We start from the raw sequence: 56,881 nt of genomic DNA, 5'->3' as shown, positions 1-56,881 counted from the left end.
GTCGGATGACTGCCGGTGCCAAAGGCCAGCCCCGGGTCGAGTTCGAGCACCAGCGCGGTCGGATCCGGGACATCGTGCCAGCTTGGTACGACCCAGATATTTTTACCGATATGAATCGGTGCGAACTGCGATTGTGTCAGCCGTACCCAGTCCTGCTCCTCAACTGTGCGTACCGTGTGTGACGGCGCTTCGGCCAGTCCGATGGCCGCCGCTGCTTCAGCCACGATGGCCTGATGATCACTGTCTTTTTCTGCCAGTGCCACGACGCGACTGCGGTCCCAGGCGGCTTCTTCCGGTTCCATGCCCGGTTCGCCGAAAATAGGTTTTTCGTTGGCGGTGCCTTCGTCCGCATCTTCCACCGATACCGATAATGCGCCAGCATCCATCAGGGCATCCGACAGCGGTTCTGCCTGCTCACGCGCTACTTCAATAATAATTTCTATCCAACCCATTATCCGGCTCTTTCTGTGCAACGGCCCCGCTGTTAAGCAGGGCCATCACGGTCATGACTGCTGATAATAACTTACTTGTTTTTCTTGGCCAGATCCGGCATGTCTGCCAGTTTGTGCTCAAGGTAGTGAATATTGGTGCCGCCTTCAATGAAGCGGGCATCAATCATCAGTTCCCGATGCAGCGGGATATTGGTCTGTATGCCTTCAACCACCATTTCCGATAAAGCAATCTGCATCCGGCGGATTGCCTGCTCACGGGTTTCGCCGTAGGCAATAACTTTACCGATCATGGAGTCATAATTCGGCGGCACGAAGTAGCCTGCATAAGCGTGAGAATCAACGCGGATGCCAGGGCCGCCCGGCGTGTGCCAGGAGGTGATGCGGCCGGGGGATGGGATGAATTTAAACGGATCTTCCGCGTTCACCCGGCATTCGATCGCATGGCCTTTCAGCGTGACTTCGCTCTGCTTGAAACGCAGTTTTTCATTGAATGCAATCCGGATCTGCTCCTGCACGATATCGATGCCGGTAATCATTTCAGTGACCGGATGCTCAACCTGCACGCGAGTGTTCATTTCGATGAAATAAAATTCGCCGTTTTCATACAGGAATTCAAACGTACCGGCGCCACGGTAACCGATCTTGCGGCAGGCTGCCGCGCAGCGGTCGCCGATTTTTTCGATCAGCTTACGCGGAATGCCGGGAGCCGGCGCTTCTTCAATTACTTTCTGATGGCGGCGCTGCATGGAGCAGTCGCGTTCGCCAAGCCAGATCGCATTGCCATGCTGATCGGCCAGAATCTGGATTTCCACGTGACGCGGATTTTCCAGGAATTTTTCCATATAGACTTCCGGGTTGCCGAATGCTGCACCGGCTTCCGTCTTGGTCATGGTGACTGCATTGAGTAAGGCTGCTTCGGTATGCACCACGCGCATGCCACGGCCACCGCCGCCGCCGGCAGCTTTGATGATGACCGGATAGCCGACTTTGCGGGCGGTCTGGACAATCACTTTCGGATCATCCGGCAATGCACCTTCCGAACCTGGTACGCATGGCACACCGGCTGCGATCATGGCATGTTTGGCAGAAACTTTATCGCCCATCATGCGGATCGATTCGGCGCGTGGACCAATGAAGACGAAACCGGATTGCTCAACGCGCTCGGCGAAGTCCGCATTTTCCGACAGGAAGCCATAGCCAGGATGAATCGCCTGCGCGTCGGTGACTTCAGCGGCGCTGATGATCGCGGGCATGCTCAGGTAACTCAGATTCGATGGAGCAGGGCCGATACAGACAGATTCGTCAGCCAGCTTCACATATTTTGCTTCGCGGTCTGCTTCAGAGTGCACGACCACGGTTTTGATGCCCATTTCGCGGCAGGCGCGCTGGATACGGAGCGCGATTTCACCTCGATTGGCGATAAGAATTTTTTCAAACATGATTTAACTTTGCGGTGGCAATGGTTACAACGGAAGGCGTCCGGGACCTCAGGTACGGCAGCCCGGATTAGCCAATCACGAATAGCGGCTGACCGTATTCAACAGGCTGACCATTTTCCACCAGAATCTGTTTAATCGTGCCTTCGAAATCGCTTTCAATTTCGTTCAGCAACTTCATTGCTTCGATGATGCACAGCGTATCGCCCTTGCCGACACTCTTGCCGATATCGGCGAATGGGGCAGCACCCGGGGCAGAAGAGCGGTAGAAAGTTCCGACCATAGGAGACTTGACGATATGACCTTCCGGCACTGCCGGTGCCGCGGCAGCAACCGGTGCAGCAGCGACGGGCGCGGCAGCCTGGTGTGCCTGTTGCGGCATCATGACTACTTGATTCTGGGGCATTGCAGAGGATTTGACGATACGGACTTTACCTTCACCTTCAGTCACTTCGAGTTCGGCGATATCCGATTCTGCCACGAGGTCGATCAGGGTTTTGAGTTTTCTTAAATCCATGTGGAGCCCCTTTGAAAAAGGTAATTTTGAATGAACGGAAGCGCAATATAGAACGATTTAATCGTTCTGGCAATGACGCTTAAAGTTTGATTGTACATCAAAATAAGCGGAAATTGTTTAATAATGCGCGAAGATAAAAGGAGTTAAAGATTTTTTATGCAAAAATCAATGGCGAGCCGGTAGCCGTCGGTGCCGAAACCGCAGATGACGCCACGAGCGATGTCAGACAGGAAGGAGTGATGCCGGAATGCTTCTCTCTGATGGATGTTGGTGATGTGGATTTCAACAAAAGGAATCGCGACTGCTGCCAGCGCATCGCGCAGCGCCACACTGGTGTGTGTGAGGCCGCCTGGATTGATGATGATGGCATCGATGGCTTCGCTGCGGGTCGCGTGAATGCGGTCGATCAGCGCACCTTCGTGGTTGCTCTGGAATGTGGTCAGTGTTACGCCTGCGACTGTTGCCTGCGCCTGGGCGGCAGTTTCCACTTCGCTCAGAGTGATTGCACCGTACTTGGCGGGCTCACGGGTGCCGAGCAGATTCAGATTCGGGCCATTCAACAGCAGCAGTTTGCTTGCCATAGTCATGTTTGATTTGACGAAGATGGCCGCATTTTGCCGTCATTAACAGCAGATTGGCAAGGAAAAATCGACTTACTTTGATTTTTCCGCAGAAAATTTGGCGATGTCGGCGCGCAGTGCATCCATTTTCAGGCGACCCAGATAGCTTTTGGCAACCTTCCCATCCGGGGTGATCAGGACGGTGAAGGGTAGTCCGCCTGCCTGATTGCCGAGCTGGCGGGATAGTTCGCTGCCTTCCAGTCCGGCAACCAGCAGCGGGTAGCTGATACTGTACTTTTTGGCAAATTCCGAAATATTCGACGGACTGTCGATGCCCAGACCGACGATCTGCACTGGCTTGCCGGATAATTCGTGTTGCAAGGCGGATAATTCCGGCATTTCCTGTACGCAGGGCGCGCACCAGGTTGCCCAGAAGTTAACCACGAGCAACTGGTTTTTCCAGCTTGAAAGTGATTGCCGCAGTCCATTGCTATCAGGGAATTTTTTACTCATGACCTGGCGGACTGCGCTGCTTTCCGGTGTGTCGGGTGTGGTTTGCAGGTTGCCGGCATAGATGCCGAGTCCTGTGAAGCTGAGTCCCAGCAGGATGGCGCCTGCAAATTTTTTATTAATCAGTTCCATAAGAATTTTCCGCAGAGTGAAGACTATCGCTGATCAGCGCGCGCAGGGCTTGCAGGTTGGCGCGTTCCTGGTTTTTCCCCTGCCGGATCGCATCCTGTCCCTGCAATACCAGATGCACGCCCTCTTTCCCGCGCATGAAGCTCAGTGTTTCAATACTGTCATGCCGATGGTTGAAGCTTTCTGATACCTCGAATTCAATATCCTGATTCAGCAGGTAGATCGCGACATCTTTGGTATTGTCAGCATAAAGATGCAGGTAGATGTCTGAATGCGGGCCCGCGGTGCCGTTCAGCACCGCACCGACCAGATAGGGGTTGAAGCGTTCCAGTTCTTCCATCAGATCCGCCGCCAGCTGACGCAGCTGCAGCAGGCGCTGTGGCTGGGTGTCGCCAAAAAACAGCGCATGGTATTCCCGTACTTCCTGTTCGATCTGTGCATTATCGGGCAGGATATCGCCTCTGGGTTTCTGGTTGCCGAGCAATTGGCGCACCGCTTTTCGCTTGGCGGTGGCGTAATCCGCTCCGTCTTCGGCGATCATGCGCGCTGCCAGCATCGCGATTTCTGTACGCAGGGCTTCGGCTTCATTGGGATTGTGAATCATCATGGATGCATCATAACCTAACATCTGTTCCTTTGTGCATACGGAAACCGGGCAGCACTCAGGTAGAATTGCGGGATTCTGAAATTGATTGAAATTATGCATATTCATATCCTCGGTATTTGCGGCACCTTCATGGGAGGGCTGGCAGTTCTGGCCAAAGAGGCGGGGCATACGGTGACTGGCTGCGATGCCAATGTTTATCCGCCCATGAGCACGCAGCTCGAAGCGCAGGGCATCACCCTGACACAGGGATTCGGTGCAGAGCAGATCGCACTGGAGCCGGATCTGTACGTTGTCGGCAATGTGGTGTCGCGTGGCAATCCGCTGATGGAGGAAATCCTGAACCGCGGCCTGCCTTATGTGTCCGGACCGCAATGGATGGGTGACCATATCCTGCGCCACAAATGGGTGCTGGCGGTAGCTGGTACACATGGTAAAACCACCACATCCGCCATGCTGGCCTGGATACTGGAATACGCCGGTTATGCGCCGGGCTTTCTGATTGGCGGCGTGCCACTGAATTTCGGTATTTCAGCCCGCCTGCAGGGAAATCACGCTTCGGATTTTTTTGTGATCGAGGCGGACGAATATGACACGGCTTTTTTTGACAAGCGCAGTAAGTTTGTGCACTACCATGCGAAGACTGCCATCCTGAATAATCTGGAATACGATCATGCCGATATTTTTCCGGATGTGGGAGCGATCGAGACGCAGTTTCACCACCTGGTGCGCACCGTGCCCGGCGTCGGACGTCTGATCGTCAATGGTCACAACGATGCGCTGCAACGTGTGCTGCAGCGAGGTTGCTGGAGCGAGAAAGAATTTTTCGGCAGCGATCAGCAGTGGCACATCAGACTGAAAGACGGTGAGGATTTCGACGTATTTTTCGATGAGAAATATCAGGGAACGGTGCAATGGCAGCTGAATGGCGAACACAATCGCCAGAACGCGCTGGCCGCGATTGCGGCAGCCCGCCATGTCGGCATCAAACCTGAACTCGCCATCGAAGCGCTGGCGCATTTCGTGAACGTGAAACGGCGCATGGAAGTGCGCGGCGTCGAAGACGGTGTGACCGTGATCGACGATTTCGCACACCATCCGACGGCTGTCGCGACCACGATTGCGGGGCTGCGGCGCAAAGTCGGCGCAGCACGCATTCTGGCTGTGCTGGAGCCGCGTTCCAACACCATGAAGCTGGGGACAATGAAACAGGCTTTGCCGGGCAGTCTGGCGCAGGCTGACCGGGTATTTGGTTTCGGCGCGACCGAAGGCAAGGATGCGCTGGGTTGGGATCTGGCGGCCGCACTGGCGCCGCTGGGAGATAAAGTGGCCTGTTTCCATACAATTCCTGAACTGGTGCAGGCCATTGCGCAGCAGGCGCAGGCGGGCGATTATGTGCTGATTATGAGCAATGGTGGCTTCGGCGGCGTGCATCAGAAATTGCTCGACCGGCTGCATCAGCGGGCTGCGGCCGGAGTTGTGGCAGCATGATTTTGTATCTGCACGGATTCCGCTCCTCTCCCCAATCCTACAAGGCACGGCTCATGCAGCAGGAGATGGCGCGTCGCGCACGCAGTGCCGAATGGCATTGCCCGGCGCTGTCACCTTCTCCGGCGCAGGCGATGCTGCAGGCGGAAGCCATTCTGCAAACTGCCGCAAACTGCGCTGCCATCAGCATCATCGGCTCTTCGCTGGGCGGTTATTATGCGACCTGGCTGGCAGAAAAATACGGCTGTCGCGCGGTTTTGCTCAACCCTGCAGTCAAGCCGCCGCGCGATCTGGAAAGCTACGTCGGGGTGACGACTTATTATCACAGTAACGAGCGTTTTGAATTCAAGCCGGAATACGTGGACGAATTGCGGGCGCTGGCGGTGTCGCAGATTACCCGTCCGGCACGTTATTTCCTGCTGGCGGCCACTGGCGACGAGGTGCTGGACTGGCGTGAAATGGTTGCCCATTACCCCGGTGCACGGCAGCATATTATTCAGGGCAGCGACCACGGCATTGCGGAGTTTGCAGATTATCTGCCGGAAGTTATGGCTTTTTGTGATGCGGATGATGCTTGCGATGCGTGATTCGTCAACAATGAAACCGGTGCTCAATATTTTACCGGTCACCATCCCGCAACCCGGGGCAATGCAGCCGCGCCACCGTGCGGCGGGGCAATGGTTCAGTCATGTGCAGACGGTCGATCAGCGGCGCAGCATGCAGGACTGGCTGACCAACCGCGACTCGCTGACCGCCAGGCTGGTGGCGCGTTGCGGACAGTTCCGCGTACAGCGCTTGTCACAGCACAAGGCGTTGTGCCTGACGGACGAGTATGCTGCGCTGGGACTGGCACGGGTGGAAAAAGTGCATCAACGCGAAGTGATTTTGCGTTGCGACGGCGAGGCGATGATTTATGGCCATACCGTCGTGCCATTGACCGCAACTGCCGCGCAGTGGCCTTTATTCCGCGGACTGGGAGAGCGCTCGCTGGGCAGCACTTTATTTAACGATCCGCTGGTTGAGCGCGGGCGTTTGTCGTTTGCCCGGCTGCATGCACAACATCCGCTGATGCGGCGGATCCGCGCGGTGCTGCCGCAGATACAGGCCGCCAGCCTGCCGGCACGCCGCTCTCTGTTCTGGCGTAAGGGGGCTTGCCTGCTGGTAACTGAAGTGTTTTTGCCCGCGGTGCTGACCTTGCCGGTTTTACTGTCGGCGCCGGAGTCAGACTGAACGGATCGGATACAACGAAAAGCACAAAGGCACAGAATAAAAACACAGCGCCGCAACAGCGCATTAACGTAAAAGCATATTAAATATACTAGAGGGGAGTATATTTTTTTGCCCTGATTAATCGGGGTCATCAAGGCAATTTTGACAGATACTCCTCATAAAACCTGGTTTTTCCAGGCCGGACTGACATAGAGACAAAGAAGTTTGCATGAATTTATTTTTTGAAGAATCAGGTGATTTTAAAGCTGGCACAGTGTTATCGCAGGCAGGCGAGGCGTATCAGGTCGAGCTCGCCAGCGGCAAGCGCACCAAGGTTAAGGCCAAGGATGTACTGCTGCAATTCACCGCGCCCGATCCGGTCACGCTGATCGAACAGGCCAAAGCTGCGGCGGCAGAAGCTGATCTTGGTTTTTTATGGGAAGTCGCCGGGCAGGAAGAATTCGGTTTTGCTGAACTGGGTGCCGAATACTTTGGTCATGTCCCGCAGCCAGTGGAAGCGGCGGGCCTGATTCTGGCGCTGCACCAGGCACCGGTATATTTCTACAAAAAAGGCCGTGGCCGCTACAAGGCCGCACCGGAAGCTTCGTTGCAGGCTGCTCTGGCCGGTATCGAAAAAAAGAAACAGCAATTGCTGGTGCAGGCGGCTTATGTGGAAGAACTGAAGCAGCACCGCCTGCCGGACGCGATGAAACCGCTGGCACTGGCGCTGCTGTTCAAGCCCGACAAAAACAGCATCGAATATAAGGCGCTCGCCGAAGCCTGTGATGTCCTGCAGACCAGCGCTCCGCGCCTGATGCTCGAAACCGGCGGCATTGCCAGCCCCAAACATCTGCATCTGGCGAAATTTCATTTCGAGCATTTTCCGAAAGGCACAGGATTTCCGACAGTGCCTTTGCCGGTCTTGCCGGATGATCTGCCGGTGGCAGATGTGCAGGCATTCTCGATCGATGATGTGACCACCACAGAAATCGACGACGCATTTTCAGTGACCGAACTGGGTGACGGCACCGTGCGCATCGGCATCCATATTGCTGCGCCGGGGCTCGGCATCCAGCGCGGCGACGCACTGGACCAGATCGCCCGTGCCCGCATGTCCACCGTTTACATGCCCGGTGACAAGATCACCATGCTGCCGGATGCACTGGTCGATATCTACACGCTGGGCGCAGGTCAGGTACGGCCTGCCTTATCGCTGTATGCAACGCTGAACAGCGCAGACTGGAGTGTGATCAGCACCGACACCCGGGTTGAAGCGATACCGATGGCATCGAATCTGCGTCACAATGATCTCGATACCGTCGTGACGGAAGACAATCTGGCTACTGGCAGCAGCGATTATCCGCACAAAGCCGAAATTGCCCGCATCTGGCAATGGGCCCTGGCGTTGGAAAAAGGCCGCATGGCCAAGCGCGAGAGTTTCGGCATGCGCCCTGAGCAGACCAACCGCGTTGATTTCAATTTCTATGTCGAAGACGACGTGGTCAGCATCGTCCGTCGCCAGCGCGGTGCGCCGCTCGATAAAATGGTGGCGGAGCTGATGATTTTTGCCAACAGCACCTGGGGCAAGCTGATGGCCGACCACGGCATTCCCGGCATTTACCGTGCTCAGGGCGTTGCCGGCGGGCGCGGGCAGGGCGGCTGGGCGGCGCGTATGCAGGTACGCATGCTGACGCACGCGGCGCCGCATCAGGGGCTGGGCGTCGATCAGTATGCCTGGAGCACCTCGCCGCTGCGACGCTATACCGACCTGATCAACCAGTGGCAGATCATTGCCTGCATCCAGCACGGTGTGACTGCGCCGCTGGTGGCGCCTTTCAAGCCGAAAGATGCCGATCTGTTTGCGATTGTCTCCGGTTTCGACGCTGCCTATGCGGCCTATGCAGACTTCCAGAGCAATATGGAACGCTATTGGTGTCTGCGCTGGCTGGCGCAGGAAAACGCACGCCAGGTTGATGCGGTCGTGCTGAAAGACGAAGTGCTGCGGCTGGTGGAGATTCCGCTGATCGTCCGTCTGGCGGGCATGCCGCAGACAGCGCGCGGCGCGCAGGTAAAACTCGATATTCTGCGCTGGGATGAAGTTGATCTGAGTGTCGAGGCGCGTCTGCTGGAGGTACTCAGCAGCGTCACCGAGCTGGGTGACGATGACGAACTCGATTCCGAGCTCGATGCCGTGCTGGAAAATGATGCGGCTGCCGATATCGAGTTGATCAATGGCGAGCCGCATCAGCCAGCGACGGAAGCGGATGAGACTTCTGCTGCCCCCGATGATCAGACGGAAAACGATGCCACGGAAGACGCGGCATGGCAGACCGCGCAACCGGCCATGCCGCCAGCCAGCCCATGAAATCCGTGTTTGACCGCCTGATTCTCAGTATCGCCGTCACCATCTCGCTGGTGGTGCATGCGGCGCTGTTGCTGATCCATTTCGTGATGCCGAAGCCTGCGGAAACGCAGGCCGCAGATCCTGGCCTGGAAGTCATTCTGGTGAATGCGCGGCATGACAAAAAACCGTTGAAAGCCGATGCGATGGCACAGGCTGATCTGGATGGCGGCGGAGCGCATGACAGCGGCCGCAGCAAGTCGCCGCTGCCTGATATGCAGCGCACCGAAGACGGCGATAACGTCCGTGCAGCGCAGCGGCGGATTGCAGAACTGGAGCAGCAGCAGCAGCAATTGCTCGATCAGGCCAAACGCCGAGCGAATTTCCGTTTGCCGCAACAGGAGAAAAAACGTCTGGACGACAGCCGCGAATCCAGCAAGGGACAGGATGATCTGGACACGTCCAAAGCGCTGGCGCGCATGGCGGCAGAAATTTCTCAAACCATCGAAGATCAAAATAAACGTCCGCGCAAAACTTTCATCACGCCGAGCACCCAAAAGGTCGGCTATGCAACCTATTACAAGGAATTGCAAAAGCGCATCGAAGATTTCGGTACGGTGAATTTCCCGCAGAAAGACGGTAAAAAACTGTATGGCGAGCTGATCGTTTATATCCCGATTTTTCAGGATGGCACCATCTACGAAAAAGAAGGCGGACCACGGATTGAAAAATCCTCAGGCAGCAAGGCGCTGGATAAGGCCGCGCTGCGCATCGTGCGTCACGCCGCGCCGTTCGGAAAATTTCCGCAAAACATGCGCTCTACCGACAAGGATGATCTGTGGGTGGTGATTACCCGCTTTAAATTCACCCGCGATCAGCAACTGGAAACCGAGTTGCGCGGAGGAAAAAATTGAATTCTGCAACAACCGAAAAAGACCGCTACGTCGTGATCGGCAATCCGGTTACGCATAGCAAATCTCCGGCAATCCATGCTGCTTTTGCGGCGCAGACCGGGCAGCAGATGGATTATCAGCGCCTGCTGGCACCGCTCGATGGGTTTGCGGCCAGCGTTCGCGCTTTCCGCGCGCAGGGCGGTCTGGGTGCGAATGTCACGGTACCGTTCAAACTGGAAGCCTGTGCGCTGGCGACCAGGCTGACCCCGCGTGCGGCGGCAGCCGGTGCGGTCAATACACTCCAATTCAGCGATACCCAGATTCTGGGGGATAACACCGACGGCATCGGCCTGGTCACCGATATTGTGCAGAATGCCGGTGTGGCTTTGCGCGGCAAGCGTATTCTGCTGCTGGGCGCCGGCGGCGCTGCCCGCGGCGCGGTGTTGCCGATGCTGGAACAGCAGCCGGCGATGCTGGTGATCGCCAACCGGACCGTCAGCAAAGCGCAGGAGCTGCAGCAGCTCGCCAGTGCTGATGCCGCAGCGCAGGCGGTACGGACAGTGGTCACGGCATGCCGTTTTGAGGAAATACCGGGGCACTTCGATGTGATCATTAACGCCACCTCCGCCAGCCTGCAGGATGCGGTTCCCATGCTGCCTGCCGGCGTCATGGACGGACGGACGCTGGCTTACGACATGATGTACGGTGCGCAGCCAACTGCTTTTCTCCGCTTTGCGGCACAGCATGGCGCACAATGCCGCGACGGATTGGGAATGCTGGTGGAGCAGGCGGCAGAAGCATTTGCGCTGTGGCGCGGCGTGCGGCCGGACACCGCCGGAGTGCTGCAGCAGTTGCGCGCCGGTTTGCAGAGCGCTGCGGAGCAACGATGAAACTGCTGCGCCGTTTATTGTTCTGGCTGATCGGGGTGCCACTGCTGCTCCTGCTGTTGCTGCAGGCATATTTCCTGATTCAGATTGGCTGGTGGGTGAATTTCAATCCTGATTCGACCAGCTTTATGCGTCAGCAACTCAGTATCCTGCAGGAGAAAAATCCGGATGCGAAATTACAGCATCAGTGGGTGCCTTATCAACGGATTTCAAATTATCTGAAGCGCGCCGTGATTGCTTCGGAAGATGATAGTTTCGTCGATCATGAAGGCGTGGACTGGGAAGCGATGCAAAAGGCCTACGAAAAAAATCAGAAAAAAGGCAAGGTGGTGTCCGGTGGCTCCACCATCACCCAGCAGCTGGCAAAAAATCTGTTTTTGTCCGGCCAGCGCAGTTACCTGCGTAAAGGCCAGGAGCTGATCATCAGCTACATGCTGGAAGCCTGCATGAGCAAACAGCGGATTCTGGAAATCTATCTGAATTCCGTAGAATGGGGTGTCGGCGTGTTTGGCGCCGAGGCGGCTGCGCACCACTATTACGGTATCAACGCCGCCAGCCTTAGCGCACCGCAGGCGGCGCGGCTGGCAGTGATGTTGCCAAAACCCAGATATTTTGATAAAAACCAGGGCTCTGCATATTTGCAGCGACGGACTGAATTGATTCTGAAACGAATGAATAGTGCGGAGTTACCATGAATCTGAACAAACAACGCGGCCTGAGCCTGATCGCGATCTCTGTGATTTTTATGTTGCTGGGTCTGGTGGCGATGGGATTTTTGTACACCATCCGCTACGGCCATCTGCCGATGCAGGATGTCTGGGCGCGCTGGGGAAAATCTGCCAATGTGATTGGCAGCGAACTGAAAAATGCTTCCGGCGTCAAGGACCTGAGTCTGCCGGTATTACCGGATGATGATAAGCGACGCATCGTGACCGTGGAATCCGGTGCCCGGAAATGCATCGTGCATGGCAAAACCGTGTATTCGGATACGGAATGCACCGACAGTAATCCCACCAGTAAGAATGTGAAACTGCACGATACGCAGGGCTTCGTCCGGCCAGCAGTGCAGGCTGACGAGCATGTTGCCAGCGGCAGTGCGGAAGAGATGCATTTGCAGATGCTGGACAAAGCGATACAGAAAGCCCAGAAATAACCGGGCTTCAACGTCACCAGCAAGAAGGATTGGAATTATGGCAGCAGTCAGCATCGATCATTACAATCTGCGTAGCGACCGGGCCATGATGGCTGTGCTGCGCGATTTCTATTGCCGTTACGTCGGTTTGCAAAACGGTCCGCGCGCAGCACTCAACAGTTTCGGATACTGGCTGTATGCCGGTGCGCAGCCTGTGCTGCATCTGTCTGAACTGAGACCGGGTGAAGCGCGGCAGACCGCGCAGCCCACCACGTTTGATCATGTTGCTTTTGAATGCGCTGATTTTGAGCAGATGCTATCGGTATTGCAGCAGGATGGTATTGCATACCGTCTGTCAGAAATACCGCCTTCAGACGGATTCGTGCACCAGCGTCAGATTTTCCTGAAAGACCCGGCAGGCAACGGTATCGAGCTGAATTTTCATACACCGTCCTGACCCGGCCCGTTCATGTCGTTGGTATCCGTACCTCTGCATTCAGATAAAAAAGCCAGGCAACCGCCTGGCTTTTTACTGTCTGCAGTATGGTTTAATCCTGTAATGCCGCAGTCAGGTCGCCAGCCGATGCGCGCACGCCGGGCAGCGGGGCGAGTTTGAAACGTCTGGTGATCAGTTTCAGGATCGATGTGGTGTCGTAAGGCGTGTTGTCCACATAGCCTTTTTTCGCATATGGTGAAATGATGATGGCTGGAATACGGTTGCCCGGTCCCCAGCGCTCCCCCTTTGGCGGTGCGACGTGATCCCAGAAACCGCCGTTTTCATCGTACGTGACCACAATCAGCATATGTTTCCATTGCGGGCTGGCCTGCAGCTTTCTGACCAGCGCAGCGATATGCGCATCGCCCGACATCACATCGGTGTAACCGGGATGTTCATTCAGTTCACCTTGTGGTTTGTAGAACGCCACCTGTGGTAAATGACCTTTCGCAATGTCATCAAAAAATTCCTGACCGTCTTTCAGGTGTTCTGCGCGATCCGGCGTGCCTGGTGCGAAGCGGGAGAAGTAGTTAAACGGCTGGTGGTGCGGCTGGAAATTGATCTTGCCGCCGTAAATCTGGCTGCGATCGTTCAGAGCCTGGTTCCAGCCGCCGGCATACCATTTCCAGCTGACTTTTTTCTCGCTTAGCGTATCGCCGATGCTGGTCTGTGTCTGCGGTGGCAGCGGATGCTTGCTGCTGTCAGCCAGCGCCGGGTTATTGGCTGGCGGGATGCCGCTCGGCTGATAAGTTGGCTGCAGCGTATTCACGCCGTAGCCGTCAGGCGTGACGGCGCCGTCCTGATACTGCGGCGCACCCGTCAGCGGATCCGTCGGTGAGCCGGCTTTGGTCAGCAGATTGCCGTTGGCATCGAGCTTGGCGCGCATGGAATCCGGTGCATCCTTGAAGACCGGCGTACAGGCGCAGGCCAGCCACATATGGTTCAGGAAGGAGCCGCCGAAAGCGCCCATGAAAAAATTGTCGGCCAGCGTGTATTCCTGGGCGATTTTCCACATCGGCAGCGAAGAGCCGTCGTAGTGGCCCATCGAAAGGCCGCCGGCATCCGAGATCGCTGCAAAGCGGTCATTCTTGCCGCCGTTGATCTGCATCTGATTCTGGTAGAAGCGGTGCACCAGATCATTGGTCGCTTTGTTCAGCGGCTGATTGATGGGCGGAGCATCGATGCTGAAAGGCATATTCGGCAAGCCTTGCGGGATATCCTTGTTTGCTACGCCGGGTTTATCCCAGGTCGGCGGTAATTGCGGCAGCACTTTGCCGTTCATATCGGTTTGCAGATAACTCTGTTCGACAAATGCCCGGCCAATACCGTTCGCGCCGGGGAACAGGCCGTACAGATTGTCGAAGCTGCGGTTTTCGCCGTAGATCACCACGATGTTCTGGATTTTATCGAGACTACCTGCAGCCTGCGCTGCCGGAGCCCACGCCGCAGCCAGCAAGGCTGGAATCAGGAGGTGTTTCATATCAACTCTCATTCAATAAAAACGGTCATTTTATGCAGTTTTGATGAAGCAATGATGACTTGCGAGGCGGAATCGCGTTTGTCAGTACCCCATTTACACTTCGTTACTTACCGGTGTGCTCAGTGCGCCTCTTCCCAGTTTTTACCGATGCCGACTTCTGCCAGCAACGGTACATTCAGCTGTGCCACACCCGCCATCAATTCCGGCAGCCGGCGTCTGACCAGTTCCAGTTCCGGTTCAGGGACTTCAAGCACCAGCTCGTCGTGTACCTGCATGATCATTTTGGATTGCAACTGTTCGTTTTCCAGCCAGTTTTGCACCGCGATCATGGCGAGTTTAATCAGATCGGCGGCTGTACCCTGCATCGGAGCATTGATCGCGGCACGTTCTGCCGCCTGACGGCGCGGACCGTTCGGACTGTTTATTTCTGCCAGCCACAGGCGGCGGCCAAATACCGTCTCCACGTAACCATGTGCCTTGGCCTTTGTGCGTGTGTCGGCCATGTATTGCGCCACACCGGGGTAGCGCTGGAAGTATTTGTCGATATAGCTTTGGGCGGCAGCACGTTCGATTCCCAGATTGCCGGCGAGACCAAATGCGCTCATGCCGTAGATCAGCCCGAAGTTGATCACCTTGGCATAGCGCCGCTGTTCGCTGCTGACCTCGGCAGTGGTCACACCGAAGATTTCCGAGGCGGTGGCCTTATGTACGTCTTCGCCATCGGCAAACGCTTTTAACAGACTGGCGTCACCGGAGATATGCGCCATGATGCGCAACTCGATCTGCGAATAATCGGCAGACACAATCACGCTGCCGGGAGGAGCGATGAAGGCTTCGCGGATGCGGCGCCCTTCTGCGGTGCGCACCGGGATATTCTGCAGATTCGGATCATTCGATGCCAGACGGCCAGTGACTGCCACGGCCTGCGCATAATTGGTATGCACACGGCCGGTAAGGGCATTCACCATCTTTGGCAGCTTGTCGGTGTAGGTTGATTTGAGTTTGGCGAGGCCACGGTATTCGAGCAGGATTTTAGGCAGCGGATAATCTTCCGCCAGTTTCTGCAACACTTCCTCATCGGTTGACGGCGCACCGGACGGCGTTTTCTTGACGACCGGCAGACCGAGTTTGCCAAAGAAAATTTCCCCCAGCTGTTTCGGTGAATTCAGATTGAATGGCTGTTCTGCGAGTTCGTAGGCTTTTTGTTCCAGCTCCAGCAGGCGTTTGCCGATTTCATTCGACTGGGTTGCGAGCAGATCCGGATCAATCCGCACACCATTGCGTTCTATCTTTTGCAGCACGACAGAAGTCGGCAGTTCGATATCGTGGTACACGCGCAGCAATTTCGGATCAGGTTCAATTTCCGGCCACATGGCCAGGTGTAACTGCAATGTGATGTCGGCGTCTTCCGCCGCATAGTCGGTTGCCTTGTCGAGTTCAACCTGTCCAAAACCGATCTGCGCGGCACCCTTGCCGCAGACTTCTTCAAAACTGATGGTTTTTTTGCCGAGGTGACGCAGCGCCAGGCTGTCCATGTCATGGGATTTATGCGATTCAAATACATACGATTCCAGCAGCGTGTCATGTACGATGCCGCGTAATGTGACGCCATGATTGGCAAAAATATGCGCATCGTATTTCAGGTTCTGGCCGACTTTGGGCTTGCTGGCATCTTCCAGCCACGGTTTGAGCCGTTCCAGCACCAGTGTCCGCGACAGCTGTGCTGGCGCCGCCGGATATTCATGGGCGACCGGTATATAACAGGCCTGTCCGCTCTCGCAGCATAATGAAATGCCGACCAGTTGCGCTGTCATCGGTTCCAGCGAGGTGGTTTCGGTATCTACGGCGGTCAGCGTCGCTGTCTGGATGCGCGACAGCCAGTTGTCGAGCGCTGCCTCGGTCAGGATGGTTTCGTACTCACGGAGAGTGGCAGAAGCAGGTGCATCCTCCTGAAACAGTCCAGCCTGTGCCGGTGTATTTCCGGCAGGTCTGGCCGCTGATTTCAATGGTGTGGCGCCGGCCGTCACATCGCCGGAGAGTTCACGCAGCCAGGTTTTAAAGCCGTAACGCTGGAAAAAAACGAGCAGGTCTTCCTTACTTTCTTCTTTCGCGATCAGAGAATCTGCAATCGAAATATGGTGTGCTGATAAATCGCAATCGGTCTTGACGGTAATCAGCATCCGGCCTTGCGGCAGCCAGTCCAGCGCGGCGCGCAGATTGTCGCCGACCACGCCTTTGATCTGTGCTGCATTGGCCATGACGCCGTCCAGCGTATCGTATTCGGACAGCCATTTCACGGCAGTCTTCGGCCCGCATTTGGTGACACCGGGTACATTATCGACCGTGTCCCCGATCAGGGTCAGGTAATCGATGATGCGGTTTGGCGGCACGCCGAATTTTTCCAGCACACCGGCTTCATCAAGTTTTTCATTGCTCATGGTATTGATCAGCGTCACGCGGGGATTGACCAGCTGCGCCAGATCCTTGTCACCGGTTGAAATCACGGTATCGAGCCCCCGCGCTGTCGCCTCCACTGCGAGCGTACCGATCACGTCATCGGCTTCCACACCTTCCACCATCAGGATCGGCCAGCCCATTGCCCTGACTGCTTCGTGTATCGGTTCAATCTGCAAACGCAAATCGTCCGGCATGGCGGCGCGCTGCGCTTTGTATTCGGGATACAGGTCGTCACGGAAAGTCTTGCCTTTTGCGTCGAATACGCAGGCCATGTATGCTGCCGGATAATCATGACGCAAACGGCGTAACATATTGATCATGCCGTAGATGGCACCGGTCGGTTCGCCTTGCGGATTCCGCAGATCGGGCATGGCATGAAAGGCACGGTACAGATAGCTGGAGCCATCGACTAACAACAGGGTATTTTGCATATGAACGGAAACAGAAAAAATGTGACAAGGTTGCGCCAGATTATCGACCAGGACAGGGCGACTGCGCTGAAAGCCCGCGAATCATGGCATATGTTCACGATTATGGCAGAGTTTATCGAGTCCACCGAGCGGCTTTCCTCGATCCGGCCTGCCGTGACGATTTTTGGGTCAGCCAGAACCAAACCCGAAGATGCTTATTATCAACAATGCGTGGATGTGGCGCGCCGCCTGTCGGATGTCGGCTTTGCGGTCATTTCAGGTGGTGGTCCCGGCATCATGGAAGCCGCGAACAAGGGCGCGTTTGACGGCGCTTCACCGTCGGTAGGGCTCAATATTGAATTGCCGCACGAACAGCGCAGCAATCCCTGGCAAAACATCACGCTGACCTTCCGCCATTTTTTTGCCCGTAAAGTCGCTTTTGTCAAATATGCTGATGCCTATGTCGTCTTTCCCGGTGGTTTTGGTACGATGGATGAAGTCAGTGAGGTTCTGACGCTGATGCAGACCGGAAAGACCCGGCATATTCCGGTGATTCTGGTGGGGACAACATTCTGGAGCGGGCTGTTGGAATGGATACGGGTACAGATGGCAGGCAACGGCATGATCTCGCCGTCTGACCTGAATCTGGTGCAGCTGATTGATGAGCCTGCGCACATCGTGGATGCGATTTTTGCTTTTTATGAAGCCCGCGAGATTGAACCGTCCGAGGAAGAACGGCAGCGCATGCTGTATCTGTAACGACCGCTATCTCGCCGGCAGACATGGTTGGAATTGCCGTCATGTCTGCGCATTGCCGGCCGGGTACAGACAGATCAGGACGGATCAGGACAGATACTGCAAACCCAGTCCCAGCAGCGCGGGCAGTGCCTGTATGTAGAGGATCTTGCGGCTGGCGGTAGCCGCACCATACAGACCCGCGACCAGTACGCATGACAGAAAAAAAACCTGCACCGGCTGACCTGCAGTCCCGAGGCTGAGTCCCCAAAAAAGACCGGCTGCCAGAAAGCCGTTGTACAGTCCCTGATTAGCCGCCAGCACCTTGGTGGCGGCTGCCGATTCCCGGGTCTGGCGAAATGCTTTCAGACCTGCCGGCTTTTCCCACAAAAACATTTCCAGTACCAGAATATATACATGCAACAAAGCGATGAGTGCGACGATCAGTTGTGCGGCCAGGAACATGGTTTTCTTTCGCTATTGATGAAATGAATTTCAGTGTGACAGAATCAGGCAGAAATGACAGATTTATTGTTCAGCCAGCCTGCTTCGCCGATCAACCCAGTCATAGCCTGTGACATCTGCTCGTTAAGCCAGCCAGTTGACGCGGCTGAATTTGGCTCTGAAATCATCCGGCATGGCCATCACTTTTTTGGTTTGGTAATTAAAAAATACAAAACCGGATTTTGCCATGGCAATCAGGGCCTGATCGGCAGGGCGCGTAATGCGGAAAGTAATGTCGCCGCCATATTGATTGAAATCCATGACCCCGACTTCAAACAACAACTGATCGCGCGCGTGGGCTTCTGCTTTATAGGTCGTGGCCAGGTCCGTGACAATGATGCCGATACCGCTATTGGCGGTTTCACGGATGCCGAATTCATACAGAAAACGGGCGCGTGCCTCGGAAATCATCGAGATCATGGAATCGTTACCCAAGTGATTGGCGCCATTGATATCCGTCACCCGAACCGTCAGCTGAGTGGAATAATAATATTGGTCTTCGGGAAAATACAGCTGCAGTCTTGCCATGATAGAAATCCAGTTCAGATCAGAAAATAATGCGCCGATTGTAACCGGCTTGCCTTCCCGTATGGATGCTGTCCGCCATCAAGGCTGAATCTTTATCGCCATGCCGACCGATCTGGGTGCCGTCAGCTGAAAGCCGAACTGCGCATACAAATCCTGCGCCTTACCGTCTGCGATCAGGCTGACGTAGGCGCTGGCCGGTGCTTCTGCCTGCAGATACCGCATGATTTCACGCATGATCATCTTGCCGATTCCCTACCCCTGGTGCGCGGGTAACGCCGCAATATCCACCACCTCGAAAAAACACCCGCCATCACCGATGACGCGTCCCATGCCAATGACGGCGTCATGCAGGCAAATCTGCACCGCGAATAACGTGCCGCGCAAACCCCGTTCGGCTGCTTCTGGTGTTTTCGGACTCAGGCCGACCGCCGCACGCAAGTGGCGATAGGTTTCGACCGATGGCGTTGCAGTCAGTATCTGTAAATCCTCAGGATTCATCATGGCGATTGCATATTGGATGAGAAAACAGGATTGTAATGCGCCAGGAGAGTACATGCCTGACTCGAACAATGCCATTGGGTAGTTTGACATTATGGAAATTGGCCGTACAGCCTGAGAATCAGTATGGTTATCTGATTAGTAATGCCATCCAAAAACGACTGAAACCGTTGTAAAATAGAGCTTCTGCGGGTGTAGTTCAATGGTAGAACGGCAGCTTCCCAAGCTTCATACGAGGGTTCGATTCCCTTCACCCGCTCCAGATGATCCTCCTTCCCTGAATTCCCGTATGTCTGATGCTGATTCCAAATTGACCGATAGTGTCAAACCGATGTTTTATGATCCTGCCGAACGCCGTATCCGTAGTTTTGTGACCCGTACCGGACGGGTGTCCGAGGCGCAGGCGAGGGCGATAGAGACGCTGGGGCCGAAATTCTGCATTCCGTATCAGAAAGCCATACTCGATGTGGATGCGGTGTTTGGCCGTCATGCGCCCGTGGTGTTTGAAATCGGTTTTGGCATGGGGGAAACCAGTGCAAAAATCTCGGCAGGTATGCCGGAGAAAAATTTTATCGGTGTGGAGGTGCACACGCCGGGCGTCGGCAGCTTGCTCAAGCTGACTGATGAAATGGGACTAAGCAATCAACGTATCATCCAGCACGACGCCTACGAAGTGTTGACACACATGATCGCTCCGGCTTCGCTGCATGGAATTCATGTATTTTTTCCTGATCCCTGGCATAAGGCGCGACACAACAAGCGGCGTCTGATTCAGGGGCCGCTGGTGGCCTTGCTGGCATCCCGGCTGGTGCCGGGCGGTTATCTGCATTGCGCAACGGACTGGGAAGATTATGCGGTGCAGATGCTGGAAGTGCTGAGTGCCGAGCCAGCGCTGGAAAATACAGCGGAAGGCTATGCGCCGCGCCCTGCTTATCGTCCGGTGACTAAATTTGAAAATCGCGGTTTGCGGCTTGGGCATGGCGTCTGGGATCTGGTGTTCCAGAAACGGTAAGTTGCAGCAAGGATGCAAAGCAGGGGAAACGCTGCTGGCGGTCTATGCAAAACGGCAGTCATGCAGACTGCCGTTTTTTTGATATCCGACGGGGACAATCAAGGTCTTGAATGTGTAGAGCAGGTGCTTGAGCGGCTCTCAAACAGAGCTGAAATTGTGCCCAGCGCACCAAACCGGATCTCAACGGGCAGGTTCAGCGGAACCGATGGGCTGCCTGCATACGAACCGGTGATGATGATTTGTCCGGCGCTGAGTCCGATGTTTTTCTGGCGTAAAAATTCTGCCAGCCAGTACAGCGGCAGGCGCGGGTTACGGTCAGGATGCTGCCCTGGCAATATCAGTGGCGGTTGACCTTCGATATGTATTTCAATCATGAATTGTTCTGGCAGTGCGGCACTTTCAGCAGCGATCGCCGGACCCAGTAGCAGCCCCTGATTCAGCAGGCTGTCAGCCAGATGGTCGGGAAAGTGCATTTGCTGCGGATGGCTGTAGCGACTGCCGATCAGTTCCAGCGCCAGATGGGTGTCTGCGATTGCTGCGTCAACCTCGGCAGGTGTATACGGCGTACTGCGCGGTGGTAAATCGTGCGCAAGCATCAACGCTATTTCAGGTTCGACCGGTACCGTTCCGTCACAACTCCAGACCGGGCAGCGATGAGTATGGCGAAAAATGGTGTCGCCGCTGATCGGTGCTGCAACCCATTTCCCCTCGACTGGCATGCCGCATTTCCAGCCATCGGTCTTCATTGGCATCTGCTGCACAACGCATTGTTGAATCGCAAACGCGGTTTCCAGATCCTGTGGACGATAATGCGGCGGTAAGGCGGTGATTGTCTCGCCATTTTTCCGCAGCTGTATCAATAGCCGGGCAGCAGCGGAAATGTCAGTATCGGTCATGATGGTCATGAAAAAATCAGCGGGTCAGCACAGCGGATACTATACCGGACGATGGAGGTTTCATGCACCCTGAAAAACAGCCTGCTGCATAACGATGCACAGCAGGCCGCGGGGAAGACGGGTACTGCCGGTCAGGTCGTTGCTGCCAGTTCCTGAGCGCGGGCGGAGACGGTTGATCTGACCAGTGTGACTGCCAGTGCCGCACAGATCAGCAAACCACCTGCCAGTCGCACGACATTTTCCGGATTTCCTGCCAGCAGGCTGTTGTAATACAGCGGCAAGGTAAAGATCTGGATAATCATCGGAATCACGATAAACATATTGAAGATTCCCATATACACGCCCGTGCGTTCAGCCGGGATGCAGCCGGCCAGCATCACATAAGGATTGCCCATGATGCTGGCCCATGCCAGACCGATGCCGATCATCGGAATAAACAGCAGGGCCGGTGTGTGTATCGAAGGAATGCTGAGCATGGCTATTCCCGCACAGGTCAGGCACAGCGCATGTGTGATTTTGGGACCAATGCGACGTGTCAGCGGAACCAGTGCAAAGGCTGAGATAAATGCGATCAGGTTATAGAACGCGCCCAGTTGCCCATTCAGCAGACCGGCTTCCCGAAAACCCGCAGAGGCCGGATCGTTGGTAGAAAAAATGGTACGACCAAGCGACAGCATGATGTATTGCCAGTAGCAGAACATGCCGTACCACTGAAACAGTTTCACGACCGCCAGCTGTTTCATGGTCAGCGGCATTTCCCTGACCGCGACGACAATCTCATCCAGCGTTGCCTGCCATCCGGCGGGTTTGCTTTGGAGGGCCGTGAGCTGTTCAGCGGTCAGCGGAATTTCTTTGGTAGTTTTCAGGGTCCACAAGATGGAGACTACCGAAAAAACGGCGCCGATCAGAAATGCTGCAATCACGATATGCGGAATATGATGAGAATTGACCGCATCTTTGTTCATGCCAAGCAGCACCAGCAGCGATGGCGTCAGATATGCCAGCGTCTGTCCCAGTCCGGTGAACGCGCTTTGCGTCAGGAAACCCAGGGAGTGCTGGCGGCTGTCGAGCTTGTCGCTGACGAACGCACGGTAGGGTTCCATGGTGACGTTGTTGGCGGCGTCGAGTATCCATAACAGGCTGGCGGCCATCCATAATGTCTGGCTGAATGGCATGAACAGCAGCCCCAGGCTGCACAGCAACGCACCGGTCAAAAAGTAAGGAGTACGCCGCCCCCAACGGCTGACGGTGCGGTCGCTCATGGCACCGATAATCGGTTGCACGATCAGACCCGTCATAGGCCCGGCCAGCCACAGATAGGGCAGGCTGGCTTCATCCGCACCCAGATATTTGTAAATCGGACTCATACTGCTTTGTTGCAGACCGAAACTGAACTGTATGCCGAAAAAGCCGACATTCATATTCACGACCTGCCAGAACGACAGCAGGGGTTTGTTCAGTGCAGCGCGCAAAGACGATGATGTGTGATTCATGGCATACCCTCATTCAGATCAGGCAGATTCCATTGCTGCTGCCAGCTCCGGTAAAAATCCAGGTTTTGCGGAACAGCGCCGCGGATACCGCAAATGGCTGCGGCAAACTGATGCGCACGTTGCAGGCTGAGTGCTGTATCCCAGCCACGGCAAAGACCCAGCAGGAAAATGGCGGAAAAAGCATCGCCGCCGCCGACCGTATCAACTACATCGACTGCGATCAGGTGCTCACCATTGCTCAGTAACTGTGCGTTGCGGTCGAGATACACATAGCCGCGGGCGCCGCGTGTGACGATGATGACCTGTAAATCGAACATCGTGATCAGCAGCTTCAGTAAAGGGACAAATTCTTCCGCTGTGGCATCGTCAGCCGGTGCTGATATCTGGCCGGCCAGATACAGACGGGAGAGCATTTTCAGTTCTTCTTCATTGATTTTAAGGATATCGGCACGGTATAGCGATTGCTCAATGACTGCCGGTGTGTATTGGCCGGTACGCAGATTCAGATCAAGATATTTCAACGCATCGGTGGTTGTCAGCAGCCTTTGCAATGCTTCACTGGATGCAGTCTGACGCTGTGCCAGCGTACCGAAATACAACACACCCTGATGGTGATCCGGATACAAGTATTCCCGTACATGGAATGCCGCTTCAGCATCGATATGGTCGTAAGCCTGATCGCGCAGAATATCGAACCGGTGATCGGTCTTATCGTCGGAATCATCCTGCGTCACCACTACCCGGCCGGTAGCGTGCGCCATGTCGGTTTGTATGCCTCCGCTGATCAGCGCATAGCGTTGTACTTCATTTCTGATCAGCGCGGCATTTGGGTCGTTACCGATGCGTGAGATCATGAGCGGTACGCATTGAAAATAAGCCAGGGTACGCGCTACGTTAAACGGCGCACCGCCCACCACCCGCTGATGCGGAAATTCATCAATCAACGCTTCACCAAAAATAACAACAGCTTGTCGTGTGGCAGTCACAGCATTACTCCGTTAGTATCAGGCCGCAGCAGCGGGGGCAGGGGTCAGCCAGTATTGAGACCACGGCTGGATATCGAGATCAGCATCTGCCGGCAGTTGATTGCATTCATTGTGCCAGCATTGCCGTGCCAGTTCCGGTGCAGGGCTCTGACCGGAACGCAGCAGCTCGGGCAAATTCAGCGTGACTGTCTGGTCTGAAAAATTGGCAATAAACAGCAAAGATGCACCGGCACTGCCGCGCAGCATCGCCAGCACCGCTGGATCTCCACAACGCAAGAGCTGGCGCGGCTGATCTGCTGCCAGCTGCGGTGAATGACGACGCAGCCGCAGCAGGTGAAGCATGCTGTTATAAATCTGTGCGGCCTGGTCGCCGACTTGCGTGGCGTCGATAACGGTATCCTGCCAGACCGGACGGTGCAGCCAGCGGCTGTCCAGCGCATGAGACGCAACCTGCTGATACGCTGTGTCATTTCCCTGTGCAAATTCATCGCCCATATAGATCAGCGGCATACCGCCAAAGCAGAATGTCAGCCCATACAGCAGCAGCAGGCGGCGTGCCGCCATCTGCATATCGGTTGCGTTGGCAGCACTGGCAAAACCTGTCAATGCGGAAGCCATACCGACCGTGCCATGCACTGCGTCCGGATCGCTGGCCTGAAAGCTGGCGCCGCGTGCATAGCTGTTTCCTTCTCCGGCGAGAAAACGGCTGACTGCCGACAGTCTTTGCTGTACGTCCTGTTTTCCCAGGCTGGCTTCAGGACGCAGCACATTCCAGCCTATGTCGTCGTGACAGCGCACATAAGTCAGCCAGCTGGTGTTCGGTGGCAAAACCGGCGTGCCACGTATGACCTCCTGCAGCAGTGCCGTATCCTGCTCCACCATCGATAGCCAGCCGGCGGCCATCAGGCTGCTGTGATAAGCCAGATGGCATTCCCGCGTTGCCGGAAACTCGCTGCCCAGATATGCCGGCAGTTCGGCAGTCGGGACGATGGCTTCGGCTTTCAGAAGAATGCCAGGAGCCACGATATCTGAGATGCTGCGCAGGATCTGCAGGATCAGATGCGCTTCCGGCTGATTCATGCAATTAGTGCCGGGGCGTTTCCATAAAAATGCCGTGGAATCTAGCCGGAATACTTCCACGCCGCGGTTGGCCAGCTGCAGCAGAGCGCTGGTCATGTCGGCCAATACTGCCGGATTGGTGTAATTCAGATCCCACTGGTAAGGGTAGAAAGTCGTCCACACCCATTCCTGCAGATCAGGAATGTAACTGAAATTACCCGGTGCGACCTGCGGAAAAACCTGCCCCAGCGTCTGTTCAAACAGATCAGGCTGCTGACGGTCAGGGTAATGGTAAAAATAATTTTTGTAATACGAATTGCCTTCTTTGGCGGCACGCGCCCAGGCATGATCATCGGCGACATGGTTCAGAATAAAGTCGGAACACAGACTGATGCCTGCGGCGCGCAGATGACGGGTCAGCTCCTGCAGATCCTGCATGTTACCCAGATGGGGGGCAATTTCGTCAAAATCGGCGACGGCAAAACCGCCGTCGTTTTCTCCCGCCCTCGCCTTCAGAAATGGCAACAGGTGCAGATATGTAACGCCCAGTTCGCGCAGATGCGGTATGCGGGAAATCACACCCTGCAGATCGCCGGCAAACCGGTCGGCGTAGGCGCAATAGCCGAGCATATTCTGGCTGGTGAACCAGTCCGGATACCGGCTACGTTCTTCATCCAGCTGACGCAGGGCAGCAGGCCGTGCGCAGATTGCCGCAGCCAGCGATTGCATCAGCTGCTCCAGCCAGCGTGTGAACGTTGCTTCATCAGCAAAAATATGACGGTAGAGCTGTTGCAATCCATTCAGTAAAACGCCTGCCTGTTTTTCATAGCGGATCTGAACTACGCTGTGCATTTCCCCAGGAATATGTGTGAGCAGGATTTGAAGACAGCGATCTCTGAGGTTCTGGAAAGACATGATGAAATCAGGCGTAAACAAGTTGGTAAAAGAGTCGGTAAAAAATCGGTAAGAAAATCGGTAAAAAACAGAAATCAGACGGGCAATGCTTGTAAAAATGCTCCTCCCGCGGAGGGGCGCGAGAGGAACAGGGTGCTACAGAGGACAACCGGTAAGGGCTTGATGCTTATTCACCGGTCCGGCCCGTGGAAAAACATCCGCACGGGCCGGACTCGTGATGATCAGAACGCGTATTTCAATGTGGCGCGGACGGTGCGGCCATTGATGGAGCGCGCTGCATGACCATCGCCTTCGACTTCGGTGTAGCCAATTGTGTTGAACAGATTGTTCACGCTCAACGAACCTTGCAGACGATCAGTGAACTGATAGTTGACAAACGCATTCAGCACATTGAATCCACCCAGTGTGATCGTATTGGCGTCATCACCATAAGACTTGGTGGTGCCGATCAGACTGGCGCCGATGACTGCATCGCCCATGGTGTAAGTCGGTGCCAATTGATACACGAGTTTTGCCTGGCGACGCGGCGTTTTGCCGATGATGCTGGCATCAGCCGCACCAACGATGCTGGCATTGGTGTAAGTCATACCGCCGGTCATGCGGAATGCGCCGATTCTGTAGCTGGCTTCGACTTCAACGCCTTTGGCATCATAGGAGTTGGAGGTGAATTTCTGTGTCGTGGCTTCGAAATTCGATTCATCGGTTTTCGCCTGGAACAGAGTCACGAAGCTGCTGAAATCCTGCACTTTCCATTTCACACCACCTTCGATCTGCTTGACGATATTGGTGCTGATCGGCACCGAGCCATCCAGCGGATTGCCGAACATGATGCGGTCGGCGTTAAAGGCAATCCCTTCACTGACGCGCGCAAACAGTGCCAGGTCACGGGTCAGGCGGTAATTGGTGCCGAATGAGTAAGAAGTATGATTGACGCTGTAATCGATGTATTTCAGGTTAGCCGGACGATATGCCTGATTGACTGCCTGATTGTAAGTGCCGCTGGCTTTCTGTTTGTCGTAACGCAGACTCGCATCCAGATTCCAGTTCCCGCTTTCCCAGCCCAGATTCGTGTACAAAGCATTGGTTTTATACTGCGTATCAATATTGCGGTTGCAGCAGCCGCCCCAGACGTCAGTTCCCTGCGCCAGCAGGCCGGGAGAGCCGGGGACTGTGGTTGAGGCGTTCAGCAGCGCCGGTTTGTCGCCTGTCGCCTGCAGCAGATACTGGTTGAAATTCCAGGTCAGGCCGACATTTTGCAGCGATGAGAAATAGCCGACGGTCGTCGCCAGTTTGCCGCCGGACAGATCGAAAATTTTGGACAGTTTCGCATCGTTGACGGTGCTGCCCAGATCATCGATGGAGGTGTTAAACACCGTCGCCGTGAATGCCGGGCCGCCGTAGGCTTTTCCTGCATTCGGGCCGGTGGCATAAGTCATGCCTGCCGGCGTGTTGCTGTTATTCGCCGGGAACAGGGAAATGAAGCGGCCGGAATTGCTCGACTTGCGGAATTTTTCATCCAGCGTCCAGCCGCCACCCAGATTCAGAGAGGCTTCTGCGCCGAAGGCATTGTTCAGCACATGCAGGCCATCATTCACATTGGTGGCGAGCTTGCTGTTATTTTTGTCCAGAACGATATCGCGGGTCCAGTAAGGGGAGTAAAAACTGGCAGTACGCGGATCGATGCCCGGTAATTCGGAAATCGTGCCATTCACGGTTTTGACCGGTACCGGCATGTTCATCGGCGTCTTGTCATCCAGATGTTTGACGCTCAGGCGGATATAGCCGTTGTCGAGTTCCTGGGTGATATTGGCGCGGATCTGACCGCCATCTTCAGCCGTCACGCCTGCCGGACGCGAGCTGTCACCGTTGCGATAAAAGCCGGCAACAAACATCCGGGTCTTTGGCGACAATGCTGCACCGTAGTCAAAATCGTAGCGGGTCTGATCGAAATTCAGCCCTTTGGTAATACCGATGCTGCCACCGGTTTCTTTGCCGGACTTGCTGATAAAGTTAATGATGCCGCCCGGGGAATTGGTCGCCATGGTCGATGCCGTGCCGCCGCGCACTACTTCCAGATGGCTCAGACTGCCGTCGGCGCGCAGATACATGTCCGGTGTGGCAAAGGCGACGTCACCGAACAGCATGATCGGCAGACCGTCTTCCTGGAACTGCACATAACGTGCGCCACCGGCAGAGATCGGTACACCGCGCACGGTCAGATTGGCATTGCCTTCACCGCCGGAAGACTCGGCGCGCACGCCTGGGACTGCGCGCAGAATTTCTGCCGCATTGGTCGGTGCTGATTGTGCAATCTGGTCTGCATCCAGTGAGCTGATGGACACACTGGCCTTCATTTTTGAAGTGCCGATCGGGGTTCCGGTCACGATCACCGAATTCAGGTTCAGGGAATTTTTTTCCTTTTCCTGATTGCTTGCTTCCTGTGCTGTGGCGATACCCATTTGCAGTAACGCCAGCGATACCAGGCTTGCCATGCGGGTTAATTTGATGTTGGTAGATGTCATTGTTGTCTCCGTTATTTTTCATGCGCATGACAGTCAGCGTTGTCATGCAGGGGGAAATCCTCAAAACCAAGCTGCCAGAAACTGGTGATGCAGCGACCGGCACTCGGGAGCAAAAGACCTCCATCAGTGTTCGCCGCTGCTGCGGTCGGGTGCGACAAGCACTGATGAAGATCTTTTGCGTTGCAGGTGTGATGAATTATGGTGCAAATTATTTTTTATTACAATCGATTGCAATACGTTGATGCAAAAATCATTTTTTGTGGTGCGGAAAAAATGCTATGAAGGAATGAATGTTGCTATTGCAGCCAATTAAAAGGGATTTAAAGATTGAATCTTAGTTGATGGAATAATGACTAATATATTGATTTGTATTGATTAAATGATGTTTTCTGTGGAAGAGTTGAAAGATCTTGTTCACTGTATTTTACGCACAACGTTGGTCATAAATTTGACTGAATTATCGCGGTGCAGCATTGAAAAGAATTGTAAAAACTACTCATTATGGAAATGAATTTGCTTTCAGGATTAATTTTATGCAAACGATTGCATTTTGAATTGTAATAATTGATTCAAGAGACAGGGTTCCATCGCCAGCTATAGGAAAATCGTGTTCAGGTGCTGCTTTTGCGGACGATCAGTTCGGTCGGCAGCAGTCGGGGTTGGGCATTGTTGTCGTGATCGACGATGGCGAGCAGCGCTTCGACCAGCGCTTGTCCTGCCTGCGCCATCGGTTGTCGTACCGTGCTGAGCGGCGGATGAAAATACCGGGCCAGCTCAATATCATCGTAGCCGACCACTGCTATGTCGTGCGGTACCCGGAAGTGTCTTTCGCGCAGCGAGTTAATCGAAGTCATGGCCAGCAGATCGCTGCAGGCAAACAGGGCGTCGAACGTTATCTGCCGCTGGCAGAGCTCGGTCACGGCTTCTTTGCCGCCATTTTCTGCAAACGATGCTTGTACCTGAAGCTGTGGAACTACGGGACGTCCGTACTGGATCAATGCCTTGCAATATCCTTCATAGCGCTGTGCGACTTCCGGCAACTGAATGTCTCCGAAAAAAGCGATATGGCGTTTGCCGCTGCGGATCAGATGTTCTGTCGCTAAAAATCCGCCGCTGACATTGTCGCTGCCGACGGTGATGTAGAGTTGCTGCGGTAACTGCGCGCCCCATACCACGACCGGAACACGGCGCGCAGCCAGCTGATTCAGCTGATCGTGGTGACGCCATTGCCCGATCAGGATGATGCCGGATGCGCGCCCGGTGTCATAAATCTGCGCAATGCTGTCGAGTTGCTCGGCATCGACGCGTGACAACAGCATGTCGAAACCGCGGTCGGTGAGCGCATCGGCCACGCTGCCGAGCATGCTCAGAAAAAACGGATCTGACAGATGCTGGCGGGTTTCGGCTTCATACGGAATCACCACAGCGACGGTGCGGCTTTGCCTGAGCCGCAGATTTTGTGCGCCGATGTTGATGGAGTAATTCAGGGAACGTGCGAGTTCCGTGATGCGGGTTTTGGTTTCGTCATTGACCAGTGGGCTGCCACTGAGCGCGCGTGACACGGTGGAGGTCGAAACCCCCGCCAGTCTCGCGATATCGGCCATTTGTAAGCGGCGCTGCTCCTTGCTGTCGGAACGGGAGCTGACCGCGCTGGGGTCACTGGTCGTGATTTTCATGCAGAGTATCTGAAGGGGAGGAGTGAATTGCGCCATTGGCTATCATGAGGAATTATAAGGCGCAATCTGCTAAAAATCTAACCGGTATGGAGATGTCCCGGTTTGGACGCTGGCGGATGTGTTTTGGATTTGAGCCATGTCGTCTGAGATCCGGGCGGATTGACCTGACCGCTATAGTGAGGCCAATCCGGTGCGGGGGCGCTGTTGAGGAGTTCTTTTGTGGTGCGATGCAGCCCGCCTTCCACGTTTGTTGCGATGGTGAGGTTACATCATTGGATAAAAAAGGCGCAACCGGTGACCGTCCGGTGTTTCTGCCGTGCAGCTCAGACCAAAATCGAGCGCAGTCGGTGTTTGCAGAATGTGGATACCCAATTGCTGCCATTTGCCGTAAGCGTCATGTAGCGCCGCTTCGGAGGCTACCGGCAGACATAGTTCCGTTTGCGCGCATTCGCAATGGGTGCCGGCAACCGGTAAAACATCCTGGCGTTTCCAGAGGCCGAGTTTGGCGCCGCCGCCGAGAATAAACAGTGCAAAACCAGGGCTGGCTTCAACTGGCGCTTTGCCGAGTAGACGTTCATACCAGGCAGCGCTTTCCAGAGGATGATTGACGTATTGAATGAAGTAAGCTTGAGAGTCCATGGCCGATCCTTTTTATCGCCGGCCCGCGGGATGCGAACCGTTAGTGATATTGTCGGCGTTGCCAGTGTCAGTTTTTGTCAGCAGTGACAGTCGATGTAGTGCGGCTTGTATTGCGGCTGTCGGAAGCAAGCAGTTCCTCTTTCCAGCGTTTCAGCAGTTTCTGGCGCGATTGCGGGTAACGTTCCCTGGTATCATTCAGCGCATGCAGGCGGTCGGTGCGGAAGTGGCGAAAGCTCTGACGTAGTTCGCACCAGGCCACGATCACCTGGGCATGATCGAAAAAAGTCAGCGCGCAGGGCCAGATGCGGCGCTCGCTGGTGTTGCCGCGCTCATCGGCATAATGGATGCTCAGTATGTGTTCCTGACGCACGGCGAGCCTGACCGCATGCAGCCATTCCGGATTGCCGGGAGAGCTGGCGCTGGGGCCGATCAGCAGGCCGGTGTGGTCGAGTTCGTGACGCAGTTCGGGTGGCAGCACCGCCGTGATTTTTGCCAGCGCATCTCTGGCCGATGCCGACAGACGTTGGTCGGCGCGGTCCGTCACCCAGCGCAGGCCGAGCGCAATGGATTCTGCTTCTTCGCTGGAAAACATCAGTGGCGGCAGCGTAAAACCCGGTTGCAAAATATAGCCGAGTCCGGCTTCACCTTCTATGCGCGCGCCTTGCGCCTGCAGGCTGGCGATGTCGCGATACACGCTACGCAGGCTGATACCCAGTTCCTGTGCAAGTGCTGCCCCACTGACCGGGTAACGGTAGCGGCGTAGTATCTGCATCAGTTGCAGCAGGCGTTCGGAACGGGACATGGCGGCTCAGGTGGAGGATGGACTCATTTGTGATTGAATCAGATTCAGAAGCTGTGCGCCATAGCTGTCGAGCTTTTTATCGCCGACGCCAGAAATGCCACGTAGTGCAGTCAGCGTGGCAGGTGACTGGCGTGCAATTTCGCGCAGGGTGGCATCGGGGAAAATCACGTAAGCCGGGACATTGTGGGTGCGTGCGGTTTCTACCCGCCACCAGCGTAGTTTATCGAACAGTGCTTGCTCGTTGCTGCTGAGTTCGGTTTCGGCAAAATCTTTGGCTGACTGCCGCTTGTGGCGCACTGCCTTGTCGGCTTTTTTGTATTGCCGCAGCTGCACTTTCAGTTCGCCGCGCAAGACTGCACGGGATTGTTCCGTCAGTATCAGGGCGCTGTAATTGTCGTAATCGACGGTAACCAGTCCTTGCGCGATCAGCTGGCGCAATAAGGCGCGCCATTCCGCCTCACTTTTTTCAGCGCCGATGCCAAAGGTGGACAGCTGCGTATGACGCCATTGCTGGACACGCTCGGTGTCGATGCCGCGCAGGATGTCGATCACATGCCCGGCGGCGAAACGCTGATCGACGCGGTAAATCGTGGACAAAATCTTTTGTGCTGCGACGCTGCCGTCAAACGACGTCGGCGGATGCAGGCAGGTATCGCAATTGCCGCAGGGAGCGGACGGCTGGCCGAAATATTCCAGAATGTGCATACGGCGGCATTGCAGGGTTTCACATAACGCCAGAATGGCGTCCAGTTTGACACCCTGCACCCGCTTGTAGGTTTCGTTGGCATCTGACTCATCAATCATGCGCCGCTGCTGCACCACGTCCTGCAGGCCGTACGCCATCCAGGCATTGGCGGTGGCGCCGTCCCTGCCGGCGCGGCCGGTTTCCTGATAATAACCTTCGATGCTTTTTGGCAGATCCAGATGCGCAACGAAGCGCACATCCGGTTTATCAATCCCCATGCCAAAAGCAATTGTGGCGCACATCACGATGCCATCCTCGCGCAGAAAGCGCGCCTGGTTGCGGCTACGTTCCGTCAGTTCCATGCCGGCGTGATACGGTAGGGCAGTGATACCGTGTTCATTCAGGAAGTCTGCGGTTTCCTCGACTTTTTTACGCGACAGGCAATACACGATCCCGGCATCGCCATTGTGCTGCGCCTGGATAAAATCGAGCAGCTGCTTGCGACCATTCGCTTTTTCGACGATCTGGTAGCGGATATTCGGGCGGTCAAACGAAGATACAAACTGCAGCGCATTGCCAAGCTGCAGCCGATGGATGATTTCATCCCGCGTTTGCTGGTCGGCCGTGGCGGTGAGTGCAATGCGCGGTACACGCGGGAAGCGTTCATGCAGCAGGGACAGGCGGATGTATTCTGGGCGAAAATCATGACCCCATTGCGAGACGCAATGAGCTTCGTCAATGGCAAACAGCGCGATCTCAACAATTTCGAGCAGCTCCAGGCAACGCTGTGTCAGCAAACGTTCCGGCGCGATATACACCAGGTCGAGTTCGCCTTCGCGCATTTTCTTTTCGACCGCCAGAATCTCGTCAAAACTCTGGGTCGAGTTGAGGAAGGCGGCACGCACACCGACTTCAGCCAGCGCATCGACCTGATCCTGCATCAGCGCAATCAGCGGCGACACCACGATCCCGACGCCACTTCGGATCAGTGCCGGAATCTGGTAACAGAGCGATTTTCCGCCACCGGTCGGCATCAGTACCAGCGCGTCGCCACCATGCGCGACGTGTTCTACGATCTGGGCCTGCTGCGAACGGAATGCCGGATAGCCGAATACCGTCTGCAGCAGATGCAATGCCTGGCCGGCGGTATTGGCTGTGTCGGAGAACTGAGGAACTGCTGACACTAATTAATCAACCCACTGGATCGTGCCTGTGTAAGCGGTCAGCAAAATCATGATGCCGAAAGCAATGCGGTACCAGGCAAACGCATTGAAATTGTGTGTGCTGATGTAGCGCAGTAACCAGCGCACGCAGAAAAAGGCCGAAATAAATGCAAAGACAGTGCCGAGGCTGAACATCGGCAAGTCTGCCATCGATAAATCCTCACGCGCCTTGTACAGCGAATACACCGTGGCGCCCAGCAAGGTCGGAATCGCGAGAAAAAAAGAAAACTCTGTCGCTGCCTTGCGTGACAGACCGAACAGCATGCCGCCGATGATGGTGGCACCGGAACGGCTGGTGCCGGGAACCAGCGCAAATGCTTGCGCCAGACCGATTTTCAGGGCATCCAGCATACGCATGTCATCCACCGACTGAATCCGGGCATGGCGGTCGTCATGGGTGTCGCTGCCCTGCTGGCGGCGTTCCACCCAGAGAATAATCAGTCCACCGATGATGAATGCCAGAGCAACCGGTACCGGAGCGAACAGCACAGCTTTGATTTTTTTGGAAAACAGAACGCCGAGCACCGCCGCCGGTAAAAAAGCAATGACCAGATTCAGCGCAAAGCGGCGGGCTTTGGCATCGCTGGCCAGTCCGCCCACCACCGCTGCGATTTTGGCGCGGTATTCCCAGCAGACGGCAAAAATAGCGCCAGCCTGAATCACGATCTCAAAAACTTTCTGCGTTTCACCGGTGAAGTTCAAGAGGCTGCCGGTCAGGATCAGGTGACCGGTGGAGGAAATCGGAAGGAATTCAGTGAGCCCTTCGACAATGCCCATGATGATGACTTTGATTGCAAGCAGTAAATCCATAATGTGTCAGTGGTCGGTAAGTGTAAATCGGGGTCGTTGGGAAAGAAAAACTGATAAAAAGCAGGAGCGGCTCGCAGCTTATCATGTGCCGCAAGGGCAGGCACAGAAATTTACAGGAATGACAGCAGGTGTTTTGCCCTTGTTTCGGATACTCCCCCGATAAATCATTAAAACATGCCGGACCCCATTGAAAATAAAGGGTCTTCTGAAATACTCGCGGGGAGTATGTTAAGCGCGAATACGGTATGTTTGCCTATAGTGGCAATCGCTGGCGAGAGTTGCGGTTTTTAAGACAGCTGGTATCGTTTTTTAATACCTTCTATTGATAAATTGTAGTACATGTCGATTTAAAAGATGCTTCGCCATATTGAATTGTTGCTGTTGGCTGATCTGAAGAGCGCAGCCGGCGCGGTTCACTGGTCAGTTTGCCCGTGAGGGCTGCATTTCTGCTTATGGGAGCACCGGCATGCCGCCTGTCATCACCTCCATTCCTTCCGCGCTGTCCGTCGTTCAGGGCGCACCGGACTTTCTGGCCTCTGCCATCATCAGCGTAGACCAGCCGGTCAGCATGGGCGCTTACTATTTTCAGGTGGTGCCGATCAGAGCCATGAAAAGCCTGCTGCTGCAGGTGCATTATCAGGAGCAGGCGATCATTACCGCCCATCTGCCCGCTATGTTTTTGCGCGGCGCGATGCTGGCTGCCAGCGCCGTGATCGGCGGACACGACTGCCTGCTGCTGACTGCCAATGCGGCTCCGGGTTCCGGTGCAGCTGCCAAATCGTGGTTCGGCATTTTCCGGCATGATGGCAAGCGTCTCTCCGCCAGCAGTCTGGATCAGCAGATTGTCCGCGCCAGAGCGCACCAGGATGGCATCGCACTGTTTTTTACCAACGGCGATTCGATGCGCATCAAGCTGTAAACAATTACCGCCGTTACCTCAGTTATTTCCGCCTTAACAGCAATACCGGTCAATGATGATCGGTATTGCTGTGTCTCACAACCTGTTCCCGCGTCCTTTAGCCGGTAGCACGACTTCACTGTGTTTCCGGAAGCGTTGCCAGTTCCAGCCGTTGCAACCAGAGCAGTGCCTGTTCGCGGCTTGCTCCGCACATTTCCAGCGACGCTTGCAGCCCGGAGCAGCAGCCGGGTCTGTCAGGCTGTTGAAAAATTGCGCAACGCATATCGCCCATCAGTTGCGGGCAGGCGGTGCCTGCAGGCTTACCCTCCGGCATCCCCGGAATCGGGCTGGTGATTGACGGGGCGATGCAGCAGGCACCGCAACCGGGGCGGCATTCCATGGCGTTGTTCATGCTTTCAAAAGGTCGGGATGGTACGAATCGGTTGAGTGAGTTTCTGTTTCCAGTACCACGTCAGTGCCGTTGTCCGGAGATATTGCCTGGCATTGTAGCGGATGCGCAAGCCGGAGCCACCGGGGTCTGACGCAGAAGCTGAGAGATTCTTGCCATTCACGCATGAATTTTGCGCATTCGCGGCAGGAATCCTGCATTTTGTCGCAGACGGATGGCAATTGTAGAGGGTATCCGGCATCATGCGATCCAGCCTTTGCTTGACGCTGCCAGGGGAGAGGATTACATTACTGACTCGTGAGTAAGTTATTTGTATCGCTGCTTTTTGCCGGATCGCGCCACCTTGATGCGCAGAGCCGGCGGGCAGGATGATACCTGAGCCGATTGAGTAATGTTTTATGTCATGTCCATTTAAACCCAAATGGGAGCGCCGCAAAGAAGCGCGTCCTCAGGAGCTGCTTGCCGCTGCCCTTGATCTGTTCGTTGAACGCGGTTTCGCCGCGACGCGGCTGGATGATGTGGCCCGCGCGGCGGGGGTCTCGAAAGGCACTTTGTACTTGTATTTTTCCAGCAAGGAAGATCTGTTCAAGGCCGTGGTCAGGGAAAGTATCGTACCGATGATCGGCGAGGCAGAAGGCGTGATTGATACATTTGAAGGACATACGGAAGAACTGTTCCGTCATGTGATGCATCGCTGGTGGGATAACGTCGGTAATACCAAATTGTCCGGCCTCCCAAAGCTGATGATGGGCGAGGCGGGGAATTTTCCTGAACTGGCGCGTTTTTATCAGGATGAGGTGGTCAATCGCGGTGAGCGCATGGTCGCCACCATGCTGAGGCGGGGTATGGCGCGCGGCGAGATCCGCGATGTCGATCTGGAGATTGACGCCCGTCTGCTGATTGCGCCGATGATTATGATGATGATGTGGAAGCACTCTGCCGGTGTTTGCGAAGTCGCACCCGAGAAACTGGATGTCTATCTGGAGCATTACATTGAAATGGCCTTGCATGGATTGCTGATCCGGCGTGTCTGAAGAATTTGTCAGCCGTTGCAGCAGACTCCGGGAGGCAGTCTGCGGCTGGTGTGTCATCGGTTAAAAAAATAATATCAGGAAATTCCGTCTATGCTGACTACCCGTAAAAAATGGCTGATCGCAGTACTGGCAAGCGTTGCGGCCGGACTGGCCATAACAGCGTTTGTATCCAGAAAACATGCGGTTGATCCGGTTCCGGCGTCAGCTGTACAAGCGGCGGCCAGAACATCGGCGCAGCCAGTGCAGGTGCTGGAATTTTTACCCTCCGACGTGACTGTTGTGCAACAGGGCGATGTGTCCCGATTACTGAGCCTGAGTGGTGCATTGCGTGCTTTTAATCAGGCGCAGATCAAAGCCCGGGTTGCCGGTGACGTGCGTGACGTGCTGGTGCGCGAAGGCGAAAGCGTGCAGGCGGGGCAGGTGGTGATCCGCATGGACCCTTCCGACTACGAGGCGCGTCTGGCGCAGGCGCAGGGCGCACTGGCGGCAGCGCAGGGGCAGCTCGATATTGCCAGGCAGGCGCGCGACAATAATCAGGCGCTACTGGCCAAGAATTTCATTTCCAAAAATGCTTACGACAATGGCGTGAACCAGTATGCGATCGCTGTAGCGAATGTGGACAGTGCAAAAGGTGTGCTGGCTGTCGCACAGAAGGCGTTGGCAGATACCCAGGTGCGCGCGCCGATGGCGGGTCTGATCAGCAATCGCAGTGTGCAGCCGGGCGAAAAAATTTCCGCCGATAATCGCCTGCTGGATGTGGTGGATTTGCGTACGATGGAATTAGAAGCCGCCGTTCCTGCAATGGAAATCAGCCATCTGCGTGTGGGACAGCAGGTGCAGGTGCGGATCGAAGGCATCGCCAGCCCGGTGGAAGGCAAAGTGGTGCGCATTAATCCGGCCACGGTTTCCGGTTCGCGCTCCATCATGGCGTATGTGCAGATCGTCAATCCGGATCTGCAGTTGCGTGCCGGGATGTTTGCGCAGGCAGAGCTGGTCGTTGAGAAAAAATCCGGCGTGCTGCTGATTCCCCAGGCAGCCGTGCAGTACGAAGCAGGCAAGCCGTTTGTCTATGCCATCGACAATAATACGGTGCAGCAGAAATGGATCTCGCCCGGTCTGGCGGGCGACAGCCAGGGTAATGCCGTTATCGAAGTCAGCGCCGGGCTGACGCAGGGGATGACTATCGTCAGGAATAATCTGGGCAGCATGCGTGCCGGCATACCGGTCCGGCTGGTGCCGTTGCCTGCCCCTGCGGTGAAAGGCTGATCATGTGGTTCACGCGCATCAGCATTGGCAATCCGGTACTGGCGACCATGATGATGATGGCCTTTGTTGTGCTGGGGCTGTTTTCGTATCAGCGCATGCGGGTTGATCAGTTTCCCGATATCACCTTTCCGGTGGTGGTGATCCAGACGGATTATCCGGGGGCTGCGCCTGAAACGATCGAGTCCGATATCACCCGCAAGGTAGAGGAAGCGGTCAATACGATCAACGGCATCAGTGCGCTGACCTCCCGCTCTTATGAAGGATCGTCGGTGGTGATCATGGAATTTGATCTGAACGTCGATCCGGCGCAGGCGGCGCAGGACGTGCGCGAAAAAGTGGCGCTGGTCAAGACGAATTTTCGCAAAGAGGTCAAAGAGCCGCGGGTGACCCGTTATGACCCGTCGGATAAACCGATTTTTTCTGTTTCAGTCACAGGCGACGATCGGGTCAGAAAGCGTAGTGTCCGTGAACTGACCACGATCGCTGATCAACTGGTCAAGAAACGGCTGGAAAACGTGCGCGGCGTTGGTTCCGTCACGCTGGTGGGCGGCGTCAAGCGCGAGATCAAGATTTACCTGAAACCGAATCAACTGGAAGCCCTCGGCATCGGTGTCGATCAGGTGATCGCGGCGGTTCGCAATGAAAATCAGGAATTGCCGACCGGCGCCATCCGTTCTCTGGATAATGAGAAAGTGGTGCAGATACAGGGGCGTGTTAAAAATCCGGAAGATTTCTCCCGCCTGATCGTGGCAAAGCGCGGCGGCCAGCCGGTATTGCTGTCGCAGATCGCCACCGTGGCAGACGGACAGGAAGAACAGGAAAGTCTGGCGCTGTATAACGGCCAGCGCACTATTGCACTCGATATCCTGAAAGCGCAGGGACAAAATACCATCGAAGTGGCCGACGGCCTGATTGCCGCGCTCAAAGCGCTGGAACCGCAGCTCAAGACGCAATACCCCGGCGTGAAACTGCAGGTCATCAAGGATGGTTCGCGTCAGATCCGGGTCGGTGTCGAAAACGTGCGCCGCACGCTGATCGAAGGTGCGTTGCTGACGGTGCTGATCGTGTTCCTGTTCCTGAATTCCTGGCGCTCGACCATCATCACCGGCCTGACGCTGCCGGTGGCGCTGATCGGTACTTTCCTGTTCATGGATATGTTCGGATTCACGATCAATATGATTACCCTGATGGCGTTGTCGCTGTGCGTCGGATTGCTGATCGACGATGCGATCGTGGTCCGTGAAAACATCGTGCGCCATGCTTCGATGCGGATTAACGGCCGTTTCAAAGACCACCATACGGCGGCGCTGGAAGGCACGGCGGAGATCGGGCTGGCCGTGCTGGCTACCACTTTTTCGATTGTTGCCGTGTTTCTGCCGGTCGGCTTCATGGGCGGGATCATTGGCCGGTTTTTCCATCAGTTCGGTATTACCGTCACCGCAGCGGTGCTGATTTCCATGTTTGTTTCCTTCACTCTGGACCCGATGCTGTCATCCATCTGGCCCGATCCGGATGCCCACGGCGAACATGCGCGCAGCGGTTGGTATGCCCGCACGATTGGCCGTTTGCTGGCGCAGTTTGAACGCGGCGTGCAATGGTTTTCTGCCGCGTATCAGCAGATGCTGCGCTGGTCTTTACGACACCGGATAAAAACATTGCTGATCGCCGCACTGACCTTTTTCGCTGGCCTGGCAATTCCGGGCACCGGGTTGATCGGGACCGAATTTGTACCGCAGGCCGACTATTCGGAAACCGGAATCACGTTCTACACACCGGTCGGCTCTTCGCTGGAACTGACGGAAAGCAAAGTTCATCAGGTCGAGGCCGTGCTGAAAGAGTTTCCTGAAGTGGTGGATACCTACAGTACCGTCAATACCGGCGCTGCACTGGGTAAAAACTATGTGACGACCTTCATCCGCCTCGTGCCGCGCCAGGCGCGGGTGCGCAGCACGACTCAGATGGCGGTTCCGCTGCGGAACCGGCTGGCGCAGATTGCCGGTATTACCGTGACCCACATCGGCGCGCTCGATGGTGTGGGCGGCGATAACAAGCAATTGCGTTTCAGTCTGCAGGGGACGGATCTCAAAGAGCTGGGGCGGCTGTCGGAAAAAGTGCAGGAAAAATTGCGTGCCATTCCTGGCGTGGTCGACATCGATACCAGCCTGAAAGCCGAAAAGCCGACAATTTCGATTACACCAAAAAGGGATATCGGTGCTGATCTGGGTGTCGGCGTGGCGCAGATCGGTGCGGCATTACGTCCTTTGCTGGCTGGTGAGGCAGCGTCTACCTGGCGTGCGCCGGATGATGAAAATTATGATGTGTCAGTGCGTTTGTCGCCGGATGACCGCAATAATCCGGATGATCTGTCGCGCCTGATGCTGGCCAGTTCGCAGCTCAATGCCGATGGCTCGCCGAAAATGGTTCCGTTGCGCCAGATCGCCGATATCAAACCGTCCACCGGCGCCAACCAGATTAACCGGCGCGATCTGAACCGTGAAGTGGAATTGTCCGCCAATGTGGTCGGACGTTCAGCTGGCGCCGTGAGTGCAGATGTGAAAAAGGCGCTGGATGCCATGGAATGGCAGCCCGGCTACCGCTACAAAATGGGGGGCGCCAGCAAAAATATGGCAGAGTCATTCGGTTATGCCTTGTCGGCGCTGGCGCTGGCGATCATTTTCATCTACATGATTCTGGCGTCGCAGTTTGCCAGTTTCCTGCAGCCGGTGGCGATTATGTCGGCATTGCCGATGACGCTGATCGGTGTTTTCCTGGCGCTGATGTTTTTCCGTTCCACGCTGAATATGTTTTCGATTATCGGTTTCATCATGCTGATGGGACTGGTGACCAAAAATGCGATTTTGCTGGTTGATTTTGCCAATCAGGCCAGAAAAGAAGGCATGTCCCGGATAGACGCATTGCTGGAAGCGGCGCATGTTCGTCTGCGTCCTATCCTGATGACCACGCTGGCCATGGTGTTTGGCATGGTACCGCTGGCGTTTGCATTATCAGAAGGCTCGGAGCAGCGGGCCCCGATGGGGCAGGCCGTGATCGGCGGCATCATCACTTCTTCCTTGTTGACGCTGGTGGTGGTGCCGGTGATGTATACCTATCTGGACGATCTTGGGACCTGGTTCAGCAATAAATGGCGTGGTGCAGATGCGTCCGATTCTCAATCAGAACCACAATCAAAACCGCAATCCGGCCATCCCGTTTGATAAAATGCTGGTTTCCCTTAATTTACGCAGCCGAGTGTACAAATGAATATCGAAAAAGCCCGTTTCAATATGATCGAACAGCAGATCCGCCCTTGGAATGTGTTGGATAAAGACATTCTGGATATGTTGATCGTTGTGAAACGCGAAAATTATTTCCCGGAAGACCAGAAATCACTGGCTTTCTTCGACACAGAGTTACCGTTGCCGGGTGGTGCCAAGGCCATGAGCCCGAAACTGGAAGCGCGCATTGTGCAGGAACTGGGATTGAAGAAGCAGGAATCGGTGCTGTTGATCGGCGCTGCTTCCGGTTATCTGGCGGCATTGCTGGCACATATGACGCGTCATGTGACCGTGCTGGAAACTTCCCCGTTGCTCAAAGATCTGGCGGAAAAAAATCTGGCGGCCAACGGTGTGCGTAATGTCAACGTTCTGTTGGCAGACGGTATTGCCGGTCAGCACACCGGTTCTTATGACGTGATTGTAGTGGCCGGCTCACTGGAATCGATCCCGGAACAGCTGAAAAAACAGCTGAACGTCAATGGTCGTCTGCTCGCCATTGTCGGTCAGTTGCCGGTCATGCGCGGTGTGGTGGTGACACGCCAGTCCGATGCCGGATTTGACAGCCGCGAAGTTTTTGATACCGTCGTGCCGCCAGCGCCGGGTGCGGTTGCTTCATCCGCTTTCCATTTCTGATACCGATTTTTGAGCAGGGACTATATGCAACATATCACCGCTTCAGAGCTGTCCCAGTGGCTGGCTGACAGCAGTAAAAAATCCCCGGTTTTACTCGATGTGAGGGAACCTTGGGAATTCGAAACCTGTCATATCAGTGGTGTAAAACTGATACCGATGCAGACTGTGCCGTTGCGTGTCAGTGAGCTTGATCCGGAAGAGACGATTGTCTGTATTTGTCATCACGGCGGCCGCAGCATGCAGGTGGCGAGCTTTCTGGAACGTCAGGGATTTGGCCAGGTCATTAACCTGACAGGCGGAGTGCATGCGTGGTCGCAGCAGGTTGATCCGCGGATGCCGACCTATTAATTGATTTTTTTGACTCGGAGCGTTTCATGCGTAATTCTGATATTGCGACCCTGCTCGCAGGTGTGTTTTTTTCTCTTAATGCCGGTGCGACAGATTTGGTCCAGATCTATCAGGATGCGCTGGCGAATGATCCTCAGTTCGCGAGTGCCCGGTCTTCGCTGACTGCCGGTCAGGAAAAATCGGTGCAAGGACGTGCCGGTCTGTTGCCGACTATCGGTCTGAGCGGCAGCGATACCCGCACCCGGACTGATTCGCAACCGGATATGCCGTTTGCTGACCGCAGCTATACCGGGACCAATAACACCTGGACGCTGGCGCTGTCCCAGCCTTTATTCCGCTGGGCTAACTGGCAGCAGTATGAACAGGGAAAATTATCGGTCATGGCCAGCGAAGCGCAATTCGCACAGGCACGGCAGGATCTGATCGTGCGGGTCGGTCAGGCGTATTTTGATGTGCTGGCGGCGCAGGATGCGCTGACCACCCTGCAAGCGCAAAAGGTGGCGATTTCTGAACAGCTGGCATCCGCCAAACGGAATTTTGAAGTCGGTACCTCGACCATCACAGATACGCACGAAGCCCAGTCGCGCTACGATCTGGCGATTGCGCAGGAGTTTGCGGCCCAGAGCGATCTGCAGGTCAAACGCTCAGCATTACAGCAGATTATCGGTAAGGAAGCTGGTGATCTGGCCACCTTGAAGTCCGGCGTGAAGCTGAGTTCGCCGCAGCCGGCATCGGTGAACGAATGGGTTGCTTCCGCTGAAAAACAGAATTTCAATGTCGTGGCTTCGGATGTGGCTGCTGAAATCGCCAAGCGCGATATCGAGCGAAACCGCGCAGGCCATTATCCGACCGTGGATCTGGTGGCTTCGACAGGACGCACTTCTCTGGGTGGTGCTTCCGCTACCGGAACCGGAGTGGTGAAGCCGACGACGATCGGTGTGCAGTGGAGCATCCCGCTGTTTGCCGGTTTTGCGGTCGATAGCAAAGTGAAGGAAGCGGTTGCCCTGCATGACAAGGCGCGCAATGACCTCGAAGCAAACCGCCGCAGCGCGGCACTCGGCGCACGTCAGGCATATACCGGCGTGACCAGCGGCCTGGCACAGGTGAAGGCCTATGAGGCGGCTGAAATTTCCAGCCAGTCTGCACTCGACTCTAACAAACTGGGTTATCAGGTCGGTGTGCGTATCAATATCGACGTGCTCAATGCGCAGCAGCAGCTGTACACCACACGGCAGAATCTGGCAAAAGCACGGTACGACACCATCATGAATGGTTTGCGTCTGAAGTCTGCCGCCGGTACGCTGAAAGACAGCGATCTGACAGAAGTCAATGATTTGCTGCAGCACTGATTTTCTGCATACAGCATTCCTGCTGCACTGTGTTACAAAAGCCCGTCTCGTAACGGGCTTTTTCTTTGCGCCGGTTTGTCATACATCAATTCCATGAATACCGGACGGACGATCATGCATCAGGCAACGCATTCACACCACTGTCTTTGCGCTGTCTTTGACAATTTTCCTGCGACAGGTAAGATTTCTGGCAGTCTGGAGACGCACGTCACACTGCACCGATTGCGTCAGCGCCGCACATTAACGGGATTGACCGGGGGCCGATATGGTATTGCGCAGTATCCTGCATCAACGATGGCTGAAAATTGCGCCCGTCCTGCTGCTTGTCGCCGCAGGTGTGGCGTATCTGGCCGCGCCGATACTACTGGGACAGCGTGCCCGTGCATTTCAGGTTGGCCGAAGTGACTTGTTGCAGACCGTGGTGGCGAGTGGTCGTGTCGAAACACCGGCACGGGTTGATATCGGTGTGCAGGTGACGGGACGGGTGCTGGCGGTGCCGGTTAAAGAGGGACAAAACGTGAAAGCCGGCGATCTGCTGTTTGAGCTGGAATCTTCCGATGAACGGGCCGCGGTGGCGCTGGCAGAGGCTGCGGTGCAGCAGGCCGAAGTGAAGCTGAAACAGATACGTGAATTGTCTGCACCGCTGGCAGAACAAAATCTGGTGCAGGCGCAGGCCAATCTGGCCAACGTGGAAAAACAATACGCTCGCACCAGGGATCTGGTGGCTCAAGGTTTCGTCGGCAAGGCGCAGCTGGATGACGCGCAACGCAGCCTTGATGTGGCGCACAGCCAGTTAAAAACAGCACAGTTTCAGCTAAAGTCGACGCGGCCGGCAGGCAGTGATTTTCAGATTGCCCAGACTGCCTTGCAGCAGGCGCAGGCCAATCTGGCACAGGCGCAGGCAAAACTGGGTCATACCAGAGTCTATGCAGTGGCTGATGGCACATTGATTTCGCGCGATATTGAACGTGGCGATACTGTGCAGCCGGGGAAAATATTGATGATGCTCTCTCCGGTGGGGGTGATGCAGCTGGTGGTGCAGATTGACGAAAAAAATTTACGTTTCATCCACCTGGGGCAAGCTGCACAGGCGGTGACGGATGCTTATCCGGGTCAGAAATTTCCGGCGCAGGTTGCGTATATCAATCCGGGAATCGATGCCCAGCGCGGCTCGGTGAATGTCAAACTGAATGTCTTGAAAGTGCCGCCGTTTTTATCGCAGGATATGACCGTTTCGGTGGAGATCGAAGTCGGGCGCAGTCAGAATGCCTTATCGCTTAACGTGGAAGCGGTGCATGACCTGACCACCTTGCAGCCATGGGTCATGGTGATCGCCGATGGCAAAGCGCACAAGCGACCTGTCGGTATCGGTATTCGTGGTGATCAGAGCGTGGAGATCACATCAGGCTTGCAGGCCGGGGATTGGGTACTGTCCGCAACCGGACTGACCGTCAGTGAGGGGCAGCGGGTGCGTCCGCAGGTGTCCCGGGCGCCGTCATGAAAAGCAACTGGCTACCCTTCGAGTGGATAGTCGCAACACGCTTTTTGCGCGAAGGACGCATGCAGTCGCTGTTCATTATTCTCGGCGTGGCGATTGGTGTCGGCGTGATCGTGTTCATGTCGGCATTACTGGTCGGTATGCAGGGCAATCTGTTCCGGCGTGTGCTCAGTTCGCAGCCGCATATTACGCTGGAGCGTCCGAAGCAGCAGGCCACACCGGTACTGAAAGCGGGGTCGGGTGAACAAATGGCATCGACCATACAAAAGCCTTCGCAGCGGATGAATATGATTGATCAGTGGCAAAAGGTGCGCGATCAGGTGCAGCGCAGAGCAGATATCGTTGCCGTGTCACCGACGGCCACCGGACCGGCGCTGGTGATTCGTGGCAGTGCGAATCAGGCGGTGTCGCTGATCGGTATTGTTCCTGAGCAGTACAATAAAATTATTCCCCTGTCCGAGAAAATTGTCGGCGGCGCTTTTCGTGCCACGAATACCGATATGATGATTGGTACCCAGCTGGCAGAGGACATGGGTGTCGGACTGGGTGACAAGCTGCGCATTACCACCGCGTCCGGTGCCAGTGTGACGCTGAATATTGCCGGTATTTTTGATCTTGGCAGCCGTGGCGCCAATCAGCGCAATGTGTATGTCTTGCTTTCCACCGCACAAAATGTGCTTGGCATGGTGGGAGGCGTTTCCAGCATTGATCTGACGGTGCTGGATCCATATGTCGCAGAAGACATTGCGCAGTCGATCAGCAACAGCACTGGCTTGAACGCGTTAAGCTGGATAGTTACTAACAGCCAGTTTTTTCTGGCGATGCGGGCGCAGACGTATTCGAGCCTCCTGATCCGCCTGTTCGTCGGTTTGTCGGTGGCTGCCGGTATCGCCAGCGTACTGGTGGTGTCGGTAGTGCAGCGGCAAAAGGAAATCGGTATTTTGCGCGCCATGGGCGGCAGCCGTGGTCAGGTCATGCGGGTATTTCTGATACAGGGTGCGCTGGTGGGGCTGCTTGGTTCAGTGATCGGTTCTTTGCTGGCGATGGGGCTGTTGTCGGCCTGGAAGCTGGTGGCGAAAAACCCGGATGGCACTCCCATGTTTGTAATTGATATGGATATCGGTTTTTTTATCTGGAGCGCCGTGCTGGCAATGCTGGCGGGTCTGCTGGCCGCAGCAACACCGGCAATCCGTGCTTCCAGACTTGATCCGGTGGTGGCGATCCGTGGCTGAATCCCTCCTTTTATTAAATCAGGTCTGCAAATCCTATGCTGCCGGCACACCTGCCGAGACGCAGGTACTGTTCGATATTGACCTGACGGTGACCCAGGGCGAATTTGCGGCGCTGATCGGCCCTTCAGGCTCCGGCAAGAGCACTCTTCTGAATATCATTGGTCTGCTCGACCGGCCGTCGTCCGGCAGGCTGTTCATGACCGGAAAAGAAACCAGTCAGCTCGACGAAGACAGTCTGACCCAATTGCGCGGACACGCGATCGGTTTTGTATTTCAGTCGCACTATCTGTTGACGGCGTTTACGGCGACCGAAAATGTCATGATGCCGATGCTGATGCAGGCTGGTCGTCCGGATGATGCCATGCGCGAACAGGCGCAAAGTCTGCTCGCACAGGTGGGGCTGAAAAACTGGCAGGATCATCTGGTCGGCAATATGTCCGGTGGTCAGCAGCAGCGGGTGGCGATTGCGCGGGCGCTGGCGCTGAATCCGCCATTGATTCTGGCGGATGAGCCGACCGGGAATCTGGATACTAAATCCACCGATGCGATTTTTGAGCTGATGCGTGAAGTGAACCGGCGGCAGAAAACCACCTTCCTGATGGTCACACACAATATGGTTCTGGCGCGCCGCTGCGACCATACCATTGAACTGGTGGATGGCCGCATCGTGACACGCTGATGTCGCTGAACGTGAACTATTCCGGCGTGCCGATCTTACGGAATATCGCACGTTGTTGATTCAGCCATTGTTGCGTCTGGGCCAGATTGTCTCTGTCCCAGGGATGAAAGCCGGGGCGGAAATAGGCCAGATAATGCGGCAGGCTGAAACGGAATAAACCATTTTTTCCAAAACAGTATTTCATACCCTGCCACCAGATGCGCGGCTGCCACAGGCTGCCATCCCGGTACAGGTTATGTGTGGTTTGCAGCAGCGTATCGCCGGAAAATAACAAGGTCACATACAAGAACCAGGCGATACGGCGCATATAGCCACCACCGATTGCGTGGTAGGTGTCGAAGGCAACGGATTTATGTTCCGTTTCCTCTGCAGAATGCCACAGCCACACGGTGCGCACCGGTTCGGCGGCATCGGCAAGCCATTGCGGTTCTCCCAGGACAGCATCTGAAAAAATAGCTGTGAAATGTTCGTAAGCCATGGTGATTGCCAGATTGCTGCGCACACTCAGCCGGCGTGCGAGCCGGATGCGCCACGCTACGAACGGACCTATCCAGTAGCTGAGACCCTGCTTACCCAGTTCGGCATTGTATTGCGCATGCATCTGGCGGTGTGTTGCTTCCTGACCGATGAATCCTTTGATCTGTACGCGTAGATCGTCGTTACGAATCAACGGCAGGGCAGAGCGCACGCTGTCAATAAAATATTGCTCTCCGAGCGGAAAGCTCATCGACTGGGCGTTGAACAGCTGCGTGCGGAAAGCATCTCCGCCCAGCCAGTGACGCGGGAAGCCCTGGCGCAGATCAATGTTGAGGTAACGTATTTCTAAAGTGTTCATACCAGACTCGCTGTGAAGTGATGACAATCTGCCTGCGCAGGATATCCCGGGCTGGGTTCAAGTGTTTTCTGTGGACAGCCACGCAAGATACCGCGCCTGGCACAAGCTTAGCGGCCGGCGAATATCAGGAATAGTATGTTTCTGACAAATTGGTATGGAGTCGACATCAGACCGGTAAAAAAAGATTTTTAAATTCGGTCCGGTTCAGGCGATAGAGCCAGTAGGCGGGATCGTTGCCAGTGATTTTCTGCAATAACAATGCCGGCGAGATACCTGCCAGTTCGGTGAATTCCTTGTACATATGGGCCTGATCGTAATAGCCTGAATCCAGCGCGATACTGGTCAGATCGCCCCAGCTGGCACGGTGGCCGATGAGGCGCGGCAGGCATTGACCAAAGCGCGCCAGCCGCCGCACATCGCGCAGCGGAACGCCGAACGCATCCCTGACGCGGCGTTCAAGCTGGCGCTGGCCGATACCAAAGTCGAGCGATAATTGCAGCAACGGGAAAAACATTTTCTGATGCGCTGCCAGAAAACTGGCGCCGATGCTGGTTTTTTTCCGGTGATCCAGAATCTGCAGCAGCAATTCCTGAAGTCTGGCGATATATCCTTCCACCCCCTGATCCTGATCGATGTCCTGTAAAAAGCGACGAATCTGATCGGGGTTAAAAATGTGCGCCATGTCTACCACCTGTTCCAGCAGACCTGCGGCAGACAGCCCGGTTGCCTGATGCAACATCCCGGCGCGAAAGCAGAATGACAGCGACAGCGTGCCTGGTGGATAGCAGACATTGACTGGTGACATAAACGGGCCTCGCAGGAAAAAGCGCAGGCTTTCGGTCATCGTGCCATTCGCCTCCCTGACCAGGGCACGGCCTTTGATCAATAGCATGACGGACGGGTTCAGTACCGCCGGCAGATGCAGTTCGCAGTCATCCAGTTCGATGACCAGAATATGTAACAGCAGGTGGGCGAGTTCAGGGCGTGGCGGGAATATCTGATAGCGCATGAATACAGAATGGAAAAAGCTCAGTCCGGTGCTGTGTTGATTGCCATGTCAGCTGAGCCACGTTCTGACAGCCAGGCCGATAAAATGACCGATGACCACGATCATGATAAACGGCACGCATGCCGTGACCACCAGGGTCAGCAGACGCCAGCCGACCCATAGTCCGGCAGTGAGCAGGGGATGAATCATCCATACACAGCCTGCATACGTCAGCAGCAGCGACAGGATGAACAGCACTAACAGAAAATCACCCGGCTGATAAGGTGCAGCCAGCATAATCAGGACACACCAGCAGCACCAGGCGGCTCCCGTCACGAGGATCAGTCGCTGTCCGGAAAGATAAGCGGCGATAGGAGACATGGCAGTCACTCCTGAAAATAAGGGCGGCAGTTTTGAGTAAAACCGGCTGGAAAGAAAAAGGTTTTCAGATTATCCCTGTTTTAATAAATGATCAATCAGGGTATGCAGGCCCTGTGTCATTGCTTCCACGGAGCCTTGCATATCCCATTCGTCGTTACCGGGCCGGACGATATTGGAAACCGAGCGCAATTCCAGAAATGGTTGATTTTCCTGCAGGCAGACATGGAAAAATGCAGCGCCTTCCATATTTTCAATTTCGGCTTCCGTTGTGCGGATAAATGGCGCCATGGCTGCATTGACGGAAATGCTGGCGGCGACCGGAAACAGGTTTGCCGGCAAATCAGGGCAATGCAGTGTGTGACGCCGTTCAAACACCATGTCAAGCGGCAGATGTGCCAGATGGACGAATCCATCGGAATGAAAAAAACCGAGATCGGCTTCGAGTTCGCTACCGACCAGCACCACGTTGCCGATACGCAGTGCGGCATGCGGATAGACGCCGGCGATCCCGGCGAGGATCAGCATATCGGGGCGATGTTCATGAATTACGCGGGTGGTGACATAGCTGGTCGCCGTCAGGCCGACACCGGAGACGAGGCTCATGACATCATCCCGTTGAAACAGGCTGGCTTCGGTTTGCGTTGGGAATAAGACGATTATTTTCATGGAAAGCGGGGAAACAGATACAAAGAAGATGACTACTATTGTAAAAGTTTCCTGTGCTGTTCCGATAATAAAAACACCGCGCGCAGTTTGGCCGGCTGTGTGCGGGGATGGGCGTCTGAAAAACTGGTTCAGGTGTTCCGGTATAAATTGAAACGGGAGTGCAGCGATGGCAATTGCGGGAAGACCTGCTGCAGTTGCCGGTCATCCAGCGCGAGATGCTGTTCGCAGACCTGCATTAGCACGCTGCGAAAATCGGTGCTGACTGCCAGATCGCGGCCTTCGTACAGTTGATCTCTCGCCAGTCCGCGCCAGTCGCCGTATACCTTGCCGCCAGCGATTTTACCACCCAGCAGCCACATCACATTGCCATGCCCGTGATCAGTGCCGCCATTGCCATTCTGGCGCACAGTGCGGCCAAATTCGGACATCACGATGATCGTGGTATCGTCAAACAACGGTCCGAGCCGTTTGCTCAGATTCGCCAGCCCCTGCCCCAGCGGAGCCAGCCGGTTTGCCAGCTGGCCGGTACCGGCACCCTGATTGGCATGGGTATCCCAGCCGCCGAGCGCCATGAATACCAACTGGATATTCGGATCATTACGCATCAGTGTGGCAACCCGGGTGCTGTCATCCGGAAAGCCGTTCGGCAGCGGTGCGCCGCCATCGGCAATCTGTTGTTCATTTTGCATGGCGGCAGACATCACTTCCTGATGCGCGCTGCGGGCTTCCTGATAAGTCTTGGCATAGCGGGAATTATTCTCGTAAAGCTGACTGAACGCGGAGCCGACTTTGGGTTGGTCGAGTACATTGGCGCGGGTTCCGGCAGCGCCGCTGGCAATGTTGGTGGCGATCGCCTGGCCGCTCAGAATACGCGGCATGGTGGCGCCGATGCTGATAGCGCGGGTCGGTGTTGTGCTGCCGGGTAAGCTGGTGAGCAGGCGATTGAGCCAGCCATCCGGCGTATTTTTTTTGCCGGGTGTGGCTGATTCCATATAATCCTGCGCATCGAAATGCGAGCGGGTGATGTCCGGCGAACCGCTGGCATGCACAAAGGCCAGTTTTTTCTCATCCCACAAACTGCGCAGATCTGCCAGTGCAGGATGCAGACCGAAATAACCGTCCAGATCGAGCACGCCGTTATCCTGCCCGGGTGCCTTGAGCGCAATACCGGGGCGCGCCTGCTGATAATCGCGGTCGGCATACGGCACCACGACATTCAGGCCGTCGACCGCACCGCGCAGCATAATAACGATGACTTTTTTGCCGGATGGAACGGCAGTATTGCTGCTGGCGGCCCAGATCGTCGGACTGACCGGTAACAGCAGGCCGGAGCCCATCATCAGCGTGTGCAGAAAATGTCTTCTCTTCATGTTGTGCTCCTGGCAGAGATCAGTGTTGCATAAAATCCGGACTGCCGAGCATCAGCGCAGCACGCAAGGCAGCCGGTTGTTGATGGATGACATTGCGTGTGACAGGTGTCAGCAGTGGTCCCAGTGTGTTTTGCAACTGTTCCGGATCCGGTGGCGGCATCAGCTGGCGTGGTGGCGTCTTTTCCATACTGATTTTTTCCATCTGTTTCTCCGTGTTTTTTTCTATGTGTTTCATTCCGGCAGCCTGACCGTTTTCCAGCGGTTGCAATAGCGGCAGATAACCGCCTCCGAGCGCAGTGGCAAAATTGATGCGGCGGCTTAAGGCATCGGGATTAAGCCAGGCAGTTTCGGTATTTTTATAGCCATCCGGCGTCTGGCTGCCATATAAAGGCATACCCAGCTGCGCCAGTGTGCCTAGTACAGGGCGGATATTCTGCACCGGTGTGCCGGTGGCGCGCAGTGCCGACAGGGTGAACTGATACGGCGTTTTGTATTTGCTGCCGTAGTTTGCCGGCGAGCGGAATTCCGGGCTGTGGAACAGGGTGTCCAGAACGGCACGGATGTCGCCCTGCGTGTCCAGATAACGTTGTGCCAGCCGTTCCACCAGCGCAGTGGGCGGCTGGTCGGCGACAAAATACTGCGCCAGCTGGAAGCTCAGGTGATGTGCCGTGGCAGGGTGCATGGCGAGTACATCCAGCGCACGTTCTCCTTCATTGCGGCCGTCGGCGCGGATCGTCTGCCCCAGCCATTGCTTGCTGCCGTCATCATGGCGCGTCATATCAAACACAAAATTCTGATTCCGCAGCGCCATGCTGCGTGGATCGAAAGTCCAGCCGGTCAGCATCCGCGCCAGTTCGGTCACATCCTTCTGGGTATAGCCGCCATCGACGCCCAGCGTGTGTAATTCCATCAGTTCCCGTGCGTAGTTTTCATTGAGGCCGGTTGATTTTCCTTTTTGCCCTTGCGTACCGCGTTGCCGTGGATTGGCATGAAAATCATCTGCCGTGGATAACCAGTTGTCGAGATAAAACAGCATTGCAGGATGCCTGGCTGTCGCACCCAGCAGGTCGCGGAAATGGCCGAACACGTAAGGGCGGATGGCATCGCGTTCGTAGCTGGCAACCAATGCGCGGTCGAATCCCTTGGCCTCGTAGACATTGAAGTGATTGAACCAGAAATCGACCATGACTTCTTCCAGCTGACGCGGGCTTTCCAGTGCGCGCCAGAGTCGGGCAGCGGCGGTCTGTTCCATGATCGAGCCGACCAGTTCGCGGCGGTGCTTTTTCGATTCGTCGCTGTCATTACGTGCATCTTTCAGCGCTTTCTGGTATTGGTACAGCACGGTGCCGGGGCTGGCGCTGAGTATGGACAGTTGCGCCAGTTTCTGCTGCAGCGCATCTGGCAATGGAATATTTTCAGGATGCAGCTGCTGCTCAATATAGGCATCTGCGCCCATTTGCTGCAGGCTGGCAATATCACCGGGACGCGGTCCGAAAGCGAGGCGGTTGAGCAGGTGTGCTGCTTCCTGATCAGTGACCGGCGCAATGGAGGCCGCCTGCGCCGGGCCGCACAGGGTCAGCCAGACAGGGAGTACGAGGAGCATTGCCGAAACAGATGGTTTCATGTCGGATCATCCAATAGTGACGTGAACGAGGGATGCTTGCTGCTGAAAACTTAACGTTGATGGTGCTTAAAAAGCTGACCACAGACAAGTAACGATACGTAAATCTGTGTATGTGTCCTGAGCAGACTGCTTAGAATGCAGGGCATTAACGGCCGCTGGCCGGAAACAGCGACGATGGCTGTCTTCCTTTTGAGCCAGTCGTGCGTTCTTATCAGAACCTGTCAGTAACGGAGAAACTCATGAAAAAATTATTACTCATCGCCGCCCTCGCTTCGCCTTTGTGGCTCGGGTCGCAGGCACAGGCGCAGGATGTAAATTTATCGCTGCAGTTTGGCCAGCCGGGATTCTATGGACAAGTGGATATCGGGAATTTTCCGCGTCCACAGCTGATGTACGATGAGCCACTGATCATCGAACGGGTCGGCGTGATGCCGCCACCGATGTATCTGATTGTTCCGCCAGGCCATATCAAGCACTGGGAAAAACATTGCTATCGCTACAATGCCTGCGGTCGTCCGGTCTATTTTGTGAATGAAAACTGGTACAACACGCAAGTGGTGCCGCGTTACCGTGATGAACGCTATCGCGGCAATGACGACCGGGATGATGACCGCGGTCATGGCCGCGGGCGTGACAAAGATCAGGACCATGACCGGGGCCACGGCCGTGGTCGTCACGACGACTGAGGTATCCGGGTGTTTTGAATATACAGGGGGGAGTATTTTTTACTCATCCTTTTTTTATAAAGGCATCAGCCTGTTTTTGAGACATACTCCTAAGTTTTAATGCATATGATAACCGGGATAACAAACGCAATCCAGAATTTCACAACGGTCGGGAGCGGTCAACCAGTATCCCGCCCCGTCTGGCACAGACCACATGATGCCGGCTGCGCCAGTGGTGCGCAAAGCAGCCTTTATTTTTGCAAAGGCATGCTTGCAGATAGGCGGCAATATTGTCCATATTTTCCTTGCTGAGACCGTGGGCAATGTTTTTCATGATGCTGCCTTCGGGCCGTTCATCGGTCCGTTGAAATACCATGAGTTGTTTGACCACGTAATCGGCATGCTGTCCCGCGAGACCGGGAAACTGCCCCATGCCTTCGCCTTTCGCGCCGTGGCACGTCGCGCAGGCCGGGGTGTTGCTGGAAACGATACCACTTTCAAAAATCTTTTTCCCCTCCTGAAAGGCCGCAGTGTCAGCCTGTTTGCCCGTGCCAGGTCGCTGCGCGGAAAAATAATCGGCCAGGCCGGCAATCTGCTGATCGCTTAAGCGTGCGCTCAGGCCCCACATGTATTCAAATCCTGCCGGATCAGAGCGCCCGTGTGTCTTAAAGGATTTGAGTTGCGCCGTCAGATAGGCCGGCGTTTGTCCTGCCAGATGAGGAAAGTTCGGTGATGTCGAGATTCCGGTCACGCCGTGGCAGTTAGCGCAGACCTGCATGGCAATGACGGGCGCTTTGACGTTGCTGTCATCCAGTGCGCGCGAGCGCTCGGTGGAGCTGCAGGCGCTCAGTGCCACGACAGCCAGCGATGTCAGGGAAAGGTTCAGGCGGGTCAGTGTCGGAATCATGTTAGTAAGCTCCCCATACATACAGGAAAAACGTATTGTTGTCTTTCGGATTCCGGCCAGCACCGTCGTAGTTGGACGATGCCCCCTGATAGCGGTTGAATGAGAAATACTGTGCACCGATTCTCACATATTGAACCGGTATCCAGAAAATTTCCGGTACCCAGCCGCAGGCATCAGGATTCCCGGTGTTGGTCGGGTACAGCGTGGCATCAGTCGTGCCGGTGGTGCTGAAGTAACTCAGGCTGGCGCCATATCTGGCGCGATACACATAGCTGGCTTTGGCACGGAACTGATTCAGCGTGTTACTGCTGTTATTGGCTATCCCGGTCACGTCGCCATTACTGATATTTTCTCTGATGTAGCTGACCTGCGCGGTGATGGTGTGAGGATCTAACAAATACTGGTATTGCGCATCGAAACCACGATCACGGTAATGTGTGACCGGGCCGGACGGATTCAGATTGTCCGGATAAATGTCGCCATTGAAGGCAAACATGCCGATCATGGCGCTGTGCGGACCCCAGTCGTGATTCAGTGCAACCCGGACATAAGGGTTCACGCCTTTGAGCTGCACCTGATCAATCGACTTGGTGCCCTGACTCAGAAAAGACCAGGCGCCATCGGCGGTTTTGTAGCCGGCGACTTCGGCATACAGCAGATTATTCCAGAACGCATACGCTCCGACACCTGCCACCTTGGCGCCGAGTTGCGACACCATTGGGGTCACGTCCGGCCCGGTCACACCAAAGGCGGTGGGCACGTATTGCAGCCAGGCGGGAGCCGTATTCCAGGGGTCACTGACTGACGGATTATTGCTGAGGGTGAGTCCGACGATGAGATCCTTGTCAGGTGCGATGAAGCGGTCGGCATAACGCAGATCAAAATTGTCCGATGCCCATTTGCCGCCCCATTGACCGGTATCGGGATTCTGGCTGTCGTAATTGTTGTAGGTGCCTGCGCAAAAATGCCGACGTTGTTGGTGATTTTTCCGGCTAAAAAGACGCTGCCGGTCTGGAACAGCGCCGTGGCGTCTTTGGCAAATGCCGCATCGCTGGTCGGATTGGATGTTTTGGTCGCGCTCAGCACACCTGTGGCAGACAAGGGTGTGCTGAGCGCGAACCGATGGTATAGCCAGTCAGTTTAAACAGGCGACCGTAAGTGGTCAGTTCAGGAAATTGTCCGCCGGCATGGCAGGCGACGCAGTTTTGTCCGGTCTGCCGTGCAAAGGCAGGCAAGGCATTTGCCAGTTGCGACAACACGGCGGTGAGAAGAAGAGCGGCGAAAACAATCAGACGCCGGATTCGTTGCTGAAAAAAATGCACCATACATGACTCCAGTCTGGACAAAAATTGTTTCGGAAAACACAGGTTGTTGCAGATCAGGGGCGGCAGTGATAAGAAGGAATGTGCACGTCTGCTGATGATCTTTTTGCTGCATAGTAGGTGTTGAGGCTATATGACGGTTGATGCAGATCAACAGAATAAGGTTTGTATCACTGTCACCGGATTTTGATGTTGTTGAGCAACAATGCAGGCTCTTGCAGCGGCTGTACGGTGTGATATGGCTGGATTACAGGCAGAAACATCTTCTAATCAACCCGTTCCTGAATGAGACAGATGTTCTCTTGAAAACGCCAGACAATACCAGAAAGCACCATAAAAAAAGCCACCGTCTGGTGGCTGGAATAAGTCCGGCAACCTTAGTATTGCCGGATAGATAAGGCTGTAGATTAGCCGCAGGCACCCACATAGCCACAGGAAACGCAGCGGCTGCAGCCATCAATTTTTTGCAGGGCATGGGCGCCGCACTCAGGGCATTTTTTGCCAGTCGGTACATAGCTGATCGGTGCATTTTCTGCTTCATAGGTCAGGTTATCCAGGCTGTATTGCTGGATGCGTGACTTGAATCTTTCTGCCAGCACGGTGACCGGAATCTGGTTGCCGGATGCGTCCAGATAGCCGCGCTTCATCAGGATGCGCTGCAGGGAATAGCCGATCGCGGCGACTTCCGATTCGTGGAACAGTGGCGCTTGCGAGCCATCGTCTTTGGTGATAGTACCGCAACGCACAGTACCCTTGTCCCAGACCACTTCACGCATGTCTGCCAGCGCTTTGGCAATGGAGCCACCGGAGCGCGCCGCCATCGACAACAGGCGCATGCTGGCGGAAATCCATTGCTGGCCATCGTTTTTCTGCCCGGCCGGCATGAAGAATTCAAACGGGCGTTCAATGGTCACGCGTTCCCCGCCGACCAGACCCTGCACATGAATGAAGCTCACCGTCAGATAAACCGTTTTCTTGCCTTCGTAGGTCATGTATTGCACTTTGGAGGTGACGGACTCCAGATCGCCAAAGGGGCGACCATCGAATTGTTTGCGCAGCAGATCTTCGTCAGGAACGGTTTTGGTTTCCGGCGCGGCGTCCGCGCTGCTGACTGACAGGACGCTGCCCAGAATATTGTTCGGGCGATAGGTCGCCAGCCCTTTAAGGCCCGCACGCCAGGCGTCCATATACAGGTTCTGGAAATCGGCGTAAGGATAATCAGCGGGAACATTGACCGTTTTGGAAATCGACGAATCGATGTAAGGCTGAACCACCTGCAGCATTTTCATGTGGTCGCTGGCCGACATATTCAGCGCCGTCACAAACTGATGCGGCAGTTTGTTGTCGTCGGAGACATCGTTACCCATGGCGCGATATAGCCGCCAGGCATGATCGGCCACCTCATAGACGCGGGCATCACCGGCAGCCATACGTTTTTTCCGGTTATAGACCCAGGAAAAAGCCGGTTCAATACCATTCGAGGCATTATCGGCAAACGCCAGCGTGATGGTGCCGGTT

56 protein-coding genes and 1 tRNA gene (2 of these 57 cut by a window edge) are annotated in these 56,881 nt (G+C 55.3%); 24 read left to right on the top strand and 33 right to left on the bottom strand.

From position 1 onward, the window contains the following. From prmA to HV832_RS12035, 6 genes are all read right to left on the bottom strand, one after another. Positions 1-452, bottom strand: the 5' portion of a protein-coding gene (gene prmA, locus HV832_RS12060) for a 50S ribosomal protein L11 methyltransferase (protein ID WP_176804094.1). The gene continues 460 nt to the left of window position 1, outside the view; the window shows 452 of its 912 coding nt (coding positions 1-452); its start codon is at positions 450-452; its stop codon lies beyond the left edge, outside the window. Positions 453-523: 71 nt separating this feature from the next. Continuing rightward, positions 524-1,891, bottom strand: a complete 1,368-nt coding sequence (gene accC / locus HV832_RS12055; protein WP_176804093.1) for an acetyl-CoA carboxylase biotin carboxylase subunit — start codon at positions 1,889-1,891, stop codon at positions 524-526. A 67-nt stretch (positions 1,892-1,958) separates the two neighbouring features. After that, the gene (gene accB / locus HV832_RS12050) at positions 1,959-2,405 is read right to left on the bottom strand and encodes an acetyl-CoA carboxylase biotin carboxyl carrier protein (protein ID WP_176804092.1); all 447 of its coding nucleotides are present in this window, start codon (positions 2,403-2,405) and stop codon (positions 1,959-1,961) included. A gap of 143 nt (positions 2,406-2,548) precedes the next feature. Further along, a complete protein-coding gene (gene aroQ / locus HV832_RS12045) occupies positions 2,549-2,986 on the bottom strand; it encodes a type II 3-dehydroquinate dehydratase (protein WP_176804091.1) in 438 nt (145 codons plus the stop codon). Positions 2,987-3,058: 72 nt separating this feature from the next. After that, positions 3,059-3,607 carry a TlpA family protein disulfide reductase gene (locus HV832_RS12040; protein WP_176804090.1) on the bottom strand — a complete coding sequence of 183 codons (549 nt, stop codon included), beginning with the start codon at positions 3,605-3,607 and terminating at the stop codon, positions 3,059-3,061. Continuing rightward, on the bottom strand, positions 3,594-4,211 hold the full coding sequence (locus HV832_RS12035) for a hypothetical protein (protein ID WP_176804089.1): 618 nt from the start codon (positions 4,209-4,211) through the stop codon (positions 3,594-3,596). Before HV832_RS12035 ends, HV832_RS12040 begins: the two co-directional genes overlap by 14 nt. A gap of 93 nt (positions 4,212-4,304) precedes the next feature. Here HV832_RS12035 and mpl point away from each other — a divergent pair, with 93 nt between their 5' ends. From mpl to HV832_RS11990, 9 genes are all read left to right on the top strand, one after another. Next, positions 4,305-5,699 (top strand): UDP-N-acetylmuramate:L-alanyl-gamma-D-glutamyl-meso-diaminopimelate ligase, encoded by a 1,395-nt coding sequence (gene mpl, locus HV832_RS12030; RefSeq protein WP_176804088.1) that lies wholly within the window; start codon positions 4,305-4,307, stop codon positions 5,697-5,699. Then, positions 5,696-6,283, top strand: a complete 588-nt coding sequence (locus HV832_RS12025) for a YqiA/YcfP family alpha/beta fold hydrolase (RefSeq protein ID WP_176804087.1) — start codon at positions 5,696-5,698, stop codon at positions 6,281-6,283. The genes mpl and HV832_RS12025 overlap by 4 nt, the downstream gene beginning before the upstream one ends. Further along, positions 6,276-6,926 carry a chorismate--pyruvate lyase family protein gene (locus tag HV832_RS12020; RefSeq protein ID WP_223827274.1) on the top strand — a complete coding sequence of 217 codons (651 nt, stop codon included), beginning with the start codon at positions 6,276-6,278 and terminating at the stop codon, positions 6,924-6,926. Before HV832_RS12025 ends, HV832_RS12020 begins: the two co-directional genes overlap by 8 nt. A 208-nt stretch (positions 6,927-7,134) precedes the next feature. Beyond that, a complete protein-coding gene (locus HV832_RS12015) occupies positions 7,135-9,270 on the top strand; it encodes a ribonuclease catalytic domain-containing protein (protein WP_176804086.1) in 2,136 nt (711 codons plus the stop codon). Then, the gene (locus HV832_RS12010; protein ID WP_176804299.1) at positions 9,267-10,160 is read left to right on the top strand and encodes a TonB C-terminal domain-containing protein; all 894 of its coding nucleotides are present in this window, start codon (positions 9,267-9,269) and stop codon (positions 10,158-10,160) included. The genes HV832_RS12015 and HV832_RS12010 overlap by 4 nt, the downstream gene beginning before the upstream one ends. Then, positions 10,157-11,029, top strand: a complete 873-nt coding sequence (aroE, locus tag HV832_RS12005; protein WP_176804085.1) for a shikimate dehydrogenase — start codon at positions 10,157-10,159, stop codon at positions 11,027-11,029. Before HV832_RS12010 ends, aroE begins: the two co-directional genes overlap by 4 nt. Continuing rightward, positions 11,026-11,721 carry a monofunctional biosynthetic peptidoglycan transglycosylase gene (mtgA, locus tag HV832_RS12000; RefSeq protein WP_176804084.1) on the top strand — a complete coding sequence of 232 codons (696 nt, stop codon included), beginning with the start codon at positions 11,026-11,028 and terminating at the stop codon, positions 11,719-11,721. The genes aroE and mtgA overlap by 4 nt, the downstream gene beginning before the upstream one ends. Further along, positions 11,718-12,179 (top strand): hypothetical protein, encoded by a 462-nt coding sequence (locus HV832_RS11995; protein ID WP_176804083.1) that lies wholly within the window; start codon positions 11,718-11,720, stop codon positions 12,177-12,179. The genes mtgA and HV832_RS11995 overlap by 4 nt, the downstream gene beginning before the upstream one ends. A gap of 37 nt (positions 12,180-12,216) precedes the next feature. Continuing rightward, entirely contained in the window at positions 12,217-12,615 is a 399-nt protein-coding gene (locus HV832_RS11990; RefSeq protein WP_176804082.1) for a VOC family protein, read from the top strand. A 91-nt stretch (positions 12,616-12,706) separates the two neighbouring features. On the opposite strand, the gene acpA is transcribed toward HV832_RS11990, so the two are convergent. Both acpA and polA read right to left on the bottom strand, forming a co-directional pair. Next, entirely contained in the window at positions 12,707-14,134 is a 1,428-nt protein-coding gene (acpA, locus tag HV832_RS11985) for an acid phosphatase (RefSeq protein WP_176804081.1), read from the bottom strand. A gap of 119 nt (positions 14,135-14,253) precedes the next feature. Continuing rightward, a complete protein-coding gene (polA, locus tag HV832_RS11980; protein WP_176804080.1) occupies positions 14,254-17,022 on the bottom strand; it encodes a DNA polymerase I in 2,769 nt (922 codons plus the stop codon). Here polA and HV832_RS11975 point away from each other — a divergent pair, their 5' ends adjacent. Continuing rightward, positions 17,023-17,760, top strand: coding sequence for an LOG family protein (locus HV832_RS11975; protein ID WP_176804079.1), 738 nt, complete (start codon positions 17,023-17,025; stop codon positions 17,758-17,760). 84 nt (positions 17,761-17,844) lie between these two features. Here the strand turns inward: HV832_RS11975 and HV832_RS11970 are convergent, their stop codons facing one another. The 4 genes from HV832_RS11970 to HV832_RS17370 form a co-directional block, all read right to left on the bottom strand. Beyond that, positions 17,845-18,201 carry a DUF1304 domain-containing protein gene (locus HV832_RS11970; RefSeq protein WP_176804078.1) on the bottom strand — a complete coding sequence of 119 codons (357 nt, stop codon included), beginning with the start codon at positions 18,199-18,201 and terminating at the stop codon, positions 17,845-17,847. 123 nt (positions 18,202-18,324) lie between these two features. After that, entirely contained in the window at positions 18,325-18,768 is a 444-nt protein-coding gene (locus HV832_RS11965) for a thioesterase family protein (RefSeq protein WP_176804077.1), read from the bottom strand. A gap of 78 nt (positions 18,769-18,846) precedes the next feature. Beyond that, positions 18,847-19,002: a hypothetical protein gene (locus HV832_RS17375; RefSeq protein WP_244954616.1), complete on the bottom strand. Its 156-nt coding sequence runs from the start codon at positions 19,000-19,002 to the stop codon at positions 18,847-18,849. A gap of 18 nt (positions 19,003-19,020) precedes the next feature. Continuing rightward, the gene (locus HV832_RS17370; RefSeq protein WP_223827276.1) at positions 19,021-19,269 is read right to left on the bottom strand and encodes a hypothetical protein; all 249 of its coding nucleotides are present in this window, start codon (positions 19,267-19,269) and stop codon (positions 19,021-19,023) included. Between the two features lie 185 nt (positions 19,270-19,454). Between HV832_RS17370 and HV832_RS11955 the strand changes: the two genes are divergently transcribed. Both HV832_RS11955 and trmB read left to right on the top strand, forming a co-directional pair. Further along, positions 19,455-19,528: transfer RNA gene (locus HV832_RS11955), tRNA-Gly, on the top strand. 27 nt (positions 19,529-19,555) lie between these two features. Continuing rightward, a complete protein-coding gene (trmB, locus tag HV832_RS11950) occupies positions 19,556-20,278 on the top strand; it encodes a tRNA (guanosine(46)-N7)-methyltransferase TrmB (protein WP_176804076.1) in 723 nt (240 codons plus the stop codon). A 98-nt stretch (positions 20,279-20,376) separates the two neighbouring features. Here the strand turns inward: trmB and HV832_RS11945 are convergent, their stop codons facing one another. From HV832_RS11945 to HV832_RS11925, 5 genes are all read right to left on the bottom strand, one after another. Then, the gene (locus HV832_RS11945) at positions 20,377-21,183 is read right to left on the bottom strand and encodes a 2-keto-4-pentenoate hydratase (RefSeq protein ID WP_176804075.1); all 807 of its coding nucleotides are present in this window, start codon (positions 21,181-21,183) and stop codon (positions 20,377-20,379) included. A gap of 122 nt (positions 21,184-21,305) precedes the next feature. Beyond that, positions 21,306-22,667, bottom strand: coding sequence for an MFS transporter (locus HV832_RS11940; RefSeq protein ID WP_176804074.1), 1,362 nt, complete (start codon positions 22,665-22,667; stop codon positions 21,306-21,308). Beyond that, entirely contained in the window at positions 22,664-23,653 is a 990-nt protein-coding gene (locus HV832_RS11935; RefSeq protein ID WP_176804073.1) for a PfkB family carbohydrate kinase, read from the bottom strand. Before HV832_RS11935 ends, HV832_RS11940 begins: the two co-directional genes overlap by 4 nt. Before the next feature lie 18 nt (positions 23,654-23,671). Then, a complete protein-coding gene (locus HV832_RS11930) occupies positions 23,672-25,564 on the bottom strand; it encodes an alpha-amylase family glycosyl hydrolase (protein ID WP_176804072.1) in 1,893 nt (630 codons plus the stop codon). A 284-nt stretch (positions 25,565-25,848) separates the two neighbouring features. Beyond that, a complete protein-coding gene (locus HV832_RS11925) occupies positions 25,849-28,149 on the bottom strand; it encodes a TonB-dependent siderophore receptor (RefSeq protein ID WP_176804071.1) in 2,301 nt (766 codons plus the stop codon). Positions 28,150-28,169: 20 nt separating this feature from the next. Here HV832_RS11925 and HV832_RS11920 point away from each other — a divergent pair, with 20 nt between their 5' ends. Further along, positions 28,170-28,391, top strand: a complete 222-nt coding sequence (locus tag HV832_RS11920) for a hypothetical protein (RefSeq protein ID WP_176804070.1) — start codon at positions 28,170-28,172, stop codon at positions 28,389-28,391. A gap of 369 nt (positions 28,392-28,760) precedes the next feature. Here HV832_RS11920 and HV832_RS11915 read toward each other — a convergent pair whose 3' ends face one another. The 5 genes from HV832_RS11915 to HV832_RS11895 all read right to left on the bottom strand — a co-directional run bounded on the left by HV832_RS11915 (position 28,761) and on the right by HV832_RS11895 (position 33,984). Next, on the bottom strand, positions 28,761-29,825 hold the full coding sequence (locus HV832_RS11915; protein WP_223827277.1) for a LacI family DNA-binding transcriptional regulator: 1,065 nt from the start codon (positions 29,823-29,825) through the stop codon (positions 28,761-28,763). 264 nt (positions 29,826-30,089) lie between these two features. Further along, positions 30,090-30,464: a VOC family protein gene (locus HV832_RS11910; RefSeq protein ID WP_176804069.1), complete on the bottom strand. Its 375-nt coding sequence runs from the start codon at positions 30,462-30,464 to the stop codon at positions 30,090-30,092. A gap of 67 nt (positions 30,465-30,531) precedes the next feature. After that, positions 30,532-31,266 (bottom strand): helix-turn-helix transcriptional regulator, encoded by a 735-nt coding sequence (locus tag HV832_RS11905; RefSeq protein WP_176804068.1) that lies wholly within the window; start codon positions 31,264-31,266, stop codon positions 30,532-30,534. A 6-nt stretch (positions 31,267-31,272) separates the two neighbouring features. Continuing rightward, positions 31,273-33,135: a DNA helicase RecQ gene (recQ, locus tag HV832_RS11900; protein ID WP_176804067.1), complete on the bottom strand. Its 1,863-nt coding sequence runs from the start codon at positions 33,133-33,135 to the stop codon at positions 31,273-31,275. A 3-nt stretch (positions 33,136-33,138) separates the two neighbouring features. After that, positions 33,139-33,984, bottom strand: coding sequence for an undecaprenyl-diphosphate phosphatase (locus tag HV832_RS11895; protein ID WP_176804066.1), 846 nt, complete (start codon positions 33,982-33,984; stop codon positions 33,139-33,141). Positions 33,985-34,450: 466 nt separating this feature from the next. Here HV832_RS11895 and HV832_RS11890 point away from each other — a divergent pair, with 466 nt between their 5' ends. Next, positions 34,451-34,903: a hypothetical protein gene (locus HV832_RS11890; RefSeq protein ID WP_176804065.1), complete on the top strand. Its 453-nt coding sequence runs from the start codon at positions 34,451-34,453 to the stop codon at positions 34,901-34,903. Between the two features lie 115 nt (positions 34,904-35,018). On the opposite strand, the gene HV832_RS11885 is transcribed toward HV832_RS11890, so the two are convergent. Further along, positions 35,019-35,294, bottom strand: a complete 276-nt coding sequence (locus HV832_RS11885; protein WP_176804064.1) for a YkgJ family cysteine cluster protein — start codon at positions 35,292-35,294, stop codon at positions 35,019-35,021. 395 nt (positions 35,295-35,689) lie between these two features. On the opposite strand from HV832_RS11885, the gene HV832_RS11880 reads away from it, so the two are divergent. The 9 genes from HV832_RS11880 to HV832_RS11840 all read left to right on the top strand — a co-directional run bounded on the left by HV832_RS11880 (position 35,690) and on the right by HV832_RS11840 (position 46,605). Further along, on the top strand, positions 35,690-36,325 hold the full coding sequence (locus HV832_RS11880) for a TetR/AcrR family transcriptional regulator (RefSeq protein WP_176804063.1): 636 nt from the start codon (positions 35,690-35,692) through the stop codon (positions 36,323-36,325). 90 nt (positions 36,326-36,415) lie between these two features. Further along, a complete protein-coding gene (locus tag HV832_RS11875) occupies positions 36,416-37,591 on the top strand; it encodes an efflux RND transporter periplasmic adaptor subunit (protein ID WP_176804062.1) in 1,176 nt (391 codons plus the stop codon). Positions 37,592-37,593: 2 nt separating this feature from the next. Beyond that, positions 37,594-40,806 (top strand): efflux RND transporter permease subunit, encoded by a 3,213-nt coding sequence (locus HV832_RS11870; RefSeq protein WP_176804061.1) that lies wholly within the window; start codon positions 37,594-37,596, stop codon positions 40,804-40,806. A 42-nt stretch (positions 40,807-40,848) separates the two neighbouring features. After that, complete coding sequence (locus HV832_RS11865; protein WP_176804060.1) at positions 40,849-41,499, top strand: protein-L-isoaspartate O-methyltransferase family protein; 651 nt, start codon at positions 40,849-40,851, stop codon at positions 41,497-41,499. 24 nt (positions 41,500-41,523) lie between these two features. Further along, positions 41,524-41,847 (top strand): rhodanese-like domain-containing protein, encoded by a 324-nt coding sequence (locus tag HV832_RS11860; RefSeq protein ID WP_176804059.1) that lies wholly within the window; start codon positions 41,524-41,526, stop codon positions 41,845-41,847. Between the two features lie 26 nt (positions 41,848-41,873). After that, complete coding sequence (locus tag HV832_RS11855) at positions 41,874-43,196, top strand: TolC family outer membrane protein (protein ID WP_176804058.1); 1,323 nt, start codon at positions 41,874-41,876, stop codon at positions 43,194-43,196. 265 nt (positions 43,197-43,461) lie between these two features. After that, positions 43,462-44,697 (top strand): efflux RND transporter periplasmic adaptor subunit, encoded by a 1,236-nt coding sequence (locus HV832_RS11850; RefSeq protein WP_176804057.1) that lies wholly within the window; start codon positions 43,462-43,464, stop codon positions 44,695-44,697. Beyond that, on the top strand, positions 44,694-45,926 hold the full coding sequence (locus HV832_RS11845; RefSeq protein WP_176804056.1) for an ABC transporter permease: 1,233 nt from the start codon (positions 44,694-44,696) through the stop codon (positions 45,924-45,926). The genes HV832_RS11850 and HV832_RS11845 overlap by 4 nt, the downstream gene beginning before the upstream one ends. Beyond that, positions 45,919-46,605, top strand: a complete 687-nt coding sequence (locus HV832_RS11840) for an ABC transporter ATP-binding protein (RefSeq protein ID WP_176804055.1) — start codon at positions 45,919-45,921, stop codon at positions 46,603-46,605. The genes HV832_RS11845 and HV832_RS11840 overlap by 8 nt, the downstream gene beginning before the upstream one ends. A 16-nt stretch (positions 46,606-46,621) precedes the next feature. Here HV832_RS11840 and HV832_RS11835 read toward each other — a convergent pair whose 3' ends face one another. The 6 genes from HV832_RS11835 to HV832_RS11810 all read right to left on the bottom strand — a co-directional run bounded on the left by HV832_RS11835 (position 46,622) and on the right by HV832_RS11810 (position 52,469). Further along, positions 46,622-47,440: a metal-dependent hydrolase gene (locus HV832_RS11835; protein WP_176804054.1), complete on the bottom strand. Its 819-nt coding sequence runs from the start codon at positions 47,438-47,440 to the stop codon at positions 46,622-46,624. 166 nt (positions 47,441-47,606) lie between these two features. Then, positions 47,607-48,449, bottom strand: coding sequence for an AraC family transcriptional regulator (locus tag HV832_RS11830; protein WP_176804053.1), 843 nt, complete (start codon positions 48,447-48,449; stop codon positions 47,607-47,609). 48 nt (positions 48,450-48,497) lie between these two features. Next, positions 48,498-48,809 carry a hypothetical protein gene (locus HV832_RS11825; RefSeq protein ID WP_176804052.1) on the bottom strand — a complete coding sequence of 104 codons (312 nt, stop codon included), beginning with the start codon at positions 48,807-48,809 and terminating at the stop codon, positions 48,498-48,500. Between the two features lie 69 nt (positions 48,810-48,878). Next, positions 48,879-49,412, bottom strand: coding sequence for a phosphorylase family protein (locus HV832_RS11820; RefSeq protein WP_218132034.1), 534 nt, complete (start codon positions 49,410-49,412; stop codon positions 48,879-48,881). 191 nt (positions 49,413-49,603) lie between these two features. Further along, positions 49,604-50,845 carry a DUF1501 domain-containing protein gene (locus HV832_RS11815; protein WP_176804050.1) on the bottom strand — a complete coding sequence of 414 codons (1,242 nt, stop codon included), beginning with the start codon at positions 50,843-50,845 and terminating at the stop codon, positions 49,604-49,606. Positions 50,846-50,864: 19 nt separating this feature from the next. Continuing rightward, positions 50,865-52,469, bottom strand: coding sequence for a DUF1800 domain-containing protein (locus HV832_RS11810; RefSeq protein WP_176804049.1), 1,605 nt, complete (start codon positions 52,467-52,469; stop codon positions 50,865-50,867). Between the two features lie 239 nt (positions 52,470-52,708). On the opposite strand from HV832_RS11810, the gene HV832_RS11805 reads away from it, so the two are divergent. After that, on the top strand, positions 52,709-53,155 hold the full coding sequence (locus HV832_RS11805; RefSeq protein WP_176804048.1) for a hypothetical protein: 447 nt from the start codon (positions 52,709-52,711) through the stop codon (positions 53,153-53,155). A 139-nt stretch (positions 53,156-53,294) separates the two neighbouring features. Here HV832_RS11805 and HV832_RS11800 read toward each other — a convergent pair whose 3' ends face one another. From HV832_RS11800 to HV832_RS11790, 4 genes are all read right to left on the bottom strand, one after another. Then, a complete protein-coding gene (locus HV832_RS11800) occupies positions 53,295-54,041 on the bottom strand; it encodes a c-type cytochrome (RefSeq protein ID WP_176804047.1) in 747 nt (248 codons plus the stop codon). A gap of 1 nt (position 54,042) precedes the next feature. Then, positions 54,043-54,801, bottom strand: coding sequence for a hypothetical protein (locus HV832_RS17365; RefSeq protein ID WP_223827278.1), 759 nt, complete (start codon positions 54,799-54,801; stop codon positions 54,043-54,045). A 319-nt stretch (positions 54,802-55,120) separates the two neighbouring features. Further along, positions 55,121-55,366 carry a hypothetical protein gene (locus HV832_RS17360; RefSeq protein ID WP_223827279.1) on the bottom strand — a complete coding sequence of 82 codons (246 nt, stop codon included), beginning with the start codon at positions 55,364-55,366 and terminating at the stop codon, positions 55,121-55,123. Between the two features lie 404 nt (positions 55,367-55,770). Continuing rightward, a protein-coding gene (locus tag HV832_RS11790) for an adenosylcobalamin-dependent ribonucleoside-diphosphate reductase (RefSeq protein ID WP_176804046.1) crosses the window boundary here: on the bottom strand, positions 55,771-56,881 show its final stretch. It continues 1,379 nt past the right edge of the window; 1,111 of the gene's 2,490 nt are visible here — the last part of the coding sequence; its start codon lies beyond the right edge, outside the window; it ends in the stop codon at positions 55,771-55,773.

The sequence above is a fragment of the Cognatundibacterium oligocarboniphilum genome, assembly GCF_013377855.1.
Taxonomy (GTDB): Bacteria; Pseudomonadota; Gammaproteobacteria; order Burkholderiales; family Burkholderiaceae_D; genus Undibacterium; species Undibacterium oligocarboniphilum.
Note: the sequence above shows the minus strand (reverse complement) of the source record. Positions and strands in the feature narration are given on the sequence as shown.

Bases quoted from the DNA above. Each gene is read 5' to 3' on its own strand.
- HV832_RS11945 (WP_176804075.1), bottom strand. From the start codon at position 21,183: ATGACCATCATGACCGATACTGACATTTCCGCTGCTGCCCGGCTATTG.
- HV832_RS11850 (WP_176804057.1), top strand. From the start codon at position 43,462: ATGGTATTGCGCAGTATCCTGCATCAACGATGGCTGAAAATTGCGCCC.
- HV832_RS11880 (WP_176804063.1), top strand. From the start codon at position 35,690: ATGTCATGTCCATTTAAACCCAAATGGGAGCGCCGCAAAGAAGCGCGT.
- HV832_RS11820 (WP_218132034.1), bottom strand. From the start codon at position 49,412: ATGAGCCTCGTCTCCGGTGTCGGCCTGACGGCGACCAGCTATGTCACC.
- HV832_RS11910 (WP_176804069.1), bottom strand. From the start codon at position 30,464: ATGGACTCTCAAGCTTACTTCATTCAATACGTCAATCATCCTCTGGAA.
- HV832_RS11940 (WP_176804074.1), bottom strand. From the start codon at position 22,667: ATGAATCACACATCATCGTCTTTGCGCGCTGCACTGAACAAACCCCTG.
- HV832_RS11800 (WP_176804047.1), bottom strand. From the start codon at position 54,041: ATGATTCCGACACTGACCCGCCTGAACCTTTCCCTGACATCGCTGGCT.
- HV832_RS17370 (WP_223827276.1), bottom strand. From the start codon at position 19,269: ATGATGAATCCTGAGGATTTACAGATACTGACTGCAACGCCATCGGTC.
- HV832_RS11875 (WP_176804062.1), top strand. From the start codon at position 36,416: ATGCTGACTACCCGTAAAAAATGGCTGATCGCAGTACTGGCAAGCGTT.
- HV832_RS11870 (WP_176804061.1), top strand. From the start codon at position 37,594: ATGTGGTTCACGCGCATCAGCATTGGCAATCCGGTACTGGCGACCATG.
- HV832_RS11965 (WP_176804077.1), bottom strand. From the start codon at position 18,768: ATGGCAAGACTGCAGCTGTATTTTCCCGAAGACCAATATTATTATTCC.
- HV832_RS11805 (WP_176804048.1), top strand. From the start codon at position 52,709: ATGAAAAAATTATTACTCATCGCCGCCCTCGCTTCGCCTTTGTGGCTC.
- HV832_RS11865 (WP_176804060.1), top strand. From the start codon at position 40,849: ATGAATATCGAAAAAGCCCGTTTCAATATGATCGAACAGCAGATCCGC.
- HV832_RS12025 (WP_176804087.1), top strand. From the start codon at position 5,696: ATGATTTTGTATCTGCACGGATTCCGCTCCTCTCCCCAATCCTACAAG.
- polA (WP_176804080.1), bottom strand. From the start codon at position 17,022: ATGCAAAATACCCTGTTGTTAGTCGATGGCTCCAGCTATCTGTACCGT.
- HV832_RS11890 (WP_176804065.1), top strand. From the start codon at position 34,451: ATGCCGCCTGTCATCACCTCCATTCCTTCCGCGCTGTCCGTCGTTCAG.
- HV832_RS12010 (WP_176804299.1), top strand. From the start codon at position 9,267: ATGAAATCCGTGTTTGACCGCCTGATTCTCAGTATCGCCGTCACCATC.
- acpA (WP_176804081.1), bottom strand. From the start codon at position 14,134: ATGAAACACCTCCTGATTCCAGCCTTGCTGGCTGCGGCGTGGGCTCCG.
- HV832_RS11995 (WP_176804083.1), top strand. From the start codon at position 11,718: ATGAATCTGAACAAACAACGCGGCCTGAGCCTGATCGCGATCTCTGTG.
- mpl (WP_176804088.1), top strand. From the start codon at position 4,305: ATGCATATTCATATCCTCGGTATTTGCGGCACCTTCATGGGAGGGCTG.
- trmB (WP_176804076.1), top strand. From the start codon at position 19,556: ATGTCTGATGCTGATTCCAAATTGACCGATAGTGTCAAACCGATGTTT.
- HV832_RS12035 (WP_176804089.1), bottom strand. From the start codon at position 4,211: ATGATGATTCACAATCCCAATGAAGCCGAAGCCCTGCGTACAGAAATC.
- HV832_RS12020 (WP_223827274.1), top strand. From the start codon at position 6,276: ATGCGTGATTCGTCAACAATGAAACCGGTGCTCAATATTTTACCGGTC.
- HV832_RS11895 (WP_176804066.1), bottom strand. From the start codon at position 33,984: ATGGATTTACTGCTTGCAATCAAAGTCATCATCATGGGCATTGTCGAA.
- HV832_RS11845 (WP_176804056.1), top strand. From the start codon at position 44,694: ATGAAAAGCAACTGGCTACCCTTCGAGTGGATAGTCGCAACACGCTTT.
- HV832_RS11860 (WP_176804059.1), top strand. From the start codon at position 41,524: ATGCAACATATCACCGCTTCAGAGCTGTCCCAGTGGCTGGCTGACAGC.
- HV832_RS11825 (WP_176804052.1), bottom strand. From the start codon at position 48,809: ATGTCTCCTATCGCCGCTTATCTTTCCGGACAGCGACTGATCCTCGTG.
- HV832_RS11905 (WP_176804068.1), bottom strand. From the start codon at position 31,266: ATGTCCCGTTCCGAACGCCTGCTGCAACTGATGCAGATACTACGCCGC.
- HV832_RS11835 (WP_176804054.1), bottom strand. From the start codon at position 47,440: ATGAACACTTTAGAAATACGTTACCTCAACATTGATCTGCGCCAGGGC.
- HV832_RS11815 (WP_176804050.1), bottom strand. From the start codon at position 50,845: ATGAAGAGAAGACATTTTCTGCACACGCTGATGATGGGCTCCGGCCTG.
- HV832_RS17360 (WP_223827279.1), bottom strand. From the start codon at position 55,366: ATGGTGCATTTTTTTCAGCAACGAATCCGGCGTCTGATTGTTTTCGCC.
- accB (WP_176804092.1), bottom strand. From the start codon at position 2,405: ATGGATTTAAGAAAACTCAAAACCCTGATCGACCTCGTGGCAGAATCG.
- HV832_RS17375 (WP_244954616.1), bottom strand. From the start codon at position 19,002: ATGCGTGAAATCATGCGGTATCTGCAGGCAGAAGCACCGGCCAGCGCC.
- HV832_RS11855 (WP_176804058.1), top strand. From the start codon at position 41,874: ATGCGTAATTCTGATATTGCGACCCTGCTCGCAGGTGTGTTTTTTTCT.
- HV832_RS11915 (WP_223827277.1), bottom strand. From the start codon at position 29,825: ATGAAAATCACGACCAGTGACCCCAGCGCGGTCAGCTCCCGTTCCGAC.
- HV832_RS11970 (WP_176804078.1), bottom strand. From the start codon at position 18,201: ATGTTCCTGGCCGCACAACTGATCGTCGCACTCATCGCTTTGTTGCAT.
- mtgA (WP_176804084.1), top strand. From the start codon at position 11,026: ATGAAACTGCTGCGCCGTTTATTGTTCTGGCTGATCGGGGTGCCACTG.
- HV832_RS11810 (WP_176804049.1), bottom strand. From the start codon at position 52,469: ATGAAACCATCTGTTTCGGCAATGCTCCTCGTACTCCCTGTCTGGCTG.
- HV832_RS11920 (WP_176804070.1), top strand. From the start codon at position 28,170: ATGCGCATGACAGTCAGCGTTGTCATGCAGGGGGAAATCCTCAAAACC.
- HV832_RS11925 (WP_176804071.1), bottom strand. From the start codon at position 28,149: ATGACATCTACCAACATCAAATTAACCCGCATGGCAAGCCTGGTATCG.
- HV832_RS11830 (WP_176804053.1), bottom strand. From the start codon at position 48,449: ATGCGCTATCAGATATTCCCGCCACGCCCTGAACTCGCCCACCTGCTG.
- HV832_RS11990 (WP_176804082.1), top strand. From the start codon at position 12,217: ATGGCAGCAGTCAGCATCGATCATTACAATCTGCGTAGCGACCGGGCC.
- HV832_RS11930 (WP_176804072.1), bottom strand. From the start codon at position 25,564: ATGCACAGCGTAGTTCAGATCCGCTATGAAAAACAGGCAGGCGTTTTA.
- accC (WP_176804093.1), bottom strand. From the start codon at position 1,891: ATGTTTGAAAAAATTCTTATCGCCAATCGAGGTGAAATCGCGCTCCGT.
- HV832_RS12040 (WP_176804090.1), bottom strand. From the start codon at position 3,607: ATGGAACTGATTAATAAAAAATTTGCAGGCGCCATCCTGCTGGGACTC.
- HV832_RS11885 (WP_176804064.1), bottom strand. From the start codon at position 35,294: ATGAACAACGCCATGGAATGCCGCCCCGGTTGCGGTGCCTGCTGCATC.
- aroQ (WP_176804091.1), bottom strand. From the start codon at position 2,986: ATGGCAAGCAAACTGCTGCTGTTGAATGGCCCGAATCTGAATCTGCTC.
- HV832_RS12015 (WP_176804086.1), top strand. From the start codon at position 7,135: ATGAATTTATTTTTTGAAGAATCAGGTGATTTTAAAGCTGGCACAGTG.
- HV832_RS11975 (WP_176804079.1), top strand. From the start codon at position 17,023: ATGAACGGAAACAGAAAAAATGTGACAAGGTTGCGCCAGATTATCGAC.